Annotated in this window: 49 protein-coding genes and 1 tRNA gene (1 of these 50 only partly in view); 25 read left to right on the forward strand and 25 right to left on the reverse strand. The window is 65.0% G+C overall.

Annotation, left to right across the window (positions count from 1 at the left end; all coding sequences use genetic code 11):
• From DDF70_RS19050 to DDF70_RS19075, 6 genes are all read right to left on the reverse strand, one after another.
• The coding region (locus DDF70_RS19050) for a CobW family GTP-binding protein (RefSeq protein ID WP_162820500.1) at positions 1-621 on the reverse strand (621 nt) is incomplete at its 3' end.
• Between the two features lie 48 nt (positions 622-669).
• Complete coding sequence (locus DDF70_RS19055) at positions 670-1,593, reverse strand: metal ABC transporter substrate-binding protein (protein WP_114946430.1); 924 nt, start codon at positions 1,591-1,593, stop codon at positions 670-672.
• Positions 1,594-1,618: 25 nt separating this feature from the next.
• A complete protein-coding gene (locus DDF70_RS19060) occupies positions 1,619-2,485 on the reverse strand; it encodes a metal ABC transporter permease (protein WP_114946431.1) in 867 nt (288 codons plus the stop codon).
• 12 nt (positions 2,486-2,497) lie between these two features.
• Entirely contained in the window at positions 2,498-3,244 is a 747-nt protein-coding gene (aztA, locus tag DDF70_RS19065; RefSeq protein WP_114946432.1) for a zinc ABC transporter ATP-binding protein AztA, read from the reverse strand.
• Positions 3,245-3,247: 3 nt separating this feature from the next.
• On the reverse strand, positions 3,248-3,439 hold the full coding sequence (locus DDF70_RS19070; protein ID WP_114946433.1) for a hypothetical protein: 192 nt from the start codon (positions 3,437-3,439) through the stop codon (positions 3,248-3,250).
• 61 nt (positions 3,440-3,500) lie between these two features.
• Positions 3,501-5,078: an OpgD/OpgG family glucan biosynthesis protein gene (locus DDF70_RS19075; protein WP_114946434.1), complete on the reverse strand. Its 1,578-nt coding sequence runs from the start codon at positions 5,076-5,078 to the stop codon at positions 3,501-3,503.
• Positions 5,079-5,247: 169 nt separating this feature from the next.
• On the opposite strand from DDF70_RS19075, the gene DDF70_RS19080 reads away from it, so the two are divergent.
• The 3 genes from DDF70_RS19080 to DDF70_RS19090 all read left to right on the forward strand — a co-directional run bounded on the left by DDF70_RS19080 (position 5,248) and on the right by DDF70_RS19090 (position 8,955).
• On the forward strand, positions 5,248-6,192 hold the full coding sequence (locus DDF70_RS19080; RefSeq protein WP_162820503.1) for a TAXI family TRAP transporter solute-binding subunit: 945 nt from the start codon (positions 5,248-5,250) through the stop codon (positions 6,190-6,192).
• 103 nt (positions 6,193-6,295) lie between these two features.
• The gene (locus DDF70_RS19085) at positions 6,296-8,587 is read left to right on the forward strand and encodes a TRAP transporter permease (protein ID WP_114946436.1); all 2,292 of its coding nucleotides are present in this window, start codon (positions 6,296-6,298) and stop codon (positions 8,585-8,587) included.
• Positions 8,587-8,955, forward strand: coding sequence for a DUF1850 domain-containing protein (locus DDF70_RS19090; protein WP_114946437.1), 369 nt, complete (start codon positions 8,587-8,589; stop codon positions 8,953-8,955). Before DDF70_RS19085 ends, DDF70_RS19090 begins: the two co-directional genes overlap by 1 nt.
• Here DDF70_RS19090 and DDF70_RS19095 read toward each other — a convergent pair.
• A complete protein-coding gene (locus tag DDF70_RS19095) occupies positions 8,952-9,149 on the reverse strand; it encodes a hypothetical protein (protein WP_114946475.1) in 198 nt (65 codons plus the stop codon). The two genes, DDF70_RS19090 and DDF70_RS19095, sit on opposite strands and share 4 nt — an antisense overlap.
• Positions 9,150-9,409: 260 nt before the next feature.
• On the opposite strand from DDF70_RS19095, the gene DDF70_RS19100 reads away from it, so the two are divergent.
• Complete coding sequence (locus DDF70_RS19100; RefSeq protein ID WP_114946438.1) at positions 9,410-11,008, forward strand: gamma-glutamyltransferase family protein; 1,599 nt, start codon at positions 9,410-9,412, stop codon at positions 11,006-11,008.
• On the opposite strand, the gene DDF70_RS19105 is transcribed toward DDF70_RS19100, so the two are convergent.
• Together DDF70_RS19105 and DDF70_RS19110 are read right to left on the reverse strand one after the other, a co-directional pair.
• Complete coding sequence (locus tag DDF70_RS19105; RefSeq protein ID WP_114946439.1) at positions 11,005-12,018, reverse strand: nickel/cobalt transporter; 1,014 nt, start codon at positions 12,016-12,018, stop codon at positions 11,005-11,007. The two genes, DDF70_RS19100 and DDF70_RS19105, sit on opposite strands and share 4 nt — an antisense overlap.
• Positions 12,009-12,650: a DUF1007 family protein gene (locus DDF70_RS19110; RefSeq protein ID WP_114946440.1), complete on the reverse strand. Its 642-nt coding sequence runs from the start codon at positions 12,648-12,650 to the stop codon at positions 12,009-12,011. Before DDF70_RS19110 ends, DDF70_RS19105 begins: the two co-directional genes overlap by 10 nt.
• 193 nt (positions 12,651-12,843) lie before the next feature.
• Between DDF70_RS19110 and DDF70_RS19115 the strand changes: the two genes are divergently transcribed.
• Positions 12,844-16,344 carry an indolepyruvate ferredoxin oxidoreductase family protein gene (locus tag DDF70_RS19115; RefSeq protein WP_114946441.1) on the forward strand — a complete coding sequence of 1,167 codons (3,501 nt, stop codon included), beginning with the start codon at positions 12,844-12,846 and terminating at the stop codon, positions 16,342-16,344.
• 124 nt (positions 16,345-16,468) lie between these two features.
• Here DDF70_RS19115 and DDF70_RS19120 read toward each other — a convergent pair whose 3' ends face one another.
• Positions 16,469-17,671, reverse strand: a complete 1,203-nt coding sequence (locus DDF70_RS19120) for an amino acid aminotransferase (RefSeq protein WP_114946442.1) — start codon at positions 17,669-17,671, stop codon at positions 16,469-16,471.
• A 105-nt stretch (positions 17,672-17,776) separates the two neighbouring features.
• Positions 17,777-18,484: a uracil-DNA glycosylase gene (gene ung / locus DDF70_RS19125; protein ID WP_114946443.1), complete on the reverse strand. Its 708-nt coding sequence runs from the start codon at positions 18,482-18,484 to the stop codon at positions 17,777-17,779.
• Positions 18,485-18,687: 203 nt separating this feature from the next.
• Here ung and DDF70_RS19130 point away from each other — a divergent pair, with 203 nt between their 5' ends.
• The 3 genes from DDF70_RS19130 to hemH all read left to right on the forward strand — a co-directional run bounded on the left by DDF70_RS19130 (position 18,688) and on the right by hemH (position 23,856).
• Entirely contained in the window at positions 18,688-20,196 is a 1,509-nt protein-coding gene (locus DDF70_RS19130; protein WP_245435561.1) for a bifunctional metallophosphatase/5'-nucleotidase, read from the forward strand.
• A 247-nt stretch (positions 20,197-20,443) separates the two neighbouring features.
• On the forward strand, positions 20,444-22,651 hold the full coding sequence (locus DDF70_RS19135) for a sensor histidine kinase (protein WP_114946444.1): 2,208 nt from the start codon (positions 20,444-20,446) through the stop codon (positions 22,649-22,651).
• A gap of 143 nt (positions 22,652-22,794) precedes the next feature.
• Complete coding sequence (hemH, locus tag DDF70_RS19140) at positions 22,795-23,856, forward strand: ferrochelatase (RefSeq protein WP_114946445.1); 1,062 nt, start codon at positions 22,795-22,797, stop codon at positions 23,854-23,856.
• Here hemH and DDF70_RS19145 read toward each other — a convergent pair whose 3' ends face one another.
• Positions 23,857-24,573, reverse strand: coding sequence for an alanyl-tRNA editing protein (locus DDF70_RS19145; RefSeq protein WP_114946446.1), 717 nt, complete (start codon positions 24,571-24,573; stop codon positions 23,857-23,859). It abuts the gene before it with no gap.
• 174 nt (positions 24,574-24,747) lie between these two features.
• Between DDF70_RS19145 and DDF70_RS19150 the strand changes: the two genes are divergently transcribed.
• From DDF70_RS19150 to DDF70_RS19160, 3 genes are all read left to right on the forward strand, one after another.
• Positions 24,748-25,731, forward strand: a complete 984-nt coding sequence (locus DDF70_RS19150; RefSeq protein WP_114946447.1) for an SPFH domain-containing protein — start codon at positions 24,748-24,750, stop codon at positions 25,729-25,731.
• On the forward strand, positions 25,728-26,177 hold the full coding sequence (locus tag DDF70_RS19155; RefSeq protein ID WP_114946448.1) for an NfeD family protein: 450 nt from the start codon (positions 25,728-25,730) through the stop codon (positions 26,175-26,177). Before DDF70_RS19150 ends, DDF70_RS19155 begins: the two co-directional genes overlap by 4 nt.
• Positions 26,178-26,300: 123 nt before the next feature.
• Positions 26,301-26,882 carry a calcium-binding protein gene (locus DDF70_RS19160; RefSeq protein ID WP_162820501.1) on the forward strand — a complete coding sequence of 194 codons (582 nt, stop codon included), beginning with the start codon at positions 26,301-26,303 and terminating at the stop codon, positions 26,880-26,882.
• Between the two features lie 50 nt (positions 26,883-26,932).
• Here DDF70_RS19160 and DDF70_RS19165 read toward each other — a convergent pair whose 3' ends face one another.
• Complete coding sequence (locus DDF70_RS19165) at positions 26,933-27,928, reverse strand: KpsF/GutQ family sugar-phosphate isomerase (RefSeq protein WP_114946450.1); 996 nt, start codon at positions 27,926-27,928, stop codon at positions 26,933-26,935.
• A 49-nt stretch (positions 27,929-27,977) separates the two neighbouring features.
• Positions 27,978-28,844, reverse strand: a complete 867-nt coding sequence (galU, locus tag DDF70_RS19170) for a UTP--glucose-1-phosphate uridylyltransferase GalU (RefSeq protein WP_114946451.1) — start codon at positions 28,842-28,844, stop codon at positions 27,978-27,980.
• A gap of 336 nt (positions 28,845-29,180) precedes the next feature.
• On the opposite strand from galU, the gene DDF70_RS19175 reads away from it, so the two are divergent.
• Both DDF70_RS19175 and DDF70_RS19180 read left to right on the forward strand, forming a co-directional pair.
• Positions 29,181-30,407 (forward strand): lytic murein transglycosylase, encoded by a 1,227-nt coding sequence (locus tag DDF70_RS19175; protein WP_114946452.1) that lies wholly within the window; start codon positions 29,181-29,183, stop codon positions 30,405-30,407.
• Positions 30,408-30,464: 57 nt separating this feature from the next.
• Positions 30,465-31,715: an SGNH/GDSL hydrolase family protein gene (locus DDF70_RS19180; protein WP_114946453.1), complete on the forward strand. Its 1,251-nt coding sequence runs from the start codon at positions 30,465-30,467 to the stop codon at positions 31,713-31,715.
• A gap of 75 nt (positions 31,716-31,790) precedes the next feature.
• On the opposite strand, the gene DDF70_RS19185 is transcribed toward DDF70_RS19180, so the two are convergent.
• The 3 genes from DDF70_RS19185 to DDF70_RS19195 all read right to left on the reverse strand — a co-directional run bounded on the left by DDF70_RS19185 (position 31,791) and on the right by DDF70_RS19195 (position 39,383).
• A complete protein-coding gene (locus DDF70_RS19185) occupies positions 31,791-33,212 on the reverse strand; it encodes a glutamate synthase subunit beta (RefSeq protein ID WP_114946454.1) in 1,422 nt (473 codons plus the stop codon).
• 18 nt (positions 33,213-33,230) lie between these two features.
• The gene (gene gltB / locus DDF70_RS19190; protein ID WP_114946455.1) at positions 33,231-37,949 is read right to left on the reverse strand and encodes a glutamate synthase large subunit; all 4,719 of its coding nucleotides are present in this window, start codon (positions 37,947-37,949) and stop codon (positions 33,231-33,233) included.
• A gap of 537 nt (positions 37,950-38,486) precedes the next feature.
• The gene (locus tag DDF70_RS19195) at positions 38,487-39,383 is read right to left on the reverse strand and encodes a dienelactone hydrolase family protein (RefSeq protein WP_114946456.1); all 897 of its coding nucleotides are present in this window, start codon (positions 39,381-39,383) and stop codon (positions 38,487-38,489) included.
• 160 nt (positions 39,384-39,543) lie between these two features.
• Between DDF70_RS19195 and DDF70_RS19200 the strand changes: the two genes are divergently transcribed.
• Positions 39,544-40,620: a threonine aldolase family protein gene (locus DDF70_RS19200; protein ID WP_114946457.1), complete on the forward strand. Its 1,077-nt coding sequence runs from the start codon at positions 39,544-39,546 to the stop codon at positions 40,618-40,620.
• A gap of 306 nt (positions 40,621-40,926) precedes the next feature.
• Here DDF70_RS19200 and DDF70_RS19205 read toward each other — a convergent pair whose 3' ends face one another.
• Positions 40,927-41,385 carry an Hsp20 family protein gene (locus tag DDF70_RS19205; protein WP_114946458.1) on the reverse strand — a complete coding sequence of 153 codons (459 nt, stop codon included), beginning with the start codon at positions 41,383-41,385 and terminating at the stop codon, positions 40,927-40,929.
• A 187-nt stretch (positions 41,386-41,572) separates the two neighbouring features.
• On the opposite strand from DDF70_RS19205, the gene DDF70_RS19210 reads away from it, so the two are divergent.
• On the forward strand, positions 41,573-42,634 hold the full coding sequence (locus DDF70_RS19210) for an alpha/beta fold hydrolase (protein ID WP_114946459.1): 1,062 nt from the start codon (positions 41,573-41,575) through the stop codon (positions 42,632-42,634).
• Here the strand turns inward: DDF70_RS19210 and hisN are convergent.
• The gene (gene hisN, locus DDF70_RS19215) at positions 42,554-43,336 is read right to left on the reverse strand and encodes a histidinol-phosphatase (RefSeq protein WP_114946460.1); all 783 of its coding nucleotides are present in this window, start codon (positions 43,334-43,336) and stop codon (positions 42,554-42,556) included. The two genes, DDF70_RS19210 and hisN, sit on opposite strands and share 81 nt — an antisense overlap.
• A gap of 232 nt (positions 43,337-43,568) precedes the next feature.
• Here hisN and DDF70_RS19220 point away from each other — a divergent pair, with 232 nt between their 5' ends.
• Positions 43,569-44,828, forward strand: a complete 1,260-nt coding sequence (locus DDF70_RS19220; protein WP_114946461.1) for an MFS transporter — start codon at positions 43,569-43,571, stop codon at positions 44,826-44,828.
• Between the two features lie 275 nt (positions 44,829-45,103).
• On the opposite strand, the gene DDF70_RS19225 is transcribed toward DDF70_RS19220, so the two are convergent.
• Entirely contained in the window at positions 45,104-45,994 is an 891-nt protein-coding gene (locus DDF70_RS19225) for an N-formylglutamate amidohydrolase (protein ID WP_114946462.1), read from the reverse strand.
• A gap of 174 nt (positions 45,995-46,168) precedes the next feature.
• Between DDF70_RS19225 and cpdR the strand changes: the two genes are divergently transcribed.
• From cpdR to DDF70_RS19250, 5 genes are all read left to right on the forward strand, one after another.
• Entirely contained in the window at positions 46,169-46,525 is a 357-nt protein-coding gene (gene cpdR / locus DDF70_RS19230) for a cell cycle two-component system response regulator CpdR (RefSeq protein WP_036361886.1), read from the forward strand.
• An 89-nt stretch (positions 46,526-46,614) separates the two neighbouring features.
• Positions 46,615-46,689, forward strand: a tRNA-Val gene (locus DDF70_RS19235).
• A 43-nt stretch (positions 46,690-46,732) separates the two neighbouring features.
• Positions 46,733-46,858: a type B 50S ribosomal protein L36 gene (ykgO, locus tag DDF70_RS19240; RefSeq protein WP_009763379.1), complete on the forward strand. Its 126-nt coding sequence runs from the start codon at positions 46,733-46,735 to the stop codon at positions 46,856-46,858.
• A 72-nt stretch (positions 46,859-46,930) separates the two neighbouring features.
• A complete protein-coding gene (locus tag DDF70_RS19245; protein WP_114946463.1) occupies positions 46,931-47,536 on the forward strand; it encodes a tetratricopeptide repeat protein in 606 nt (201 codons plus the stop codon).
• A 15-nt stretch (positions 47,537-47,551) separates the two neighbouring features.
• The gene (locus DDF70_RS19250) at positions 47,552-48,559 is read left to right on the forward strand and encodes an alpha/beta fold hydrolase (protein ID WP_114946464.1); all 1,008 of its coding nucleotides are present in this window, start codon (positions 47,552-47,554) and stop codon (positions 48,557-48,559) included.
• Positions 48,560-48,796: 237 nt separating this feature from the next.
• Here the strand turns inward: DDF70_RS19250 and pyk are convergent, their stop codons facing one another.
• The 3 genes from pyk to DDF70_RS19265 form a co-directional block, all read right to left on the reverse strand.
• A complete protein-coding gene (gene pyk, locus DDF70_RS19255) occupies positions 48,797-50,233 on the reverse strand; it encodes a pyruvate kinase (protein WP_114946477.1) in 1,437 nt (478 codons plus the stop codon).
• Between the two features lie 2 nt (positions 50,234-50,235).
• The gene (locus DDF70_RS19260) at positions 50,236-50,697 is read right to left on the reverse strand and encodes a DUF1036 domain-containing protein (RefSeq protein WP_114946465.1); all 462 of its coding nucleotides are present in this window, start codon (positions 50,695-50,697) and stop codon (positions 50,236-50,238) included.
• 194 nt (positions 50,698-50,891) lie between these two features.
• On the reverse strand, positions 50,892-51,830 hold the full coding sequence (locus tag DDF70_RS19265) for a DMT family transporter (protein ID WP_114946466.1): 939 nt from the start codon (positions 51,828-51,830) through the stop codon (positions 50,892-50,894).
• 110 nt (positions 51,831-51,940) lie between these two features.
• Between DDF70_RS19265 and DDF70_RS19270 the strand changes: the two genes are divergently transcribed.
• The 4 genes from DDF70_RS19270 to DDF70_RS19285 all read left to right on the forward strand — a co-directional run bounded on the left by DDF70_RS19270 (position 51,941) and on the right by DDF70_RS19285 (position 54,588).
• A complete protein-coding gene (locus DDF70_RS19270) occupies positions 51,941-52,780 on the forward strand; it encodes an N-formylglutamate amidohydrolase (RefSeq protein WP_114946467.1) in 840 nt (279 codons plus the stop codon).
• Positions 52,781-52,784: 4 nt separating this feature from the next.
• Entirely contained in the window at positions 52,785-53,090 is a 306-nt protein-coding gene (locus tag DDF70_RS19275) for a DUF1244 domain-containing protein (protein ID WP_114946468.1), read from the forward strand.
• Between the two features lie 61 nt (positions 53,091-53,151).
• A complete protein-coding gene (locus DDF70_RS19280) occupies positions 53,152-53,409 on the forward strand; it encodes a DUF2312 domain-containing protein (RefSeq protein ID WP_036361868.1) in 258 nt (85 codons plus the stop codon).
• A gap of 318 nt (positions 53,410-53,727) precedes the next feature.
• On the forward strand, positions 53,728-54,588 hold the full coding sequence (locus DDF70_RS19285) for an urea carboxylase-associated family protein (protein WP_114946469.1): 861 nt from the start codon (positions 53,728-53,730) through the stop codon (positions 54,586-54,588).
• Between the two features lie 51 nt (positions 54,589-54,639).
• On the opposite strand, the gene DDF70_RS37525 is transcribed toward DDF70_RS19285, so the two are convergent.
• Both DDF70_RS37525 and DDF70_RS19295 read right to left on the reverse strand, forming a co-directional pair.
• Positions 54,640-56,298: a peptidoglycan L,D-endopeptidase MepK gene (locus DDF70_RS37525; protein WP_425374092.1), complete on the reverse strand. Its 1,659-nt coding sequence runs from the start codon at positions 56,296-56,298 to the stop codon at positions 54,640-54,642.
• Between the two features lie 133 nt (positions 56,299-56,431).
• A protein-coding gene (locus tag DDF70_RS19295) for a L,D-transpeptidase family protein (protein WP_114946478.1) crosses the window boundary here: on the reverse strand, positions 56,432-57,039 show its final stretch. 1,159 nt of this gene lie beyond the right edge of the window; 608 of the gene's 1,767 nt are visible here — the last part of the coding sequence; its start codon lies beyond the right edge, outside the window; its stop codon occupies positions 56,432-56,434.

The following is a 57,039-nucleotide window of genomic DNA, read 5'->3' on the forward strand; positions in this document are numbered from 1 at the left end:
CTCGATGATCCGGTCGAGATCGAAGGCCTTGCGGTCGAGCACTTCCGAGATCGGGATGGCGCAGTTCTGGGTGCGGTGGACCTTGGCGTAGGGGTTGATGGCGCGGATGCGCGCCTCGACCTCGTTCAGCTCTGCCTCGTTCACGAGATCGATCTTGTTGAGGATGATCACGTCCGCGAAGGCGATCTGGTTCTTCGCCTCCGGCGCGTCCTTCAGCCGGTCGGAGAGCCACTTGGCGTCGGCGACCGTCACCACGGCGTCGAGGCGGGCGGTGTCGGACACATCCTGGTCCATGAAGAAGGTCTGGGCCACCGGAGCGGGGTCCGCGAGGCCGGTGGTCTCGACGATGATGGCGTCGAACTTGCCCTTGCGCTTCATCAACCCGTCGAGAATGCGGATCAGGTCGCCGCGCACGGTGCAGCAGATGCACCCGTTGTTCATCTCGAACACTTCCTCGTCGGCGCCGACGACGAGTTCGTTGTCGATGCCGATCTCGCCGAACTCGTTGACGATCACGGCGTATTTCTTGCCGTGCTGCTCGGTGAGGATGCGGTTGAGAAGGGTGGTCTTGCCGGCGCCCAGATAGCCTGTGAGGACGGTGACGGGAATCTTGTCGGTCATCGCGATAATCCGCAACTTTCATCTCCCACGAGCGGGGAGGGTGGTTGATCAGCTCGAAAGGGCCGCGCTGAAAGCCCTTATATTGTGTCTCATCATGTCAATGTAAGTGGCAGCGGGGCCGCTCTCGTCCGAGAGCGCGTCGGAATAGACCCGTTCTCCGATCTTCGCGCCGGTTTCCTTGGCGATGCGCTCCATCAGGCGGGCGTCGGAGACGTTCTCCACGAAGACGGCTGAAATCTTCTCGCGCTTGATCTGCTGGATGATCCGGGCCACGTCCTTGGCGGAGGCTTCCGACTCGGTCGAGACGCCCTGGGGGGCGACGAAGTCGATGCCGTAGGCGGCCTCGAAATAGCGGAAGGCGTCATGGGAGGTGATGATCCTGCGGCGTTCAGGCGGGATCTTGGCGACGAGGCCTTTCACCTCGGCGTCCAGCTCATCGAGCTGCTTGAGATAGGCTGCGGCATTGGCTTCGTAGGTTGCCCGACCGGCTTCATCCGCAGCGATCAGGGCATCACGGATATTGGCCACGTAGATCTTGGCATTGCCGATGCTCTGCCAGGCATGGGGATCGGCGCCGCCGTGATCATGTCCATGGTCATGGCCGTCATCGTCGCTCTGAAGAGCCTTGACGCCCTTGGCGGCTTCGATCTTCACGGCTTTCGTGCCGGAGGATTTCACGAGGCGGTCGATCCAGCCCTCGAACTTCAGGCCATTGGTGAAGACGACCGTGGCTTCGGTCAGGCGCCGCCCGTCGGCGGGCGTCGGGGAATAGACATGCGCGTCGCCGTTCGGGCCGACGAGGGTCGTCACCTCGACGCGCTCGCCGCCGACATGGCGCACCATGTCGCCGAGGATCGAGAAGGTCGCCACCACCTTCAGCCTGTCGGCATTCTGTGCCGCCGCCGGCAGCGGCGAGGCGGCAAGGGCGAGGCATCCTGCCAGAAGGGATACGGCAGCTCTTCGCGTCAGCATGGGTCTTGATCCTTGATGCAGGAGGTCAGGCTTCCAGGTGCCTGCCGGGCCATGCGAGCCACAGCAGGCCGCCCTCGCGCCCGAGCACGAGGGAGATCACGTAGACGGCGCCGGCCGAGAGGATGATCGCCGGTCCCGCGGGCAGTTCCGCATGGAAGGAGAGCAGGAGGCCGCTCAATCCGGACAGGATGCCGATGACGATGGAGACCAGCATCATCATGGTGATGTCGCTGGTCCAGAAGCGCGAGGCCGCGGCGGGCAGCATCATCATGCCGACGGCCAGCAGGGTGCCGAGCGCATGAAAGCCCCCGACGAGGTTCATCACGACGAGCCCGAGAAAGATCAGGTGCGTCGGCGTGCCGGCACGGCTCACGGAGCGCAGGAAGATGGGATCCACGCATTCGAGCACCAGCGGCCGGTAGAGCACCGCGAGGGCGAGAACCGTGATGGTCGAGATGGAGGCGAGCAGCAGCAGGGTGCTGTCGTCGAGCGCCAGGACGGTGCCGAACAGCACGTGGAGCAGGTCGACATTCGAGCCGCGCAGCGACACGATGGTGACGCCGAGCGCCAGGGACAGCAGGTAGAAGGCCGCCAGCGAGGCATCTTCCTTCAGCGAGGTGAAGCGGGAAACGAGGCCCGCCGCAACCGCGACGATGACGCCCGCGAACAATCCGCCGATGGTCATGGCGGGAAGCGAGAGGCCGGCCACGAGATAGCCCACGGCCGCTCCGGGCAGGATCGCGTGAGCCATGGCATCGCCGGTCAGGCTCATGCGGCGCAGCATCAGGAAGACACCGACCGGCCCGCCGCCGAGCGCGATGGCGATCACGCCCACGAGGGCGCGCTGCATGAACTCGAATTCGGAAAACGGCGTGTAGAACAGATCGAGCATGGACGGGATCCCTCACGCGACCTTGCGGTGGCAGACGTCCGCGTGCGGATCGTAGGCCTCGACCATGCGGCGGGCCTTCAGGAGATTCTCGGGATTCAACACGTCCGTCGTCTCGCCCCAGGCCACCGGCTCGCGGGCGATCAGCAGCGTCTGCGGGAAGGTCCGCTTGACCATGTCGAGATCGTGCAGCACGGCAATGACGGTGCGGGATTCGGCATGCCAGCGGCGCACCAGGTCGAGCAGGTCGGCCGTCGTCTTCGCGTCGATGGCCGTGAACGGCTCGTCGAGCAGGATCACGGGGGCATCCTGGAGGAGAAGGCGCGCGAAGAGCGCCCGCTGCATCTGCCCGCCCGACAGGGTCGAGATCGGGCGCCGCTCGAAGCCGGTCAGCCCCACGGCTGCCAGCGCCTCATCGATCCGGGCGCGGTCCTGCCGGGAGATGCCGCCGAAAAGGCCGGATCGGGACCAGAGGCCCATGGCGACGAGGTCGTACACGGAGAGCGGAAACGACCGGTCGATCTCGGCGGCCTGGGGCAGATAGGCGATGCCGGGGGAGGCATGGCAACGGATATGCCCTTCGAGGGGCTTGAGCGTGCCGACGATGCCCTTGAGCAGGGTGGACTTTCCGGCCCCGTTGGGTCCGACGACGGCCATCAGGCAGCCGGCCGCGATCTCTCCGTCGAGATGGTGCACGGCGGGCCTGCGGCCGTAGCCCAGGGTCACCTCATCGAAGCGGACGGCGGCCGATGTTGCGGACATGCGTTATCCCATCACGCCAAGGACCAGCACCCATAACCCCGCCAGCACGACGGCTGTTCCAGCTAGACGCTGCCCGACCGAGAGACGCAGGAGCGAGAAGGTCGGAGCGGCGGCAACCGCCCGATGCTCTTGGGAATGATGATGGTGGTGATGGCCATGCGACATGGCCTCTACATAGACCGGATCGCCCGTCATTTCCAGGGGCGTATAGTATTTTATACGCCCCCATCAACCATATGGTTTATATGGAGATATCTCAGAACGTCGGATGGTACTGGTAGAGCCAGGTTTCGCTCAGGACCTCGTTCTCGTTGCGCAGGTAGCAGCGCATCTCCACCGGTTCGGTTCCTGTCACGGTGAGGTCGAACTGGGTGCGCCAGTGGCCGGGCACGTTGTTGGGAACCGCCTCCGTGAGGATGTTCGAGAACTCGCCCCGGGAGGCGCTGAGGACGGGCCTGGGGATCACGCCGTTCGGCAGCTTGGTGAGGGGCTCGCCGAGGAACTCCACCATGAACTTGCGCACGCCCTTCGGCCGGATGGTGCCGGCCTGCCCGCCATTTCCGAGACGGGTGGCGACCACGCGGGCGAGCGGGGTCGGATAAGGCTCCTCCGCCGACCAGTGCATCCGGTAGCGCAGCTCGATGGCCTGGCCTGCACGCACAGGGTCCGCCGGCACCCACATGGTCACGATGTTGTCGTGGATTTCGTCGTCGGTCGGGATCTCGACGAGCTGGATGGAGCCCCGGCCCCAGGTGCCCTGCGGCTCGATCCAGAGCGACGGGCGGCGGTCGTAATAGACGCCGTCGAGGTAATGGTCGAAGTTCCGGTCGCGCTGGAGCAGGCCGAACCCCTTGGGATTCTCGTCCGCGAAGGCCGAGGTGAGGATGCGCGGCGGGTTGTTGAGCGGACGCCAGATCCGCTCGCCGGTGCCGGTCCACATGGCAAGCCCGTCCGAATCGTGGATTTCCGGGCGCCAGTCGATGGCGGTGGTCTTCGACTTCTCCGAGTACCAGTACATGGAAGTCAGGGGCGCGAGGCCGAGGCGGCTCACGTCCTGGCGCATGAAGACGGCGGCATCGATGTCCATGATGACGGCGGCCGCCCGCTGCATGACGAAGCGGTAGGCGCCGGCGACGCTCGGTCCGTCGAGCAGGGCATAGACCGTGACCGTATCCTGGCCCGGCTTCGGGGTCTCGAAATAGACATGGGTGAAGTCGGGGAATTCCTCGTTCTTCCCGAAGACGGCCACGTCCACGGCAAGGCCGCGGGCGGAGAGGCCGTACTGGTAGAGTTCGCCGATCGCCCGGAAATAGGAGGCGCCGAGGAAGGCCACCCAGTCGTTCTTCCTCCAGTCGAGCTTGCCGTTGCGGGCCTCCTGGAACCGGAAGCCGGCAAAGCCCGAATTGTCCGGCAGCTTCCGGGCCGGCGAATCCGCCGGCATGTCGAAGTAATCGCTGTCGTAGATGATCTCGCGTTCCTGCCCGCCCTCGACCACGTGCATGCGCACCGGCTTCTGAAAGAAGCGTCCCATGTGGAAGAAGGTGACGGGGAACTCGCTGGGGCCGTTGGCCCAGAGCGCCAGATCGGTCTTGAACCGGATCTTGCCATGGGCGTCGTAGTCGATCTGGGCCAGCACCTCGGGGGAGGGGCTCTGCGGCGCCACATAGGGCGAGCGCGCCATGTCCTGCGCCCGCTTCTTCAGGTCGTCGAACGAGAAGGGGGAGGGGATCCCCATTTTCAGGCCCTGCTGGGCCAGGGCTGCCCCTGAAAAGCCCTGCGCGGCGAGGGCGGCGGTCGCGGTTGCGGTTTGGAGGAAGCGGCGGCGATTGATCATGGATGAGCGCATGTGTCTGTGGAAGGACGCACCCCTACCGACCAAGGTGGCAGGATTAAGTCCCTCTTAGCCTCTTGAGAAATCTTCGTCAGCGGGCAAAGTTAGCCCACACACAGGCGTAGCGATAACTACGCCGTCAGATAGGGAGTACGCCATGTATCGAACAGTCATGCGCCGCGTCGTCGGCGCAGCGGCAGCACTTGCGCTTGCGGGCGCCAGCGTTCCCGCCCAGGCCCAGGATTTCATCAATGTCCTGACCGGTGGCACCTCGGGCGTCTATTATCCGCTGGGCGTCGCTCTCTCCAAGGTCTTCACGGACAAGGTCCAGGGCGCCCGCCCGTCGGTCCAGGCCACGAAGGCATCGGTGGAAAACCTCACTCTCCTGCAGCAGGGCAAGGGCGAGATCGGCTTCACGCTCGGCGACAGCCTTGCCATGGGCTGGGCGGGCGACGAAGAAGCCGGATTCAAGAGCAAGCTCGACAAGCTGCGCGGCATTACGGCCATTTATCCGAACTATATCCAGATCGTGGCCACGCAGGAATCCGGCATCAAGTCGCTCGCGGATCTCAAGGGCAAGCGCCTCTCGGTCGGCGCGCCGAAATCCGGCACCGAACTCAATGCCCGGGCGATCCTCCAGGGCGCGGGCCTGACCTACAAGGATCTCGGCAAGGTCGAATACCTGCCCTTCGGCGAATCGGTCGAGCTGATGAAGAACCGCCAGCTCGACGCCACCCTGCAATCGGCCGGTCTCGGTGTCTCGTCGATCCGCGACCTCGCAACCTCGGTGCCGATCGTCGTCGTGGAGATTCCCGCCAGCGTCGTGGACAAGGTGGGCACGCCCTATGTGAAGGCGACGATTCCGGCCAACACCTATGGGGGCCAGACCGCTCCCGTACAGACGGCCGCCGTGGTCAACTACCTCGTCACCCATTCCGGCGTGAAGGACGAAACCGTCTACCAGATGACCAAGGCGATCTACGAGAGCCTGCCTGATCTCGCCGCGGCGCATGCCGCCGCCAAGGACATCAAGCTCGAGAGCGCGCTCTCCGGCATGCCCGTTCCGATGCATCCGGGCGCGCAGCGCTATTTCGACGAGAAGGGCGTGAAGAAATAAGGCTCCTAAACCCTTCGGCTGATTTACATCCAGGCCGGGGCAGGTGAACTGCTCCGGCCTTTCTTATGAGAATGAAGAACAAGCATCGAGGAGACGCTGCGCCATGAGCCAGGGTGTGAACAATTCCGAACTCGCCCAGATGGAGGCGCCGTCCGAAAGCGTGAACCCGGAACACGGCCTGCCGGAGAGCTTCGGCGAAGGCTTTGCCGGGCGGCTCCTGTTCTGGATCGCCGTCTCGTTCTCCACGTTCCAGATCATCACCTCCTTCGGCATTCCTCTCGACCAGCCCTTCATTGCGTCCTTAAGCCTCACACATCTGTGGGCCGTCACGATGGTGGCCTGGGCGGCATGGCTGGTCGGGCTCGCCGTGCGCCGTCGCGGCATGCTCGACGGCGCTCTCGCCTGGATCGCGATTGCCGGCGCGTTCGGGCTCGTCCTCTGGTTCGGCGGCAGCATGCCGAGCCAGGTCGTGCGCACGATCCATGTGGGCTTCCTGTGCCTCGTGGCAGGCGCGATGATCGCCAATCACCGATCCGGCTCGTCCTCCCTGCGCGCCATCGGCTGGATCGTGGGTATCGCAAGCTTCCTGGTGGGATTGTACCATTGGGCGCTCTATGAGGAGCTCGTCATTCGCGCGGGCGAGCTCACCACGCTCGATCTCGTCGTCGGCATCGCCGCGCTCGCGATCCTGATCTATCTGGTCTGGCGCGTCATGGGGCCGGCACTTCCAATCGTGGCCTGCCTGTTCCTGGCCTATTGCCTGTTCGGACATTACCTGCCGGCTCCTTTCGATCACCGCGGCTACTCGCTCGAGCAGGTGATCGAGCACATGTCGTTCGGAACGGAAGGGATCTATGGCACGCCGACGCTCGTTTCGGCGACCTACATCTTCCTGTTCATCCTGTTCGGGGCCTTCATGGAGAAGGCCGGCGTCATCGACTTCTTCAACGACATCTCGATGGCAGTCTTCGGCGACAAGCAGGGCGGACCGGGCAAGGTCTGCGTGGCCTCCTCCGCTCTCATGGGAACGGTCTCGGGCTCGGGCGTGGCCAACGTGGTGGCCTCGGGGCAGTTCACGATCCCCTTGATGAAGCGCTTCGGCTTCCCTTCCGCGTTCGCCGGCGGCGTCGAGGCGACCTCGTCAATGGGCGGCCAGATCATGCCGCCGGTCATGGGCGCCGTCGCCTTCATCATGGCCGAGACCATCGACGTGCCCTATTCGAAGATCGTCGAGGCAGCGATCATTCCGGCCATTCTCTATTTCGCGGCCTGCTATCTCGCGGTGCATCTGGAGGCCGGCAAGCACAACCTGCGCGGCCTTCCGAAGAACGAACTGCCAAGCGCCTGGGCCGAGCTGAAGTCGAAGTGGTTCCTCATCGCGCCGCTCGGCGTCCTCGTTTATCTGCTCTTCACCGGTTACACGCCTCTCTTTGCCGGGGCCGTGGGGCTGTCGCTCACCGTGGCGCTCATTCTCGGCACGGCGATTGCGGCGGGGCTGGCGGTTCCGGCTCTGCGCATCGCATTCTGGGTCGGGCTGGCATTGGTGTCGGCCTATTCGCTTGCTTCGACCGTGACGCTCGTCGTTCTCGTCGTCGCGGCCCTGTCCCTGTGGAACGCGTTTTCCGGCCGGGGGCGCACGACGCTGCAGGCCTGCGTCGACGCCATGGCAGACGGTGCGCGTCAGGCGCTGCCCGTGGGCCTGGCTTGCGCCGTGGTCGGGATCGTGATCGGCACCATGACGCTCACGGGCCTCGGCACCATCGTCGGGACCTGGATGATCTCCATCGGCAAGGAGAACATCTTCGCCGCCCTCGTGCTCACCATGATCTTCAGCCTGATCCTCGGCATGGGCATCCCGACGATCCCAAACTACATCATCACGTCGTCGCTCGCGGCCCCCATCCTGCTGCAGCTCGATGTGCCGCTCATCGTGTCGCATATGTTCGTCTTCTATTTCGGCATCATGGCCGACCTGACGCCACCGGTGGCACTGGCGGCTTTCGCGGCGGCGCCCATGGCGAAGGAATCGGGGCTCAAGATCGGCATTCAGGCCGTCCGGATCGCGCTGCCGGGCTTCGTCATTCCCTATATGGCCGTTTACGACCCCACCCTGATGCTGCAGCCGGTGCCGGGTCTCGAGGGAGCTGGCTACTGGCTCGCAGTGGCGTACATCGTCATCAAGGCTTCGCTCGCGATGTTGCTCTGGGGCGTGGCCTCCGTGGGCTATTTCCTCAAGCCCCTCGTCTGGTGGGAGCGGCTCTCGGCCGCGGTGGCAGCGGCCTTCCTCGTGGCGGCGATCCCGCTCACCGATGAAATCGGCTTCCTGCTCTCGGCCCTTTTCGTCGGGTTCCACGTCTGGCAGACGCGCCGGGTCGCCACACCCGCCGTCGGTTGATGATCTGCCTTCTCGCCGGCTCGGCGGTCGCGCCCCTGATGGCGGGCGCGATCACGCTCGCCTGGACGCATTCGGTCGAAAAGATCGTCTGGGAGGAGGATTGGCGCTCGACGCCGGCGGGGCTCGAACTCGTCGAGGCGCGGGTGCGCGGGTCGGGCGCCGGGATGGAGCCGCCGCCGGAGGCCAAATTCGCCAACGGTGTCTGGTCGTGGAAGCCGAGCCTGCCGCCGCAGGAACAGGTGATCATGCGCCGCTCGGGCGCGACGGCGGATTGGCGGATCTGCATTGCGGGCCAATGCCGCCCGATGGAGGCCTATGTACCGCCTGAAGCCGATCCGATCGTCATGAAGGCGTGCGAGGGGTCTTAAGCCCGCCCCGTCAACGGCTCGGCGGCGATGCAGCGGCGCCAGAGATGGACGAGCACATAGATGGCGAACAGGCTGAACAGGACCATGAGGGCGTAGCCGACGTGGTCTCCGAGTTCGAACAGGCCGGCGATGGCCCAGCCGGCGGCAATGGCGACGCCGAAAACCTCCGCGCCGACCAGAACCATGATGCTCATGATGGTGATCACGTTGCGCCAGTTGGTGCTTTTCGCCTGAGCCACTTTTGCCTCACTTCTTTCTAAAGCACCGGACCCAAAAGTGGATTTGCACTTTTGGGATCAATCCGATGCTCATTTTTAACTGGTGCATCGTTGGATGCGGAAAACCGGATCCACTTTTCCGCACGATGCGCCTGCGGATGGGACTACCCTAAACGACCCCTCCGGTGCAAGTTCTCCTCGAATCTCATTCTGTCGCGCCTCACATTCAAGAGACCATGGCTGAAACTCCCGTCTTCTCGACAGCCGCCGTCGCGGCTCCCCACAGGCTCGCCGCCGAGACCGGCCAGACCATCCTTGCGGCGGGCGGCAATGCCGTTGAGGCCATGGTGGCCATGGCGGCTACCATTGCGGTGGTCTATCCGCACATGAATGGCATCGGCGGCGACGGGTTCTGGCTCGTGCGCGAGCCGAGAGGGCGCATTCATGCGCTCGATGCTTCGGGACCGGCGGGCTCGCTCGCGACCGTCAAACGGTACCGGGAGAAGGGCTATGACGCCGTCCCGGCGCGCGGGCCGGATTCGGCGCTCACCGTGGCGGGTGCGGTCAGCGGATGGGGGCTGGCCCTGGAGCTTGCCAAAGCGCTCGGCGGGCAGATGCCGCTCGATCTGCTGCTGGGAGATGCCATTCGCCATGCCCGCGACGGATACCCGGTCTCCCGCTCCGAAGAGCGGTTCGTGACCGGCGAGGAAGCCGCCCTCTATGAGGTTCCCGGTTTTGCCGAGGCCTTTCTGGTCGACGGCCGGAGAGCGGCGGAGGGGACGCAGAGGCGGACGCCGCGCCTCGCCGACACTCTGGAGCAGCTCGCCCATGCGGGCCTGGCCGATTTCTACCGCGGCGATGTGGGGCGGGAGATCGCCCTCGATCTGGAGCGGATCGGCAGCCCTATCGCACGCCGCGACCTGGAGACCTATCGCGCCCGTGTCGTGGAGCCCCTGTCGGTCAGGCTCCAGACCTCCACCGTCTACAATCTGCCGCCGCCGAGCCAGGGACTGGCCACCCTGCTGATCCTCGGCATGGTCGAGCGCCTCAAGGGGCTTCGGGCCGAGACGCCGGAGCATCATCACGCCCTCATCGAGGCCGCGAAGCGCGCCTTCTCCCTGCGCGATCGGGTGGTCGCGGACCCACGCAACCTCGCTCACGACCCGGGCTCCTTCCTGACGCCCCAGGCGCTGGAGAGGGAGGCCGCCCTCATCGACATGAAGCGGGCCGCCTCCTTTCCGCTGCCGCGTCCCATCGACGGGGACACGATCTGGATGGGGGCCATCGACCGCGACGGGCTCGCGGTGTCCTATATCCAGTCCGTGTTCTGGGCCTATGGCTCCGGCTGCCTGCTCCCGGCGACGGGAATCCTCTGGCACAATCGCGGCACGGCCTTCTCGCTCGATCCCGCGAGCCGCAACCGGCTGGAGCCCGGCCACCGGCCGCTGCATTCCCTCAATCCGGCCATGGCCGTGTTCGACGATGGGCGGGTGCTGTCCTTCGGGGCGATGGGTGGCGAGACCCAGCCTCAGTTCCTCAGCCAGATCTTTTCGCGTTACGCAGAAGCCGGCATGGGATTGGCGGACGCCGTGGAGGCGCCGCGCTGGCTCCTCGATGCACGGCCACGCGAGCGCGAGGCCGTGTTGAAGCTGGAGAGCCATTTCGACCCCGGCCTGATCCGCGGCCTCTCGCGGCTCGGCCATCGCATCGAGGAGATGGACGAGGCCTATTCCGGACGCTTCGGCCATGCGGGCATGCTGGTGAAGCACCCGCGCAACGGGCGCGTCGAGGCCGTGCACGATCCGCGCTCGGACGGCGGGTCGTTGGGGCTCTAACCTGACCAGAGCCCGTAGAGGAGGCTCACGCCCAGGACCAGCACGAAGGCTGCGGCCAGGAGTTCGAGGCCCGCGATGGCAATCGCCCCCGAGCCTCCGCGCCCGCCGGCGACCCGCAGGGCCATCGCCTTGAAGAAGACCGCAAGCGCCGCGATGGCGCCGGTTGTGAGGGCAGTGCCGAGCGCCATGGCGAAAGTCGCCGCGATGCCGGCTGCAAAGAGGCCCTGCGACAGGGCGAAGACCAGGACGATGAGGGCGCCCGCGCAGGGCCGGATACCGGCGGCGATCGCCACCCCGGCCATGTCGCGCCAGCGGGTCAGGCGGCTGAGCTCCTGCGGAGGCGGCATGTGGACGTGGTCGCAATCCTCCTGCACGGGGGCATGGGGATTGCGCGCCAGCGCCATGACGCCCAGCACCTTGCCGGCCTTGCGCCAGGTGATGACGGCGCCGAGCAGGGCCACGGCGACGAAGCTTGCCAGCTCCACGTTCATGGCGAGCTTGTTCATGGTGGCGGCCGTGGCACGCAACGCGAGGTTCACGAGGGAAACGATGCCGATGGCGACCAGCGCCTGCACGAGGGCGGCCGCAAGACTCAAGGCGAAGCCTTTCCGCAGCGCCTTGTCGTCGGCCACGAGATAGGCCGAGATCACGCCCTTGCCGTGACCGGGTCCGGCCGCATGGAAGACTCCATAGGCGAAGCCGACGAGCAGGAGGGAGAACAGGGCGGAGCCGTTCTCCTTCATCTCGCGCACGCCTGCCTGCAGGCTGGCGTAGAAGCCGGATTGCACGGACAGGATCCAGGCGCCGACGCTGCCCGAAGGCGTCGCCTCGCGCAGGCCCATGCCGAAGGGATTGTGCGGCGGCGGCTTGTTCACGGGACCAAGCCACAGGCCGATCAGCCCCACGGCCAAGGCCATGATGGCGACGGCTGCGAGCATCAGGCCGAGCCGTCGCACGAGCGGCGTCCGATTTGCGGTCGGAAAGGCAGGGGTATCGGACGTCAGGGACATGCGATGATGGCCCTGTTGGAATATTCGATGCCGATATCCTGGGGCTGGATGGCCCCCTCGTTCTGCAAGATCTGCTGCATGCGGGCCTCCAGCGGCTTGGCCTTGGCGATGCTCGTTACGCAGCCCTGCGGCGCGTTGGCGAGCGAGATGGCCGCCTGGCCGTCCGAGAGGCTGAAATAGACGAAGAAGGTCGGATCCTCGATCTCGATGGACACGGCGCCCGAAGGGGCCGCAGGTGACTTGAGCGGCAGGAGGAAGGACATGGCGACCTGGCTCTTCTCCATCGTCATTCGGGCTTCACGCGGCGAATCGAAGCTTTGCGGCTTGCCGCGGGCCTTGAGCACGGTGAAATAGTTGAACTCGTTCAGGGAGGCGGCATTCTCATCCGCGAGTTCCTGGAGTTCTTCCGGCGTCAGCTTGCCGTCGTTGTCCTTGTCGAGCCCCTGGGTGACGTAAGCCGTATAGGCCTCGTCGAAGGTCCAATGGTGGCGTACGCCCGTCACCTTGCCGTCGGGCGCGAAGACGACCTCGGCCCTGGCCGTCACCCACACGTGAGGATGCGCAAGGGCCGGCGAGGCCAGAGCCATGCTCAAGGCCGCCAAGGCAGATTTCAGTCCGAGATGGCGTGTCATGCGTTGCCCCTGGAACGGTGCGCCCCGGGAGCCGGGACCATGGAAGCGGTATGAGGGTGTCGTGGTTAACAGAGGCGAAACGAAGGCGCTCGATTGACGACCCTCGGAAGATATGTCAGCATTACTGACATATTCACAAAAAGAAGACCGGACACCGGCAGCGGGGCAGAAGGCTCCAGGAGGAAAACGGGTAATGGCCGAAGGTCATGGTGCGCTCCGCAACGTAACGCTCGACGACAAATACGATCTCTCCAAGGATCACGTTTTCATTACCGGTACGCAGGCCGTCGTCCGCATGCTGCTCATGCAGCGAGAGCGGGACAGGCTGGCGGGCCTCAGCACGGCGGGTTTCGTTTCCGGCTATCGCGGCTCGCCCATCGGCGGTCTCGACCAAAATCTCTGGCGCGCCCGAAAATGGCTGGAAGCCTCCAACATCGTCTTCCAGCCCGGTCTCAACGAGGAACTCGCGGCCACCGCCGTCTGGGGCTCCCAGCAGGCGGAGATCCGCGGCGACGGCAGGTATGACGGCGTGTTCGGCCTCTGGTACGGCAAGGGGCCTGGCGTCGACCGATCCGGCGACGTGTTCCGCCACGCCAACATGGCCGGCTCCTCCAGACACGGTGGCGTGCTCGCCCTGATGGGCGACGATCACACGGCGGAATCCTCCACCGTCGCGCACCAGTCCGAATTCCACTTCGTCGACGTGATGATCCCGATCCTGAACCCGGCGGGCGTCCAGGAGATTCTCGATTACGGCCTCTACGGCTATGCCATGAGCCGATTCTGCGGCACCTGGGTCGCCTTCAAGTGCGTGAAGGACAACATCGAATCGACCGCGTCCGTCGATGCGTCGCTCGACCGGGTGAAGATCGTCCTGCCCGATGATTTCACCATGCCGCCGGGCGGCCTGAATATTCGCAACCGCGACGGTGTGCTCGACCAGGAGGCCCGGCTTCAGGACTTCAAGCGCGATGCCATGCTGGCGTTCGTGCACGCCAACAATCTCAACCGCATCGTCCTGTCGGGCGGCCGCAATCCCAAGATCGGCATCATCACGGTCGGCAAGTCCTATCTCGACGTGCGCCAGGCTCTCGAAGAGCTCGGCCTCGACGAGGTGAAGGCGAACGACATGGGCCTGCGGCTCTACAAGGTCGCGTGCCCCTGGCCGCTGTCTCAAGCCGAACTCGTGGATTTCGCACGAGGCCTCGACAAGGTCATCGTGGTCGAGGAGAAGCGCTCCCTCATCGAGGTGCAGCTGCGCGAGGAGCTCTACGGCACCGCCAACCAGCCGCTCTGCATCGGCAAGAAGGACGAGGAGGGCCGCTGGCTCTTCCCCGTGAAGGGCTCGCTCGATCCCAACGACATCGCCATCGTCATCGGCGAGCGGCTGCTCGCCTATCACAACAATGACGATCTGCGCGGCCGCGTGGCGCGGCTCCGCCATGCGCAGGAGGTGCTGGCGACGACCGGCGACGTGGCGACCCGCGTGCCGCATTTCTGCTCCGGCTGCCCGCACAATTCCTCGACGAAGGTCCCCGAAGGCATGCGTGCCTATGCGGGCATCGGCTGCCACTACATGGTGCAGTGGATGGACCGCTCCACCGAGGGCTTCACCCAGATGGGCGGCGAGGGCGCGAACTGGATCGGCGAGGCGCCGTTCTCGAAGCGCGGCCACGTGTTCCAGAACCTCGGCGACGGCACCTACAACCATTCGGGCGTCCTGGCTCTGCGCTGGGCGGTTCACACCAAGACCAACGTTACCTACAAGATCCTCTTCAACGATGCTGTCGCCATGACCGGCGGACAGCCGCATGAAGGCAAGCTCACCGTCGACATGATCGCGCGCCAAGTGCGCGAGGAGGGCGTCGAACTCATCGCCCTCGTCACCGACGAGCCGCACAAATATCCGAAGGAGATCCGCTGGCCCGCGGGCATGACGATCCACCACCGCAGCGAACTCGATGCGGTGCAGCGCCAGCTCGCGGACGTTCCCGGCGTGACGGTGATGATCTACGACCAGACCTGCGCGTCCGAAAAGCGCCGCCGTCGTAAGCGCGGGGAGTTTCCGGATCCGGACAAGCGCGTGATCATCAACGATCTCGTGTGCGAAGCCTGCGGCGACTGCTCGGTGCAGTCGAACTGCGTCGCCGTGCAGCCGGTGGAAACCGAATTCGGCCGCAAGCGCCAGATCGACCAGTCGAACTGCAACAAGGATTTCTCCTGTGTGCAGGGCTTCTGCCCGTCCTTCGTGACGGTGCACGGCGCCAAGATCAGGAAGGCGGTTCCCGAGACGGTTTCGACAGACGGCATGACGTTCAAGCCGCTGCCCGATCCGGCGATCCCCGCGATCGACCGCACCTTCAACGTGATTGTGACGGGCGTGGGGGGCACGGGAGTCGTGACCATCGGGGCGATCCTCGGCATGGCCGCGCATCTCGAGGGCAAGGGCCTCGGCATGATCGACATGGCCGGCCTCGCCCAGAAGGGTGGCGCGGTCTACAGCCACGTGCGGCTCGCCAACAACCAGGACGATATCCACGCCATCCGCGTGAGCGCGGAATCGGCCCATCTCGTGCTCGGCTGCGACCTCGTGGTGACGGGCACCAAGAAGGTGCTGGCCTCCGTGAAGGAGGGGCAGACCGCGCTCGTGGTGAACACGGCGGAGGTCATGCCGGGCGAGTTCACCCGCAATGCCGATTTCTCTCTTCCGACCGAGCGCCTGAAGCGCGCGATCAGGTCGGCGGCGGGCACGGAAGGCGTGTCCTTCGTCGACGCGACGGCGATCGCCACGGCACTTCTCGGCAATGCCATCGCGGCCAACATGTTCATGCTGGGCTATGCCTATCAGGCCGGCCGCGTTCCTCTCTCGGGGGCGGCCATCGAGAAGGCGATCGAGCTCAACGGCGAGGCGGTGAAGATGAACCTTGCCGCCTTCACCTGGGGGCGCCGCGCGGCTGCCGAGCCCGAGGTGATCGCCGCCATGATGGGCGAGCTGAAGGCGCCGACGGAATCGCGCAAGTTGTCCGAGACACTGGACGAGGTGATCGAGCGGCGTGTGGCGTTTCTCTCCGAGTACCAGAGCAAGCGTTACGGTCGACGATACCGGGGCATCATCGAGCGTGTCCGTTCAGCAGAGGACAAAGCCGTGCCGGGCTCGACCGCGCTCACCGACGCGGTGGTGCGTTCGCTGTTCAAGCTCATGGCGTACAAGGACGAGTACGAGGTGGCGCGTCTCTACACGAACGGCCATTTCGAGAAACAGGTCGCGTCCGCCTTCGAGGGCGAAAACCTGCGCTACGAGTTCCATCTCGCGCCGCCGTTGCTGGCGCGCAAGGATCCGGTCACGGGCCTTCCGCGCAAGATGAGCTTCGGACCGTGGATGATGAAGGCGTTCCGCGTCCTCTCCGGCCTGAAGACGTTACGAGGCACGCCGCTCGACGTCTTCGGCTACACGCACGAGCGTCGCACCGAGCGTCAGCTCATCCGCGAGTTCGAAGGGCTGATCGAGGAGATCGTCGCGAAGCTGAATGCCGGCAACCATGCTGCGGCGGTTGGCCTCGCCAATATTCCGCAGAAAATCCGTGGCTTCGGGCACGTGAAGGAGCGGAATCTGAAAGCCGCGAAGGCGGAGGAGGCCGACCTCCTCGTCAAGTTCCGCGCTGATCCGCAGGCGCTGCCGATTGCGGCGGAGTGACGGCTGAAACGCCTCTCGTCATGGCCGGCCTTGTGCCGGCCATCCCGATTGTGTGAAGCGCCGCGCCTTCCAGAAGCGAGATCACCGGCACAAGGCCGGTGATGACGTGGCGTAAAAGTCTCGTTTAACCCCGCGCCTGTGCCTCGACGAAGCTCTTCGCGACCTTAGGCACATTCGCCTCGTTGAGCCCCGCCACGCACATGCGGCCGGATCCCACGAGATACACGCCGTCCCGCTCGCGCATGGCGTCGACCTGCTGGGCGCTTAAGCCGGTGTAGCTGAACATGCCGCGCTGATTGAGCAGGAAGCTCACATCGATCTCGTTCGACAGGGCGCGGATGTGCTCCGCGAGCAGCTTGCGCATGGAATCCATGCGGGTGCGCATGGTCTCGACTTCGCCGGCCCACTGGGCGCGCAGCTCGTCGCTGCCGAGCACGGTCGCCACGAGAAGACCGCCCGTCATCGGCGGGCTCGAATAGCTCCGGCGCACGGCGAGCTTCAACTGTCCGAGCACGCGCTCGGCCTCGTCGGCATCGCGGCAGACGACGCTCAGGCCGCCGCACCGCTCGCCGTAGAGCGAGAAATTCTTCGAGAAGGAATTCGCCACGAGGCAGCTCGCGCGTTCCGCGTAGCGGCGCACGAAGGCGGCATCCTCGTCGAGGCTGGTGCCGAAGCCCTGGTACGCCATATCGAACACGACGATGTGGCGCTTGGCGATCAGCACGTCGGTGATGGCCTTCTGCTGGCGCTCGTCGAGATCGACGCCGGTCGGGTTGTGGCAGACGGGCTGAAGCACCACGATGGAACCGTTCTCGGCGGCTTCGAGCGCCTTGACCATGCCGTCGAAATCCACCGAGCGGTTGGCGCGATCCCAATAGGGATATGTTGCGGTCGTAAAGCCCGCGCGCTGGAACAGACCGTGGTGGTTCTCCCAGGTCGGGTCGCTGACCAGCACCTTGCGGCCGGGGCAGTGCTTGGCCAGGAAGTCGGCCGCGATGCCCACCGCACCCGTGCCGCCGAGGGTCTGGATCGTGGCGATCCGCTTCTCGGCCCGGGCCGGGTGGTTGTCGCCGAAGACGAGCTTTTGCACGCCCTCACGGTAGCCCGCATGGCCTTCCATGGGCAGATAGGGCCGCTCCGCGAAGCCGGTGCGCTCATAGGCTGTCTTGACCGCTCCCAGCACCGGGATGCGGCCCTTCTCGTCGGTGTAGACGCCGATGCTGAGATTGACCTTCTCGGTTCGGGGATCGGCCTTGAAGGCGTCATTGAGGGAAAGGATCGGGTCGCCCGCGAAGGCCTCGACCTGTCCGAAGAGGGATTCCGTCATGCTGATCTCCAAGTCCGTCGCGGCTGCGTCCGCTGCGACCACATTCTTCGCTGCGGCGAGACCTAGACCCGATGAAGGTCTCTCGGCAAGGATCTTTACTGAATGTCAGGTATCCAGCCGCCAATCCACCCGCTCCAGCCCCTTCTCGGCGAGCCAGGCATTGGTGCGGCTGAAGGGGCGGGTTCCCCTGAAATCGTTGAGCCGGTTGAGCGGGGAGGGGTGGCCCGCCTCGATCACGAGGTGCTTCGCCCGGTCGACGAGCGCCGCCCGCTTGCGCGCCGGAGCGCCCCAGAGCAGGAAGACAACGGCCGGCTGCCGCTCCGAGACGGCCGCAATCGCCTGATCGACCAGGGCCGACCAGCCGAACTTCATATGCGCTCCCGACTGCCCGGCCTCCACGGTCAGCGCCGTGTTGATGAGCAGCACGCCCTGCTTCGCCCATTTCGACAGGTCGCCCGATTTCGGCATCGGCATGCCCAGATCCTCGGCCATCTCGGCCAGGATCGTGCGCAGGGAGGCCGGAATTCGGCGAGAGCCGCGATAGGAGAAGGCGAGGCCGTGGGAATCGCCCGGCGTCGGATAGGGATCCTGGCCGAGGACGACGACCTTCACCTTGTCGAGGGGCGTCAGGGAGATGCTCGTGAACACGGCCTCCGGAGGCGGCAGCACCTGCGCGCCCCCGGCGATGACCGCGTCGACCTTGGCGGCGATGGTCTCCGCACTGCCATCCTGGAAGAAGGGCAGCGTCAGCCATCCCGCCGCCTGGGGCTTGGCACGGAACTCGGCGAGGGCTTGGCTGATGGGTCCGGTCATGAGGACAGCATGCCTTTCGGTAAGGTAAAGGTCGGGTTGGTGCGCCGGCTAAATGAGGCTGCGGCCATCGCTGAAAAAGACATCAGGAGTGCCGCGGATCTGAGCGCGAGGCCCGTCGACAGGATGTTACTTCTGTGACACGTTGCCGGTCTAGGTTCCATGCCCTTCAGTCCTGGTTCCAACCTTCTATGAGGACCTTCACGATGTTTCAGAACCGCCCCTCCGCTGCGTTTCGCGCCGGGTTTCTTGGATTGTCCATGCTTCTGTCGGGCACCGCCCTGGCGCAGGAGGCCGTGACGATCCGCTTCGTCCAGACCAACGACATCGACCGCATGAGCCCGGAGAAGGGTCGCGGCGGTTTCGCCAAGCTCGCGACGGTGATCAAGGAGGAGAAGGCCAAGGGCAATGCCTTCTTCGTCCATGCGGGCGACACCATCTCTCCGTCGCTTCTGTCGGGCTTCGACAAGGGCGCCCACATCATCGACATCCTCAACCACATGGGCGTCGATGCCATGACGCCGGGCAACCACGAATTCGATCTCGGTCCTGACGCCTTCCGCGCCCGCATGGCGGAGGCCAAGTTCGACGTGCTCGCCACCAATATCGTCGACGGCAACGGCCTGCCGGCGAACACCAAGCCGGACAAGATGGTCGAGGTGCAGGGTGTGAAGATCGGCTTCTTCGGGCTCACCACGGAGGAGACCCCGATCGCATCGAGCCCGGGCACGATCAAGTTCTCGTCCACCATCGACACGGCGCGCGCCAAGGCGAAGGAAATGCGCGAGAAGGGCGCTGACATCGTGGTCGCCGTCGCCCACACTCCGCTCGAGGTGGACATGATCGTCGCCCGCTCGGCCGGCGTGGACCTGATCATCGGCGGTCATGACGAGCACCTGCTCGCCTTCTACGACGGCAAGGTGGCTCTCACGGAATCGGAATCGCAGGGAAATTACGTCATCGTGACGGAACTGGCCGTGACGAAGGCGACGAAGGACGGCAAGACCACCGTCACCTGGACGCCGAATTTCCGCATCGTCGACAGCGCCACCGTCAAGCCCGATCCAGAGATCGAGGCCGTGGTGAAAGGATATGAGGACAAGCTGTCCAAGGAACTCGACGTGGAGATCGGCGTGACGGAAACGCCTCTCGACAGCCGTCGCGCCACGGTGCGCGGAGGCGAGGCCGCCATGGGCAATCTCGTGGCCGATGCGCTCAAGGCCTCGGTCGGGGCCGATGTCGCCATCACCAACGGCGGCGGCCTGCGCGCCGACAAGCAGTACGAGGCCGGCCAGAAGCTGAGCCGCCGCAACATCCTGGCCGAAATGCCCTTCGGCAACACCACCGTGCTCCTCGAGGTCACGGGCGCCCAGATCAAGTCTGCGCTCGAGAATGGCGTGAGCCAGGTGCGCGAACTCGGCGGCCGCTTTCCGCAGGTCTCCGGCATCCTGGCCGAGGTCGACGTGAAGGAGCCGGTCGGCAGCCGCGTAAAATCTGTCAAGATCAACGGCGAGCCTCTCGACCCGGCCAAGATCTACAAGCTCGCCACGAACGACTTCATGGCCCGTGGCGGCGACGGCTATCGCGTCTTCACGGAGGCCAAGTCGCTCGTCGACGTGGCGGCAAGCCAGCTCATGGCGAGCCAGGTGATCGATTACGTCGCCAAGGCTGGCAAGGTGGCGCCGAAGGTCGAGGGCCGCATCGTCCTGCGCTGATCCGATCGCAGACGTTTCTTCTCAGTGCCGGGTCAGTGCCGGGGTTCTCACGAGCCCCGGCATTTTTCATGCGATGATGTTTACGGCGTGACGTTCGGGCGCATTTTCCTAGGCGCGCAGCGCGATAGTTGGTTCGCCCCTGGTCAAGGGAGCAGAGAAACTTAAATTCCCTCTCCATCAAAGGCATTTGCTGTGCCATTCTGGCCCCGCAACGGCGAATCTCCCACTTAAAAAAAGCGGTCTCCCCTTGCAGTTCTACACGCGACCGGACTCGATCAGCCTGTCCCAGAAGCGGCGCCGCCGTTCCCTGCTGCGCGGCCGGTTGACCCTGTTCATGGGGCTTTTCGGCGTCGTGTTCATTCTCCTGACCTTCGGCTATATCGCCTGGGAGCAGCGCAACCGCCTGATCCAGCGCAACGAGGACGATCTTCGAAACGCAGCATTCTTTCTGGCGGACCATACGGCGAGGCTCCTTGAAGTCACGGACCTGACCTTGAAGCAGGCTGCAGCCCTGATGCAGGGGCATAGCTGGGACGAGATCGAAACGTCGAAGCCCCTGTGGCAGCAGATTCATGCCGTTCAGGACGCGCTGCCCTTCATCGAGGATATCTGGCTGAGCGATTCAAGCGGTCGCCTGCGCCTCACGTCGGAACGGTTCCCGACGCCATCGTCGAACCTTTCCGGGCGCGATGTCTTCAGCGCCCAGGTGAATGCCGATCAGGGACTGTTCATGGGAGAGCCGATGATCGGGCTCGCGACGAAGACGCCGACCTTCATGATCAGCCGCCGCCTGCAGGATGGAAATGCGGGGTTCGGCGGCATCGCGGCGGTGACCGTCTCGCTATCCTACTTCTACGATTACTGGTCGAAGATCCGGTTGCCGAAGGGCAGCAGAATCGCGCTGATGCGCGCATCCGACGGTTCCGTCATCGCGCAGCATCCATCGCCGCCCGATGGCGTCTCCTTCGCCCCCATCGACAAGGATGCCTTCAACAAGGCGCTGGCCTCCTCTTCCCGGGCCGGCTTCTACCCCTTCATGAGCCTGGGCCAGGAACGCGTCGGAGCGTATCGTCAGGTCGATGCGATGCCACTCTACATCGGTGTCAGCATGCCGGAGGATGCCTATTGGACGCCGTGGTTCGTCCAGACACGGCTCTACGGCACCTTTGCGCTGATCGCTCTTCTGGCCTTGCTCGCCCTGACGGTGCTGGCCTCGGAACAGTTCCACGAACAGGCGGCCGATGCCGCACTCCTCGAACGGCAGGTGGCGCTGCGGACAAGCGAGCTGCGCACCGAAACCGCCGCCCTGGAGATCCTCAACCGCACGGGCAGCATTCTTGCCGCCGAACTCGACATCGACCGCATCATCGAGAGCGTCGTCGATGCCGGGATCGAGCTGACCGAGGCCCAGTTCGGCGCCTTCTATTGCGGCGCGTCACAGAGCGAAAAGGAACATTACGGAAAATTCGAATCGACAAGCCTTCGCGAGGCATTTGCTGCTCTGACCATCCGGGAGATCGGCGCCCCGGCCTTCCTTGAGGGCAAGACGGTCCGCCTGGACAACATGGCCGTCGAGCAGGGTCATGACGGCTCGCCGTTCACCCCGCAGACCTCCTCGGGCCACCCCCTCATCCGCAGCATCCTGGCCGTTCCGGTCGTTCTGCGCACGGGGGACACCCACGGCATCCTCGTCTTCGGGCACGAACGGGCGGGGATGTTCAACCGGCGCTCGGAGCGCCTGCTGGCGGGCCTGACGGCCCAGGCGGCCATCGCGCTCGAGAACAGCCGCCTCTACCGTAACGCGCAGAGCGAGATCGAGGAGCGCAAGCAGGCCCAGACCCAGCAGTCCCTGCTCATCCGCGAACTCCATCACCGTGTGAAGAACACCCTGGCCACGGTCCAGGCGGTGGTGGGCGCGACGGCACGCTCCGCGCTCAGCATCGAAGACTTCTACCAGGCCTTCGTCGGGCGCATCATCTCGCTCGCCAACACCCATTCGCTCTTGACCGAGGCCGTCTGGCAGACCGCGTCTCTGCGCGAGATTCTGGAAAAGGAGCTTCGGCCCTACAACGATGCCTCGGCCGAAAGGATCGCCCTCCACGGGTCCGCGGTCGATCTGCCTTCCGAGGCTGCCGTGCCCATCGGCATGGCGATCCATGAACTGACCACCAATGCCGCCAAATACGGCGCCCTCTCGGTTCCCGGAGGCAAGGTCTCCATTTCCTGGCAGGCCGAGCCGGCGGAGGACGGAACGCGCCTGAGGCTCGTCTGGGAGGAGCGGGGAGGGCCCGTCGTTTCCTCGCCTACGCGTCAGGGTTTCGGCTCGCGCCTGCTCCACCGGGTGCTGGCCACTCAGCTCAACGCCAAGGTCGAAACCGATTTTGAGCCGTCGGGATTACGCGTTGCCATCGATGCCGTGCTCAAGCAGGCCAGATTCCCGGACATGGGGGTCTGATCCGCCTGCGCGCAAGCTGGGTTTGCAAGCGATCCAGACGATGCGGTGAGGCGTCCTGTTGGCGGAGCCGTCTGAAACTTCTATCTAAGGCGGCATCGAGAGCGGGATTCGTTTCTCGGATCCTGTGCGCCAAGGGACTTTTCATGAACGAGAGCGTGAGTCTGACCGATCTTCGCCAGGGCGTGCGCCCGGTGGATCATCCGGCTGTTCGGACCGGACGGATCGGGGTGCTTCTTCTGAACCTGGGGACCCCGGAGGGCACCGGCTACTGGCCCATGCGGGCGTATCTGAAGGAATTCCTCTCCGACCGGCGCGTGATCGAAACGCCGCGCCTGCTGTGGTGGCCGATCCTCAACCTGATCATTCTCACCAAGCGCCCTGGCCCCAAGGGCCGCGACTACGCGTCGATCTGGAACAACGAGCGTGATGAAGGCCCGCTCAAGACCATCACCCGCAACCAGGCGGAGAAGGTGGCGGCGCACATCCGAAGCATCGCCGGCGACAAGGTGACGGTCGACTGGGCCATGCGTTACGGCAAGCCCGAAGTGCGGGAGCGCATCCAGGCGCTCCTGGACCAGGGCTGCGACCGGATTCTCCTGGTGCCACTCTATCCGCAATATGCGGCGGCGACCTCGGCCACCGCCTGCGATCAGGCCTTTCGTGCGCTCATGGACATGCGCTGGCAGCCGACAGTCCGCGTCTCGCCGCCCTATCACGACGATCCGGTCTATATCGATGCGGTCGTCGCCTCCATGAAGAAGGAGCTCGCCAAGCTCACCTTCGAGCCGGAGGTGATTCTCGTCTCCTTCCATGGCGTGCCGAAGGAATACCTGCTGAAAGGCGATCCCTATCACTGCCAGTGCGTGAAGACGTGGCGATTGATGCGGGAGGCTTTCGGCTGGTCGCCGGACAAGTTCCGCATGAGCTTCCAATCCCGCTTCGGCAAGGCGGAATGGCTCCAGCCCTACACGGACAAGACAGTCGAGGCCCTGGCCAAGAGCGGCGTGAAGCGCATGGCCATCGTGGCTCCCGGCTTCTCGGCCGATTGCCTGGAGACCCTGGAAGAGCTCAACGGCGAGAACCGCGAGATCTTCATGCATAACGGCGGCGAGGAATTCGCCTATCTGCCCTGCCTTAACGACAGCGACGACGGCATGCGCGTGATCAACCACATCGTGGAGCGCGAGCTTCAGGGGTGGATCTGATCAATCGGCAAAGCCGACGCGGATGCGCCGGTTTTGCTTCCCCTTGTTGTCGACTTTCAGAATCCGAACGGGGCGTGCCTGGCCTGTAGAAACCAGGTGCGTTCCGCCGCAAGCCTGCCGGTCGAGGCCCGTGATCTCCACGATGCGCACCGATCCATCCTCCTGCGGCGGAGGCGAGACGGACTTGCTGCGAAACATCCCCGGCTCTGCCTGGGCTTCCATCCAAGGCATGTAAAAGGTGCGTATCGGCAAATCCCGGTGGATGACGTCGTTCATGGGGCCGTCCAAGGTCCGCAACCAGTCGGGATAGATTCCCGGCATATCGAAATCGACGCGGAAGGTGCCATCCGCCGCCAGTTGCGCGCCCGTCAGCAATGCACCGCCGAAATCCCTGTATACGATGCTGTTGAGCACATGCGCCATCGTGTGAAGCTCGCACATGAGATGGCGAAACTCGGGATCGACTTTGGCCAGCACAGGGCCTTGAACTGCGACGGGTTCGGCAAAGACATGCCAGAGCCCGCGCGGATCGGGCTCAAGTCTCTCGACGTTCAGTGCGCCACCTGACCATTCGAGAATGCCTTTGTCTGCCAATTGCCCCCCGCCGCCTGGAAAGAACGGCGATTGCCCCAGCAAAACCGCTCCGGGCCGCAAGTCGAGGGCCTCTGCTTCAAGCTCGAGGCGATCCGGGTGATCTTGGCAGAAGTATCGCGGCATGGCGTGCCTTCGGGGTGTAGAATAGCAGCCCTATCCAGACCCTCTAGCGCATCGTGCGGACCCGGAGGGCCGCGTCAGCGAAAAGTGGACCGGGCTTTCCACTTTGATGCTCTAGGAGTTTTTGCTCCTATCGGATAGCCTGTCGCGATCGCAACTCCGTTGCCCGGAGGGCTTATGCCGCTGAGTGGTTTCGATATCTTCGTCATCGTTCTGGTGCTCGTCGTCGTGGTGACGATCGCCATGGGCATTCGGACGGTCCCTCAGGGTTATGCCTATACGGTCGAGCGGTTCGGGCGCTATTCGCGCACGCTGACGCCGGGGCTCGGTCTGATCGTGCCCTATATCGATCAGATCGGGAAAAAGGTGAACGTCATGGAGCAGGTGCTCGACGTTCCGAGCCAGGAGGCCTTTACCCGCGACAATGCGGGCGTCACCATCGACGCCGTCGCCTTCTTCCAGGTGCTCGATGCGGCCCGCGCCTCCTACGAGGTGTCCGATCTGCATCAGGCCCTGCTGGTGCTGACCATGACCAATATCCGCACCGTCGTCGGCTCCATGGATCTCGACCAATTGCTCTCCCATCGCGACGAGATCAACGAACGCCTTTTGAAGGTCGTGGATGCTGCGGCTTCACCCTGGGGAGCCAAGGTCACCCGTGTCGAGATCAAGGATATCATCCCGCCGCAGGATCTCGCCGGCGCCATGGCGCGGCAGATGAAGGCCGAACGCGAGAAGCGCGCCGCCGTTCTCGAGGCGGAAGGAATGCGCCAATCCGAGATCCTGCGCGCCGAAGGCCAGAAACAGGCGCAGATCCTGGCTGCCGAAGGGCGCAAGGAAGCGGCGTTCCGCGACGCGGAAGCGCGGGAGCGGCAGGCGGAAGCCGAGGCCAGGGCCACAGGCATGGTCAGCGATGCCATCACGCGCGGCGATCTCAACGCGGCCAACTTCATCGTGGCGGAGAAATACATCGATGCGATCCGGGCGCTCGCTTCGGCGCCGAACCAGAAGGTTGTGATCGTCCCCATCGAGGCGGCGGGCTTGGCCGGGACCCTGGGCGGCATCGCGGAACTGACCAAATCGGTCTTCGGCGAGGGTGGGGCGAGCGCCAGGCCCGCCCGCAGCGTTCCCACGGTTCCCGGCGGGGGTGAGCGCTCATGATCGCCGACGCGTTCATCGGATTGGGCGCATGGGCCTGGATCATCCTGGGCGTCGTCCTGATCGGCGTCGAGCTTCTCGCGCCGGGCTCGTTCTTCCTCTGGCTCGGCCTCGCCGCCATCGTCACCGGGATGTTCGATGCCCTCCTCGGCCTGTCCTGGCAGGCTGCGGCGCTTCTCTTCGCGCTGCTCGCGGTCGGAGCGGTGATCCTGGGCCGCTACGTCACCCGTTCGAAGACGCAGCCGGACACGGAGGCCGCGCCGCTCAACCAGCGCGGCCAATCCCTCGTCGGGCGGGTCTTCACCCTGGAAACGCCGATCAAGGACGGCGAAGGCCGCATCCGGGTCGACGACAGCTCCTGGCGCGTGACGGGCGCCGACCGGTTCGCCGGAGCCAAGGTGCGCGTGGTGCGGGTCGAGGGGTCGACGCTCGTGGTCGATGATCCTTGAGCTAAGGCAACCTGAATGAGCTGTGCTTGCATCACGGTTATATAACTATATAACGTGTATTTACCTACCGCTGACTCGCCGGCAGGTAGCAAAATCTTCCACGCAGCAGCGGAATAAAGAACGATGACGGTTATAATAAACAGTCCCCGGTTCACCAATGAAGGGACGATCTATGGTGGCTTGACCATGGGGGACGGGAATAATTACCTCGACACGCGGAAGGGTACCATCTCCGGCAGGATCAACATGCTTGGCGGGAACGATACCTTCCTCGGTGGGAAACGATCCGAATACATCGATGGCGGTGATGGAAACGACACTCTGTCAGGTGGGTTGAGTAACGACACCTTGATCGGAGGTGCCGGGCTCAACACCCTGACAGGGGGAGAGGGCAAGGACAGTTTCGTCTTCGCCGCCACGCCTGCGGCAGGCAACAGAGATATCATTCGCGACTTCAACTCGAATGACGACACGTTCAAGATCAACCAGCTGTTCTTCGCCAACATTGGCGGCAAAGGAAAGCTGGCCAGCGATGCCCTTCATTTCGGGGCTCAGGCTGGGGACGCGGAAGATCGCATCATCTATCATAAGAGCACTGGGAATCTGTACTACGATCCCGATGGGAGCGGGGCTGAGGCGCAGATCCTGATCGCCAAGTTGAGCAACAAGGCGAAACTCGTTCTCAGTGATTTCGTCGTTGTCTGACGCATGCCGGGAAAGTGCAGTCTTCTGCGCTTTCCTCTTTGAGCCCAAAACTACGCCGCCCCGGCCCGCAGCAGATCGAGGTAATGCACCAGGCCGATGGGCCGGTTGTTCTCGACCACGATCAGGGCCGTGATCCGGGAGGCCTCCTCCATCTCGAGCGCAGTCGCCACAAGGGCGTCGGGCGCGATGGTCCGGGGCGTCCGGGTCATGATCGCCGTCACGGGCAGGGTCATGAGATCGGGCTTGAGATTGCGGCGCAGATCGCCGTCGGTGACGATGCCGGCGAGCGTGCCGTCGCCATTCACCACGATCACGGCGCCGAAGCCTTTCCGGCCGATCTCCGCGATGGCCTCATCCATGCGGGCCTCGAGGCCGACGACGGGCAGACGCTCGTCCTTGTGCATGATGTCGCGCACGAGCTTGAGGCGCGCGCCGAGCTTCCCGCCTGGATGGAAGACCCTAAAGTGCTCCGCCGTGAAGCCGCGCCTCTCCAGCAGGGCGACGGCCAGGGCATCGCCGAGCGCGAGCTGGATCGTGGTCGAGGTGGTCGGCGCCAGCCCGTTCGGGCAGGCTTCCTTGGCCTTCGGCAGGGTCAGGCAGATATCCGCGGCACGGCCGAGGGTCGATTCCGCGTTCGAGGTCAGGGCCACCAGCGGCACCCGGAAGCGCCGGGAATAGCCGATGATGTCGGCGAGTTCTGCCGTCTCCCCCGACCAGGACAGGGCGATGATCACGTCGTCGGTCTGGATCATGCCCAGGTCGCCGTGGCTCGCTTCCGCAGGATGGACGTAATGCGCGGGCGTGCCGGTGGACGCGAAGGTGGCGGTGATCTTGCGGCCCACATGGCCGGACTTGCCCATGCCGGTGACGATGACCCGGCCCTTGGCGGCAGCCAGCGTCTCGACCGCGGCGGTGAAATGGGGGCCGAGGCCGTTGCCGATGGCGTCCATCAGGATCGTCAGGCCGTCCCGCTCGGCTTCGAGCGTACGCAGGGCGGAGGCAATGGCCGGATCGGCCGAAAGGGAAGCTGGCTTTGCAAGCGTCATGGCCGCCCTCTAGCACAGAGAGGCGGCCATGAGGAACCCTTCAGCTTGCTTACTTCTGCCGCAGCAGGGCCTCGAGTTCCCGGCGGAAATCGGCGGAAAGCTCCTCGCGCTCCAGCGCATAGGCCACGTTGGCCATGAGGAAGCCGATCTTGGAGCCCGTATCGTAGGTCCTGCCCTCATACTTCATGCCGAAGAACTGTTGGCTCTTCATCAGGCGGATCATGGAATCCGTGAGCTGGATCTCGTTGCCGGCGCCGCGCTCCTGGGTGGAGAGCAGGTCGAAGATCTCAGGCTGCAGGATGTATCGGCCGGAGATGATGTAGTTCGAAGGCGCGGTGCCCTTCGGGGGCTTTTCCACCATGCCGGTGATCTCGAAGGTCTGGCCGAATTCCTGGCCGACCGAGACGATGCCGTACTGGTGCGTCTGGTCCTCCGGCACCTCCTCGACGGCGATGATGTTGCCGCCGTGTTTGTCGTAGGCGGCGATCATCTGTTCCATGGAGCCGCGGCTGAGCATGTCGGGCAGGATCACGGCGAAGGGCTCGTCGCCCACGAGTTCACGGGCGCACCAGACCGCGTGGCCGAGGCCGAGCGGCTCCTGCTGGCGGGTGAAGCTCGTCTGGCCGGCCTGGGGCTGGTCCCGGGCGAGAAGCTCCAGCTCCTTGGTCTTGTTGCGGCTTTCCAGGGTGCGGTTCAGCTCGTAGGCGATGTCGAAATGGTCCTCGATCACGGCCTTGTTGCGGCCGGTGACGAAGATGAAATGCTCGATACCGGCCGCGCGCGCCTCATCCACCACATGCTGAACGACCGGGCGGTCGACGACGCAGAGCATCTCCTTGGGAACGGCCTTGGTGGCAGGCAGGAACCGGGTGCCGAGACCGGCGACGGGAAGGACTGCTTTGCGAATTCGCTTCATTGATCGGGCCATGATTGAGCATCAAGAGGGAGGGGTAATCTAAGTCAGGACCGGGAAAAGGGAACCGATAACTGTCAAGCTTCGGCGCCTGCCAACGTGGCGGCGCTTCCGATGTTCCATCCTTGCGCTGCCTCATTGCAGCTCCCGACCTGAATTGGAGCTGAAGCTTTATGGTTAAGCCGCCGATATGGGCGATTTCGAGGAGAGGATCGGTCGGGCCAAGCCAGGACGGCGCATAAGGACGCACTATCAGGAAGGAGAGCTATCAACCGGCTGTTAACCTGCTTAGTGTCGCATGGACGGGACAGATCTGTCCTGTTTCCGCGAGCGACTCCCATGCGCCAGCCGCTTCCCATCGTGCGCCGACTCTCCGGCGCGCTCCTTCTCGGTCTGAGCCTCACCGTCGGTGCAGGCGGTGGCGTTTCGCCCGTGCAGGCGCAGGAAAGCTCTCAAGCCGGGTTCCAGCGCTTCGTGCAGGGCCTGTGGCCCGCCGCCAAGGCGCGGGGTGTGTCGCGCGCGACGTTCGAGGAGGCGTTCCGCGGCGTCGAGCCCGACGCCAAGATCATTGCGCTCACGAAAAAGCAGTCAGAATTCGTCCGCCCGATCTGGGACTACATCAACGGAGCCATCTCGGCCCAGCGCCTGAAGCGCGGCCAGGACATGGCCGCCGAATGGTCGAAGACGCTCGCCGCCGTCGAGCGGACCTATGGGGTTCCGCGATCCGTGGTGCTCGGCGTCTGGGGCATGGAAACCAATTTCGGCAGCTTCACCGGCTCGATCTATACAGTCCAGGCGCTGTCGACCCTGGCCTATACCGGTTATCGGGACGACTTCTTCCGCGAGGAGCTGCTCACGGCGCTCCAGATCCTGGAAGGCGAGCATATCGACCGCTCCAAGATGCTGGGGTCCTGGGCCGGCGCCATGGGCCAGACCCAGTTCATGCCGTCGAGCTTCATGAAATACGCCGTTGACGGCAACAGGGACGGGGTCAGGGACATCTGGTCCTCCGTGCCCGATGCCCTGGCGTCCACCGCCAATTACCTGCGCCGGCACGGCTGGCAGCCCGGTCTGCCCTGGGGCTTCGAGGTGGCCCTCCCGCGCGGCTTCGACTATCGGCATCTCAAGCAGGACTTCGCCCGCTGGCAGGCCGTGGGCGTGCGGCGCGCGGACGGAAAGGCGATGCCCCGTTCCGGCGAGGCCACCCTGTTCCTTCCCGGTGGCGCGGGTGGGCCGGCCTTCCTGGTGACTCGCAACTACGACGTGATCAAGGCCTACAACTCCTCGGATGCCTACGCCATGGGCGTCGCCCATCTCGGCGACCGGCTCCTGGGCGGCTTGCCGATCCAGGGCGCATGGCCCAAGGACCAGCCCTTGCTGAGCAAGGATCACAGCCAGGAATTGCAGGAGCGTCTCGCCCGTCTCGGGCTCTACGAAGGCGATACGGACGGCAAGCTCGGCTCCAAGACCCGGGAGGCCGTGCGGAACTTCCAGCTGCGCCGTGGCTTGATCCCAGATGGATATGCCGATTATGCGGTCCTGCGCGAACTGCGCACGACCCGCTGACGGAGCTCCCGTAAGGCTCTATACTCAAGGCTGGTCCGGACAGAAGTGGAACCGCCGATGTCGTTAGCGCCGATTCTTCGCCCTCTGACCCTGACCCTGCTGCTTGCCGTCGGCGCGAGCAGCGCGGCCCTGGCCCAGTCCGGCTATTACCAGCCGCAGGGCCAGCGCGACCTCAGAGCCTATCCACCCGGCTATTATCCCGGGAAGCTCGTCCAGCCTGCGCAGCCCCAACAGCAACAGGGCTTCAGTCTCCGGCGCTTCTTCGGGGTGCCGGACGAGCCCCCTCCGCCGGCCCGCACGCCCGTGGCGCGTCCTCGCAAACCGGCTGCGCCCGCGGCAGCCGTGGCCAAGCAGGAAAAGCCCAAGGTCGATCCGAGTACCTTTGTGGTGGTGTTCGGAGACGCCTTGGCCGGCTATGCCCGCCAGGGGCTCGAGGCGCATTTCGCCGAGAACCAGGACGTGGCGGTGGTGCCGAAGGTCAGGGATACGGGGCTGGTTCGCACCGACCCGGCCGATTGGCCTAACTTCATCAAGTCGACCCTCGACGAGGGCCAGAAGACGAGCGTCGCCGTGGTGATGCTGGGGACGAGCGACCGGCAGGCGATCAAGGACGGAGACGACACCGTCGAGCCCCTGTCCGACCGGTGGAAGGAGCTCTACCGCCAACGGGTCGATGCGATCGTGAACACGTTCAAGGAGCGTGGGATTCCTCTGGTGTGGATCGGCCTGCCGCCGATGAAGAACAGCAAGGCGTCCGAGGACCTGGTCGTGATCAACGAGATCTACCGGGACAGCGTCCAGCGCGGCGGCGGCACCTATGTGGATATCTGGCCGGGTTTCGTGGACGACGAAAACCAGTACACGGCCGATGGGCCCGATGTGGATGGCGAGCCCGCCAAGCTGCGCACCAACGAGGGCGTGTTCTTCACGCGCGCCGGCGCCCGTAAGGTCGCCTTCTTCGCCGACACGGAGATCAAGCGGATCCTGGGCAAGGGTGGCACGGCAGTGGCAGCTCCTGCCAATCCGACTGGCATCACGCCTGCCGATGGATCGGCCGCGCCCTCGATCGAGGCGGCAATCCCGGCGCCGCCGGATGCCGCCGCACCGGTCTCCCTGCCGTCGAAGCCGCTGGTCGGCCCGGTCCTCCCCCTGACCCGTCAGGACGTGACCCCGGGCGGAACCCTGGTCTCGGCCCCGCCGAAGCTGACCGGCGACAACGCCTATACGGTGCAGCGCGCCCTGAGGGTCGGCATCGCCCCAGGCTCACGGCCGGGACGGGCGGATGATTTCCGGTGGCCAAATAACTGAAGGCATCCAGACAATAAAAAAAGCGGCGGCTCATTCCGGAAATGGGCCGCCGCTTCCGTTTCGGAAAATGGATCGTCAGACCGGCAGGTCGCTCTCGCCCATCAGGAAGGTGTCGATGGAGCGGGCGGCCTGGCGGCCTTCGCGGATGGCCCAGACCACCAGCGACTGGCCCCGGCGCATGTCGCCGGCCACGAAGACCTTCTCGCTCGACGTGCGGTAGCTCTTGTCGTCCGCCACCACGTTGCCGCGACGGTCGATCGTGACGCCGGATTCGTCCAGCAGGCCTTCCTTCACCGAACCGGCGAAGCCGATGGCGATGAAGACGAGGTCGGCCTTGAGGATGAACTCGGTGCCGGGAACGGGCTGGCGCTTCTCGTCGACGCGAGCGCATTGCACGCCGGTGGCCTGGCCCTTCTTCCCGACGATGCCGAGCGTCGCAGCCTGGAACTCACGCTCCGCGCCTTCGGCCTGGGAGGACGAGGTGCGCATCTTCGTCGGCCAATAAGGCCATACGGTCAGCTTGTCCTCGCGCTCCGGCGGACGCGGGCGAATGTCGAGCTGCGTCACGGAGAGGGCGCCCTGGCGGAACGCGGTGCCGACGCAGTCGGAAGCCGTGTCGCCGCCGCCGATGACGACCACGTGCTTACCGGCCGCGAGGATCGGCTCGACCGTCACCGCCTCGCCGCCCACGCGCTGGTTCGACTGGGTGAGATAGGGCATCGCGTAATGGACGCCCTTGAGTTCCTGGCCCGGCAGGTTCGGGTTGCGCGGATCCTCCGCGCCTCCGGCGAACAGCACAGCGTCGAACTCGTTGTGCAGCGACGCGAAGCTCTTGTCGACGCCGATATTCACGCCGCAATGGAAGATCACGCCTTCCGCTTCCATCTGCTTCACGCGGCGGTCGATGTGGTACTTCTCCATCTTGAAGTCCGGGATGCCGTAGCGCAGCAGGCCGCCGGGCTTGGCCTGGCGCTCGAACACATGCACCTCATGCCCCGCGCGGGCGAGCTGCTGGGCCGCCGCCATGCCGGCGGGGCCCGAGCCGATCACAGCCACGCGCTTGCCCGTGGAGAAGCCCGCGGGCTCCGGCTTCACGAAGCCCATCTCCCACGCCTTGTCGGCGATGGCCTGCTCGATGGTCTTGATGGTCACCGGCTGGTTTTCGAGGTTGAGCGTACAGGCTTCCTCGCACGGGGCCGGACAGATGCGGCCCGTGAACTCGGGGAAGTTGTTGGTGGTGTGGAGGTTGCGCGCAGCCTCTTCCCAATCGTCGGACCAGACCAGATCGTTCCAGTCGGGAATCTGGTTGTGCACCGGACAGCCCGTCGGCCCGTGGCAGAAGGGGATGCCGCAATCCATGCAGCGTCCCGCCTGCTTCTTCAGGTCGTTGTCGTCGAGCGGCAGCGTGAACTCCCGGAAGTGGCGCACGCGTTCCCCGGCGAGCTGATACTTCTGCTCCTGCCGGTCGTATTCGAGAAAGCCTGTGACCTTGCCCATCGGTTTGCCCCTTAATCCTTATTCCGCCGCCTGCAGGTTCCGGAGGCGATCCATCTCCTGGAGCGCGCGGCGGTACTCGACCGGCATGACCTTCACGAACTTGGTGCGGTAGGTCGTCCAGTTGTCGAGGATCTCCTTGGCGCGCGTCGAGCCCGTGTAGGTGTGGTGGTTGGTGATGAGCTGCATCAGGCGCTCTTCATCGGGGCCAGACATGTTGGCCATGATGTCGATGCGGCCCTTGGTCTCCAGGTCGCCGCCGTGATGGTGGAGGCGGCGCATCAGGTCCTCCTCCTCCTCGACGGGCTCGAGATCGACCATGGACAGGTTGCAGCGCTTCCCGAACGTGCCGTCCTCGTCGAGCACATAGGCGATGCCGCCCGACATGCCCGCCGCGAAGTTGCGGCCGGTCTGACCGAGCACGACCACGAGGCCGCCGGTCATGTATTCGCAGCCGTGATCGCCGGTTCCTTCCACCACCGCGATGGCGCCCGAGTTGCGAACGGCGAACCGCTCGCCGGCGACGCCGCGGAAATACGCCTCGCCGGCAATCGCGCCGTACATCACCGTGTTGCCGACCACGATGGAGTTCTCGGGCAGAGCCTTCGAGTTCGGCGACGGCGCGATGATGATCTTGCCGCCCGACAGGCCCTTGCCGACATAGTCGTTGGCCTCGCCTTCCAGGTTGAGCGTCACGCCCGCGGCAAGCCACGCGCCGAAGCTCTGGCCCGCCACGCCCTTCAGCTTCACGGTGATCGTGTCGTCGGGCAGGCCCTCGTGGCCGTAGCGCTTTGCCACCTCGCCGGAGAGCATGGCGCCCACCGTCCGGTCGGAGCTGCGCACCCGCGACTCGATGACGACCGCCTCGCCGTTTTCCAGCGCGGGGCCAGCCTGCGCGATGAACTCGCGGTCGAGCACATGGGCGATGGGATGAACCTGACGCTCCTGGTGACGGATCGAGACGCTTGCAGGCACCTCCGGCTTGTGGAAGAGCTTCGTGAAGTCGAGGCCCTTCGCCTTCCAGTGGTCGATGGCGGCATTCTTGTCGAGCAGATCGGACTGGCCGATCATTTCGTCGATGGAGGTGAAGCCCATCTCGGCCATCAGCTCGCGCACTTCCTCGGCGACGAAGAAGAAGTAGTTGATGACGTGCTCGGGCAGGCCCTTGAAGCGCTTGCGCAGCACGGGGTCCTGCGTGGCGACGCCGACCGGGCAGGTGTTGAGATGGCACTTGCGCATCATGATGCAGCCGGCCGCGATCAGCGGTGCGGTCGAGAAGCCGAATTCGTCGGCCCCGAGCAGAGCCGCGATCACCACGTCGCGTCCCGTGCGCAGGCCGCCGTCCGCCTGCAGGGCCACGCGGCCGCGCAGTCGGTTGAGCACGAGGGTCTGCTGGGTCTCGGCGAGGCCGATCTCCCAGGGCGAGCCCGCATGCTTGAGCGAGGTGAGGGGAGACGCGCCCGTGCCGCCTTCGAAGCCCGAGATCGTGATGTGGTCGGCGCGCGCCTTGGCGACGCCGGCCGCCACCGTGCCGACGCCCACTTCCGCGACGAGCTTCACGGAGACATCCGCCGAGGGGTTCACGTTCTTCAGGTCGAAGATCAGCTGCGCCAGATCCTCGATGGAGTAGATGTCGTGGTGCGGCGGCGGCGAGATGAGGCCGACGCCGGGCGTGGAGTGGCGAACGCGGGCGATCTTCACGTCCACCTTGTGGCCGGGCAGCTGGCCGCCTTCGCCGGGCTTGGCGCCCTGCGCCACCTTGATCTGCATCATGTCGGCATTGACGAGATATTCCGTCGTCACGCCAAAGCGGCCGGAGGCCACCTGCTTGATGGCGGAGCGCTTGGACCGTCCGTCGGAGAGCGGGCGGAAGCGCTCCGGCTCCTCGCCGCCTTCGCCGGTGTTCGACTTGCCGCCGATGGCGTTCATGGCGAGCGCCAGCGTCTCGTGCGCTTCCTTCGAGATCGATCCGAAGGACATGGCGCCGGTGGAGAAGCGCTTCACGATCTCCTGGGCCGGTTCCACGTCGCTCAAGTCGACGGGCGCACGTCCCGTCTCGCCCGCTTTTCTGATGCGGAAGAGACCGCGAATGGTCTTCAGCTCGTTGTCCTGCTCGTTCACGAGGCGGGCATATTCGCGGTAGCGGTCCTGCGCGTTGAGGCGCACGGCATGCTGCAGCGTCGCGACGGTGTCCGGGTTCCAGGCGTGAACTTCGCCGCGCTGGCGATAGGCGTATTCGCCGCCCACATCGAGCGCGTCGCGGTAGATCGGCGCGTCGCCGAAGGCGTCGCGGTGGCGGCGCACGTTCTCTTCCGCCACCTCGTCCATGCCGATGCCTTCGATGGTGGTCGCCGTGCCGAAGAAGTCGCGGGACACGAAGTCGGACCTGAGGCCGACTGCATCGAAGATCTGCGCGCCGCAATAGGACTGGTAGGTGGAGATGCCCATCTTGGACATCACCTTGAGCAGGCCCTTGCCGATGGACTTGATGTAGCGCTTGATTGCCTCGTCGGCGTCCACCTCTTCCGGCAGTTCGCCGTTCTCGAGCATGTGGGCGATGGTCTCGAAGGCGAGATACGGATTGATCGCTTCCGCGCCGTAGCCGGCCAGACAGGCGAAGTGATGGATCTCGCGCGGTTCGCCGGATTCGAGCACGAGGCCGACCGACGTGCGCAGGCCCTTGCGGATCAGGTAGTTGTGCACGGCCGCCGTGGCCAGCAGCGCCGGGATCGGGATGCGGTCCGGGCCGACCATGCGGTCGGACAGGATGATGATGTTGTAGCCGCCGTGCACGGCCGCTTCCGCGCGGTCGCAGAGGCGGTCGAGAGCGCCGTCGAGGGCCGCCGCGCCGAGTTCCGCGTCATAGGTGATGTCGAGCGTCTTCGTGTCGAAGCGGTCCTCGAAATGGCCGATGCAGCGGATCTTCTCCAGATCCTCGTTGGTGAGGATCGGCTGGCGCACCTCGAGGCGCTTGCGGCGCGAGGTGCCCTCCAAGTCCAGGATGTTCGGGCGTGGACCGATGAACGACACGAGGCTCATGACGAGCTCCTCGCGGATCGGATCGACCGGCGGGTTCGTCACCTGGGCGAAGTTCTGCTTGAAATAGGTGTAGAGCAGCTTCGCCTTGTCGGAGAGCGCGGAGATCGGCGTGTCCGACCCCATGGAGCCGACGGCCTCCTGGCCGGTCACGGCCATCGGCTGCATGAGGAGCTTGAGGTCTTCCGCCGTGTAGCCGAAGGCCTGCTGGCGGTCGAGGAGCGACACGTCCGTGCGCGACTCGCGCGCCTGCACGGGCTTCAAATCCTCCAGCACGATCTGGGTGCGCTTCAGCCACTCCTTGTAGGGATGAGCATTGGAGAGCTGCTGCTTGATCTCGTCGTCGGAGACGATGCGGCCTTCTTCCAGGTCGATGAGGAGCATCTTGCCCGGCTGCAGGCGCCACTTCTCGACGATCTTCTCCTCCGGGATCGGCAGAACACCCATCTCGGAAGCGAGCACCACGAGCCCGTCATCGGTCACGAGGTAGCGCGCGGGACGAAGGCCGTTGCGGTCGAGCGTCGCGCCGATCTGCTTGCCGTCGGTGAAGCACACGGCGGCCGGGCCGTCCCACGGCTCCATGAGGGCTGCGTGATACTCGTAGAACGCGCGGCGGTCGTCGTTCATGAGCGGGTTGCCGGCCCAGGCTTCCGGGATCAGCATCATCATGGCATGCGAGAGCGAATAGCCGCCGCGCACCAGGAATTCGAGGGCGTTGTCGAAGCAGGCCGTGTCGGACTGGCCTTCATAAGAGATCGGCCAGAGCTTCGAAATGTCGTTGCCGAAGAGTTCGGAATCGACCGAGGCCTGGCGGGCCGCCATCCAGTTCACGTTGCCGCGCAGCGTGTTGATCTCGCCGTTGTGGGCGACCATGCGGTAGGGATGGGCGAGCTGCCAGGTCGGGAAAGTGTTGGTGGCGAAGCGCTGGTGCACGAGCGCGATGGCGCTCTCGAAACGCTCGTCCTGCAGGTCGAGATAGTAGTCGCGCAGCTGCGTGACCAGCACCATGCCCTTGTAGACGATGGTGCGCGAGGACAGGCTGACCGGATAATAGCCGGCCGTGCGCTCGTCCTTCATGTCGTAGACGGCGTTGGAGATGACCTTGCGGGCGATGAACAGGCGGCGCTCGAAGGTCTCGGCGTCGTCCATGCCCTTGCCCTTGCCGATGAAGATCTGGCGGTGCTGCGGCTCGGTCGCCTTCACGCTCTCGCCGAGATCGCTCGAATCCACCGGCACGTCGCGCCAGCCGAGAACCTGCAGGCCTTCATCCGTGATCGCCTTGGTGACGATCTCCTCGACGAGCTCGAAGCCCTCCGGGTCGCGGGGCATGAACAGGTGGCCGACGCCGTACTGGCCTTCCTCGGGCAGCCAGATGCCGACCTTGGCGCATTCGGCCGCGAAGAACTTGTGCGGGATCTGGACGAGGATGCCGCAGCCGTCGCCCATCTTCGGGTCCGCGCCCACCGCGCCGCGGTGGTCGAGGTTGTGCAGGATGGAGAGACCCTGCTCGACGATCTCGTGCGACTTGCGGTTCTTCATGTCGGCAATGAAGCCGACGCCGCAGGAATCCTGCTCGTTGGAGGGGTCGTAGAGGCCCTGGGCGACCGGCAGGCCCGGATCACGTACCGTTTTGACCGTGTCCGCCATCGTGGCCGTACGGCTCGGTACTTGGGCTTCCAGGCTCTTTGTCGGCTCGTCGCTCATGGCAGATCCTCACATCCGAACGCGTCATCAAATCTTTTTGAGGCGGCTTTTGGGCCTGCCGGATGATCGGATCGTCCGGAATGCCCGCCGCTTCTTCGGGTTTTCGAGGGTTGGGTCCGGCAGGGGAGCCCGCTCCTCGCGGGCATCCTTTGGGCTTGTCGTCAGCCCAGAGTCGCCCGTCCCGCCCACGTTTTGCGGGCGGCTTTCGTGGTATCTCGTTTCGTTCGCGTCAGGCGAAGCATCAAGAAAACCCCAGGGCGAAGGTGAGGCGCGCAGGCACCCCAAAAGGACAGCGATACTGTCCTAATGACGGCAAAGTGCCAGAGTTCGACGCAGCGCACAAGAGGGTTTAGAAATATTTTAGACAAAAGTTACAAGCCGACGATGCCGGGTGTAACAAAAGCAGCATTTCTGCCCTCTGGAACGAAAGTCTCCGCCGATGGGTCAATGACCTTGACATGTTGGCTTTACGTTCCGTCGGATGAGCAGGTTCAACGGCGGAATATCCTGCCGGCGATCTTGACCGGGCCTTCTTGATCAGTGCGAGACGGTATCCAGGGTTCGCCCGAGAAAGTCTCGCGTTCGCTGCAGCGAGTCCGCGGCGGCCTCCCGGTTATATTCGACATGATAGCCGAACATGTCCTGGCCTGCTCCCCATTTGGGTTCGAGAAAACCGTGATGGGCATCGGGAAACACGGCAAGCTCCATCGGCGCGCTGTCGACCGCCGGGTTCCGTGTCAGGTCCTCACACGCGCGGGCCGGGTAGCGCTGATCGCGCTGGCCGATCAGGAGCAGGAGCGGAAATGTCGCCTTGGCGTCGGCCTCGGCACACATGGGATCATAGGTGACGCCGGCCTTGAACGTGAGCTTGTCAGGATTGAAGACCCAGTCGTCAGGCAGAGGCTGGACAAGGGTCAGGACGATCCTCGCACCATCCGCGACACCCAGGACACCGACACGGGTTCTGTCGGCGAAGGGCAGCGTCGCGAGATAGAAGAAGCCACCGTATGAATCGGCGACGCGATCCACGGAACCGGGATCCTTCATGCAGTCCGGCTCGATGCGGCGCGTGGCCCAGCTGTCGACCACAAGGGCCACGTAGCCCCAGGATGCAAGCTGTTGCGGCAACTCTTCCTTGACGTAGGGCGTCAAGCCTGCGCAGCCGGGCAGGACAACCACGGCCGGGAACGGGCCGCTGCCCTCGGGCCTTGCGAGATAACCTTCGAGGTGTTCTCCCGGGGTTGGCTTGGGGTCCTCGCCCCGTGCCCGCGCTCTCTGCTCCATGAGCTTTCCGAGCGGCCGGGAGGCGCTGTTGAATTCGACTTTTTCGATGGCAGGGGCTGTCGCAATGGACGGGGCCGGTGATTGCCCCCAAACAGGGCTCGCGATCAGCAGCCCGGATCCGATCAATGAGACGGCGGCCGATATCCGCATGGCACCCTCCGCGCCAAAGGCGACATCGCGGCGCCGATTATCTCACCCGCAATACTGGTATTCAAGGAAAAGCACGGATACACCGTCCGGCGTCGCCTCCGGTCTTTGACGGGCAAAGGACAAGCAATGTCGTCGAGGCGACACGCCTAAGGATTCATGGATGAATTTCGCCAGCGACAACATCGTGGGAGCCAGCGCTCCCGTTCTTCAGGCCATCGTTCAGGCCAATGCCGGAGCCATGGCGGCTTACGGCAACGACGAGATCTCGCAGCGCGTGAGAGCGCGGTTCAACGCGATCTTCGAGCGCGAGGTCTCGGTCTTCTTCGTCACGACCGGAACGGCCGCCAATGCGCTGGCCCTGTCCTCCGCCGTGCCGCCTTACGGCCTCTGCGTCTGCCACCAGGAAGCTCACATCATCGACGACGAATGCGGAGCGCCGGAATTCTTCATGCACGGGGCCAAGCTCGCAGGGCTGCCGGGTGTGGGCGCCAAGTTGAAGGCCGAGGACGTCGCGGCCTATCTCGGGAGCCTGCCCAAGGCCGTCAAGCAGATGCCGCCCAAGGCGCTGTCGGTCTCGCAGGTGAGCGAAGGCGGCATGGTCTACGGCCTGGATGAGCTTGCCGCCCTCGGGGCGGTCTGCCGCGAGCATGGCCTGTCGTTCCACATGGACGGCGCCCGCTTCGCCAATGCCCTCGTGGCCCTCGGCTGCACGCCGGCCGAGATGACGTGGAAGCAGGGCGTCGACATCCTCTCCTTCGGAGCGACGAAGAACGGCGGCCTCATGGCCGAGGCCATCGTGGTGTTCAAGCCCGAACTGGCGGAGGCGCTCGACTACCGCTCCAAGCGCGCCGGCCAGATCATCTCCAAGGGCCGTCTCGTCGCGGCGCAGTTCGAGGGCTACTTCGCGGACGACCACTGGCTCGACAACGCCCGCCACGCCAATCGCATGGCGGCGCTGCTCTCGGAAGGGCTCGCGGGGCTGCCCGGCGTGCGCCTGGGCTGGCCGGCCCAGGCCAACGAAGTCTTCCCGATCATCCCGAAAGCGCTCGACAAGGCGCTGAAGGCCGCCGGCATCCTCTATCACCCCTGGACGGAGCTGAGCCTGCCGGAGACCGAACGCGTCGCCGATCACGAGGTCTTGATCCGGCTCGTGGCCTCCTGGGCCACCCGGGAAGAGGATGTGCGCAGGCTGCTGGAGATCGCCTCTTCCGAGGTATCGCGCCAGGCGGCCGAGTGACTGCCCTAACCCTGCCGCATTCACCCGCGATTGGTGTCCTCCAGAGACCCTTGACCGACGGGGCCCCCTCCAGCCCCAGCGGGATACCAAGGACCAGGATCCGACAAAACAAAAAGCGCCCCGGCCGAACCGGGGCGCTCTTCTTTTGGGACCTTCGTAATCGAATCCAGGTGCCTCACCCTGAGGAGCGCAGCGTCTCGAAGGGCGAGGCGTCTCCAGAGAACGCTGGAACCTCCTTCGAGACGGTCGCTCCGCGACCTCCTCAGGATGAGGTCGTGCTTCGGGATAAGCTTCTTATTCGGCTGATTACGCAGCCTGCTTGGCTTCGATGGCCTGGGCGCCGTTCGAGGAAATCGGGATGAGCTTCGGCTTCTTGGTCTCCGGAATCTCGCGCACGAGGTCGAGATGGAGCAGGCCGTTCTCGAGGGCCGCACCCGTCACCTGCACGCCGTCGGCCAGCTGGAAGCGCCGGTCGAAGCTGCGCGCGGCAATGCCCTGATGGAGCACGTCGACCTTGCGCTCTTCATTGGGCTTGCGCTCGCCGCGGACGGAGAGGGTGTTTTCCTTGACCTCGATGGTCAGGTCACGGTCGGTGAAGCCGGCGACCGCGATCGAGATGCGATAGGCATTCTCGCCGGTGCGCTCGATATTGTAGGGCGGGTAGCTCGGGGCCGCATCGACGCTGACGAGCTGGTCGAGCATCGAGAAGAGACGGTCGAAGCCGACCGTGTTGCGGTAAAGGGGAGCAAGATCGTACTGTCGCATGGCATATCCTCCGCTTGAAGCGACATGCAGAAAGGGATCCACCAGAAGAGGCTGGATCCGGGTTGATGAACCGCCGTCATGGCCGGCACGATTTCGATGTGGGAGCCGCCCGGTTTGCTTTCAAGAGGGGCGTTCCCTAAGCTCAAAGCGCCCTATAAAAGCGTGAGCTTTCGAGTTGGAAACTCCCGTGGAATTCATCACCACCCCCGACAATCCCGTACCTGGCGAACCCAAGCTGGTGAGCGTCACCACCCGCGACGGCGTTCCGCTCCGGGCCGCCACCTGGATGCCGGAAACCGAGGAGCCTCGGGGGACGGTCTGCATCCTGCAGGGCAGGGCGGAGTTCATCGAGAAATACTTCGAGGTGGTGGGCGAGCTGCTCGACCGGGGCTTCGCGGTCGTCGCCTTCGACTGGCGCGGGCAGGGATTGTCCGGCCGGCAGGTCGGCAATCCCCGCAAGGGCCATGTCCGGCGCTTTTCCGATTTCCGGCACGACCTGGAGACGATCCGCGACCAAATCCTGATGCCGCACATGCCGCAGCCGCATTTCGGCCTCGCCCATTCCATGGGCGGCGCCATCGCGCTCAATGCGGCCTACGAGACTTGGCTGCCCTTCCGCCGTCTCGTGACCACCACGCCGATGATCGCGCTCTGCATCATCAAGCGCACCCGGTCCGTCGCGCTTCTAGCGCGGATCCTGCGGTTCTTCGGAATGGGAACGATGTTCGTGCCCGGCGGCGGCGAGACGTCGATCTCGACCATGCCGTTCAAGGGCAACCGCCTGACGGGCGACCCGGTCCGTTATGCCCGCAATGCTGAGGCGGCCCATGCCATCGGGGCCGGCGCCATCGGGGCGCCGACCGTGGCATGGCTCGACAGCGCCTTCCGCTTCATGAAGCGCTTCGCCGATCCGGCCTATGCGGTGAAGATCCGTCTCCCCACACTCATCGTGGCGGCCGGCGCCGACCCGGTCTGCGCCACTCCGGCCACCGAGCGCTTCGCCGCGCGGCTCAAGGCCGGCTCCGCCATCGTGATACCGGGCGCCAGGCACGAGATCCTGATGGAGCGTGATCCGATCCGCGAGCAGTTCTGGGCCGCTTTCGATGCCTTCATCCCGGGTACTCCCGACCCGGAGGTCGGCGCGAAGCGAAACCTCGCGGCGGCCGGCCTATCGGCTGAGCAGCTCGACGGCGGCGGCGTGGACCCGGCGGTCGCCCGCAGCGACGACGCGCCCGCCATCGGCGGCTGAGCCGCCCTCCCAGGTGGTCACGACGCCGCCCGCGCCCTCGATGATCGGCACCAGCGCGGCGATGTCGTAGGGCTTCAGCCCGGACTCGACCACGAGGTCGATATGGCCGGCGGCCAGCATGCAATAAGCATAGCAATCGCAGCCGTAGCGGGCGAGGCGCGCGACGCTCTCCACCCGGTCATAGGCGCGCAGCTCGTCGCCGGCGAAGAGGCGCGGGCTCGTGGTGGAGATGACCGCGTCCTTCAGGGAGGCGCAGCGGCGCGCCATGAGCTTGCGCTCGCCGCCGGGCCCCCGGTAGGTCGCGCTGCCGCCGTCGCCGAAGAAGCGCTCGCCCGTGAAAGGCTGGTGCATCATGCCGAAGACCGGCTGGCGCTTGTAGGTCAGCCCGATCAAGGTGCCCCAGGTGGGAAGTCCCGCGATGAAGGCCCTGGTTCCGTCGATGGGATCGAGCACCCAGACGTAATCCGCGTCCTCGCGCTCGGCGCCGAATTCCTCCCCGACGATGCCGTGGGTGGGGAAGCTGCGCTTGATGAGGTGACGCATGATCGCCTCGCTCGCCCGGTCCGCCTCCGTCACCGGGTCGAAGGCGCCGCCGCGGGACTTGTCCTCGGTGGCGATGGCGGTGCGGAAGAAGGGCAGGATCGCCTGGCCCGATTGCGTCGCGAGCTCGTTGACGAAATGCGTGAAGTCGATGAGCCCCATGACTTGGCGTATCCCCTAAATGATGAGTGCGGACGGTCTTGGCCCGCCTGCGATCAGCTTTTATCAAGCGTTTGGCGCGCGGCAAGAGAGCGGTCGCGCATCGTGCTGAAAAGTGGACCCGGATTTCAGCATGAACGATGCGCTCACCAAAGGAAGGAGCATCGGGTTGGATCCCAAAAAGTGGCGTCCACTTTTGGATCCGATGCTCCAGCGTCAAAGGATTTCGCCTACCATGAATTTTGCGCCCAAGCTCGGCACGGCTCGCCTCGAATCGGCCCTGGTCCTGATCGCGGTGCTCGCGGCGCTCTATGCGGTCAGCCAGTTCCTGCGCAATTCCATCGGCGTCATCGCTAACGATCTCGCCCGCGAGCTGCATCTCACGGCCACCCAGACGGGGCTTCTCTCCAGCGCGTTCTTCTTCGCCTTCGCGGCGGTCCAGATCCCGATCGGCATCCTCATCGATCGTTACGGCCCCAAGCGGGTCATGCTGACGACAGCCGTACTGACTGTATCGGGAACGGTGCTTTTCGCCCTTGCGCCTTCGGCGTCCCTGCTCATCGCCGCGCGGGCGCTCATGGGGCTCGGCTGCTCAACCTTCTTCATGGCGCCCCTCGTCATCTATGCGCGGCGCTTTCCGCCGCAGCGCTTCGCCGGGCTCACCAGCCTGCAGATGGGTCTGGCCAATATGGGCACCCTGGCGGCGACGGCCCCGCTGGCGGCCTCCGCCGCCGTCTTCGGCTGGCGCAGTTCGTTCCTGGCGGTGGCCGCCCTGACCGTTGTGATCTGGCTCGCCATCGTGTGGATCGTGTCGAAGGATTCGCACGTGGAGCGGCCGAAGGAGACCTGGGGCGAGGCGTTCCGGGGCGTGGCCGCCGCCCTGAAGGTGCCGTCCTTCTGGCCGGTTTTCTTCATGCACCTGACCACCTACGGATGCTTCGCCTCCGTGATCGGGCTCTGGGGCGGCCCCTGGCTGTCCGACGTGCACGGGGCCGATCTGGCCATGAGAGGCAACATCCTGCTGCTCGGCGCGACGGCGCAGATCTGCGGCATGCTGCTCTGGGGCGCCATGGACCGGTTCTGGGGCAGCTACAAGAAGCCAGTTCTCATCGGCAGCACGGCGACGGTGCTCCTGCTGCTCGTACTCGTCCTCGCGCCTCTCGACCGAACCTCCGCGACGGTCTGGTTCCCGCTCTTCGGCCTCTGCGTCGCCTATACGCCGATCCTCACCAGCCATGGAAAATCGCTGTTCCCGGCGGGCCTGACGGGACGGGGCATCACGCTCATGAACATCGGCACGATGGGCGGGGCATTTCTGTCCCAGAGCGTGACCGGCATGCTGATCGATCTCATGGGACGCTCCGACCAGGGCCTCTACCGGCCTGAAGGCTATCGTCTCGTCTTCGCCGCCCTTGCGGGCTGGCTGCTCCTCAGCCTGGCCTTTTATGTCAGAGCCATCGATCCGCATCCCAGCAGATATGCATCGAAAGCATAACCGGAAGCGAAATATGAGTTGCAATTTGTGCGATGCGGCGTAATTATTGCAGTGCGATATGGCGATGGCGTCGCCTTATCGTAGCCCTTCTTGGGCGTTTCCTCCCTAAACTTCGGGCCGCTGGCAACAGTGGCCTTTTTTCTTGTCCGGACGGCTTCGAAAGCGCCGGACGTGAATTCGAAGTCAGGTTCGGTGCTCCAAGAGTGTGGATTTACGCATCTTTTCACGCGAAACCGGCTTCCACGTTTGCGCTCGATGCTCTGGGCTTCTAGGGGTCACTCCGCCGCGATGGACCGGATCGTCAGCTCACCCTCGATATCCGAGATCACCTGGGCAAACGCCTGGGTCAGGTCCTCCCCCAGCACGCCAAAGCCCGTCTTCTTCTGCATGCTGCGCTCGTCCATGTAGAGCGCCCGGTTGATCTCGATCTGGAGAGCGTGCCGCCCCAGGGCCGGCTCACCGTAATGCTCGGTGATGAAGCCGCCCGCATAGGGCTTGTTGCGGATCACCGTGTAGCCGCGTCCCCTCAAGGCCGCTTCCACCATGTCGATCAGCAGGGTGGCGCAGCTCGTGCCGTAGCGGTCTCCCAGCACGATGTCGGCCTTGGCTCCGTCCTCACGGCTGACGCTGGAGGAGGGCATGGAATGGCAATCGATCAGGACGGCGTGCCCGAAATGCTGGGCCGTGCGGCGCACGAGATGGCGCAGGGTCCGGTGGTAGGGCTTGTAGAGCCATTCGATCCGGTGCAGGGCCTCGTCCACACGGAGACGCGCGCGGTAGATCTCCTGCCCGTCGGCCACGATGCGCGGAATGGTGCCGAGGCCTCCGGCCACGCGCATGGAGCGGGTATTGGTGAAAGGCGGCAGGCGGCCGTCGAACATGCGGGAATCGAGTTCGTAGGGCTCGCGGTTCAGGTCGAGAAACGCCCGCGGGAAGCGGGCGGTCATGAGGGGCGCTCCGAGATCCGGCATCGCGCTGAAAAGCTCGTCCACGAAAGCATCCTCGGAGCGCCTCAGGGCGACGGCGTCGAGCCGGGACGCCGCCAGGAAGGACGCCGGATAGACGGCTCCCGCATGCGGCACGTTGAAGACGAAGGGAATCGTCTGCGCCGAAGGTTCGGTGATCGTGAAGGGGGGATCGAACTCATCAACGATGGTTGGCTGCATCAGGAATCTTGACTTTATTGGAAAAGAAGCAGGTTTTCCCGCTAGTGTAAGGCAGCTCCGCCGCCTGTCCATGACAATATCGTAGCAAGGCTGCGTCGTACTTTCACGGCTTGTTTACCATCGATCCTCCATGAAGGAGCGAGTCAAACCGCCACGATTCGGGACTGGCAACCGATGAAGATTCTTCTTGCCGAAGACGATAACGACATGCGCCGCTTCCTCGTGAAGGCGCTGGAGAATGCAGGCTACGACGTTGCCTCGTTCGATAACGGCCTTTCCGCCTATAACCGCCTGCGCGAAGAGCCTTTCGAGCTCCTCCTGACGGATATCGTCATGCCGGAAATGGACGGGATCGAGCTGGCCCGCAAGGCCACCGAACTCGACCCGGAGATCAAGGTGATGTTCATCACCGGCTTCGCGGCTGTCGCCCTCAACCCGGATTCCCAGGCTCCGCGCGACGCGAAGGTCCTGTCGAAGCCGTTCCACCTGCGCGATCTGGTGAGCGAAGTCGATAAAATGATGGCCGCCTAAAAAAGGCTGGCCTTCAGGCTTGCGCCAAGGCCCGCTTGTGGGTATATCGCCCCCACAGCCGAAGCGGGACCTCAAAATCACCGTTTCCCGGGCGCGTAGCTCAGCGGGAGAGCACTACGTTGACATCGTAGGGGTCGCTGGTTCGATCCCAGCCGCGCCCACCATTTTCTTTTTCCGGCCTTCCCGAAGGGCCGCAGGAGACCGGATATGAAGATCCGTAACTCGTTGAAGTCGATCCGCGGCCGTCACCGCGACAACCAGCTGGTTCGTCGCAAGGGTCGCGTCTACATCATCAACAAGACCCAGAAGCGCTACAAGGCTCGTCAGGGCTAAGTCTGCGCGTGCGGCATCGCCGCACACGATAATCTGAATTGACCACGCATGCCGGGACCCTAAAATCCCGGCATGCGTTTTTTCGCGTGTCTGCTGACCCTCATTCTCGTCTCCGCCGCGCTTCCCTCGAGCGCGCAGGAGCCCGCGCGTCCCAAGGACACCAAGGAACAGGTCCAGCCGCCTCGGACGCGTCCTCGCGCGTCCACCCTGGATGAGCTCTTCGATCGTCTGGGCAAGGCGCAATCCGAACGCGAGGCGGAGGGCATCTCCTCCCTGATCGACCGGCGCTTCTCCCGCTCCGGCTCCGACACGGCCGACCTTCTCCTCAAGCGAGCGGCCGAGGCCTATGGAAAGAAGGACTTTCCCCTCGCCATCGAGCTGATCGACCGGGTTCTGGTGCTCCAGCCCAACTGGGCGGAAGCCTGGTACAAGCGGGCGACGGTCTTCTACCAGCTCGACGATCCGGTGGGCGCCATGGCCGACCTGCACCGGGCGATCAAGATCGAGCCCCGCCACTTCAACGCATGGACCGGGCTCGGCCACATCCTCATGGCTTCCGACGACAAGGTGCATGCGCTCGAGGCCTATCGCCGGGTGCTCGCGATCAATCCGCAGATGTCGGACGTGAAGACCATCGTGAGCCACCTCGCCCCCGAGGTTGACGGACAGGATCTCTAAATTCACGTTGCGGGGATGTCCCTGCTTTTCGTCCTCGTCGTACCACTCTCGCTGCTCCTTGTCGGAGCGGCCTTCACCTATCTCTACGCGTGGTCCATCGAGCGGCGCTTCCCGCCGACCGGCCGGTTCATCACGGTCGAGGGTTCTAGGCTGCATTACCGTGAGGAGGAGCCTCGGGACGGACCTGTGCGCGGAACCATCGTGCTCCTGCACGGCGCATCGTCCAATCTGGTCGAATCCATGCTGGGCTTGGGCTCGACGTTGTCGCGGCGCTACCGGGTTCTCGCCTTCGACCGCCCCGGCCATGGCTGGAGCGAGCGAAAGCCGGGCCTGCGCAAAGCGCAGCCCGCCCGACAGGCGGCGCTCGTCGCCGGGGCCCTGCGGCAATTGGGCGTCCGGGACGCGGTGGTCGTGGGACATTCCTGGTCCGGAACCATCGTGCCCCACTTCGCCCTCGATCATGCGGACGTCACGGGAGCGATCCTCGTCCTGTCCGGGATCACGTCCCCCTGGCCCGGGGGCTATATCGGCTGGTACCGGCGCCTGATCGATTCCCCGGCCGGGTGGCTGCTGATGCGGACGCTTGCCGTGCCGGTTCTTCTCGTCCTGCGGCCCTGGATGAAGAGCAAGACCTTCCGGCCGCAACCGGCCCCGCCCGGTATCGTCAAGAAGGGCTTCATTCCCCTGGCCTTCCGTCCCCGCGCCTATGAGGCCAACATGCAGGATTTCGCCGTCATGTACGATGCGGTCCTGCGGCAGAGCGTGCGCTACGGGGAGATCCGGCTGCCCGTGACGGTGTTGGCGGGCGACCGGGACGAGATCGTCTGGAGCGATCTCCACAGCCGCTCCTTCGCCCGGGCAGTGCCGGGCGCGGAGCTGATCCTGATGCCCGGCATCGGCCACATGCCGCAATATGCTGACCAGGCAACGGTTCTCGCGGCCATCGAGGCTCTGGCCGAGCGGGTCGCGCCCATCGATCCACTCCCCCTTGCCGGGAGGGGCGAGGAGGGTGTGACCGGGTGAGACCTTGCCGTCATGGCCGTCATGGCCGGGCCAATGTTGTGGTGGTCCTATGTTGAGGAACCACAGTGTCATCCCCGGCGCACGCAGTGCGGGAAGGGGATCCATGGCGTCGCGCTTGGATCGTGGATTCCCTTCCCCTCCGCTGACGCTTCGGCCGGGAATGACACTGATGGCGCCTCACTGAAACGAGATCACCGGCACAAGGCCGGTGATGACGTCGGAGTCCGGTAGAACACCTCAGGCCTGTGCGGCGTGTTCCTGATTGACGAAGGCGATGCGCACCATGTTGGTGGCGCCGGGCGTGCCGAAGGGCATGCCGGCCACGATGATGATGCGTTCGCCGATGGTCGAATAACCTTCGCGCACGGCGAACTTGCAGGCGCGGAACGCCATGTCGTCGATGTCGCTGGCGTCCTTGGTGCGGATCGAGTGCACGCCCCAGACCAGGGCGAGACGCCGGGCGGTGTTCACGCTCGGCGTCAGCGCGACGACCGTCGAGTTCGGCCGCTCGCGGGCGATGCGGAATGCCGTCGAGCCCGAGAAGGTCCAGGCGGCCACGGTCTTGATGTTGAGCGTATCGGCGATCTGATGCGAGGCCGCCGCGATGGCGTCCGAGCCGGTGGCTTCAGGCTCCGCGTTCAGGGTGCGCATGATCGACCAGTAGTTCTGGTCCTGCTCCACCTCTTCGGCGATCCGGCTCATGGTGGCGACTGCATCGATCGGATACTGACCCGAGGCGCTCTCGGCCGACAGCATCACCGCGTCTGCGCCGTCATAGACGGCGGTCGCCACGTCGGAGACTTCCGCACGGGTCGGGACCGGCGAGGTGATCATCGATTCCAGCATCTGGGTCGCCACGACCACGGGCTTGCCGAGCTTGCGCGCCGTGCGGACGATGCGCTTCTGGATGCCGGGCACCTTTTCCAGCGGCATTTCCACGCCGAGATCGCCGCGGGCGACCATGACCGCATCCGAGATCTCCATGATCTCGTCGAGGCGGGTGATGGCCTGAGGCTTCTCGAGCTTCGACATCACGAGCGCCCGGCCGCGAGCGACCTTCTTCACCTCGGCCACGTCTTCCGGACGCTGCACGAAGGACAGGGCGATCCAGTCCACGCCGGCATCGAGCGCCGCTTCGAGATCCGAACGGTCCTTGTCCGTCATGGCGGCGACGGGGATCGTCGTGTCGGGCAGGCTGACGCCCTTGCGGTTCGAGATCTTGCCCGCGACTTCGACGGTCGTGGTGGCCGAGCCCTGCTTCACGCTCTTCACGCGCAGCCGCAGCTTGCCATCGTCGATCAGCACCGTGTGGCCCGGCTCGAGGGAGGACAGGATTTCGGGATGGGGCAGGTGCACGCGGTTCTTGGTGCCGGGCGTCTTGTCCGCGTCGAGCGTGAAGCTCTGGCCCTGCACCAGCATGGCGCTGTCGCCCTCGAAGGCGCCGACGCGCAGCTTCGGTCCCTGCAGGTCGGCGAGGATCGCGATCGGGCGCTTGAACCGGGCCTCGACGGCGCGGATCATTTCGACCCGCTCCTTCAGCTTCTCGCGGGGCAGGTGGCTCATGTTGAGGCGGAAGACGTCGGCGCCGGCCTCGAACAGCTTGGCGATCATCTCCGGATTCTCGGAAGCCGGGCCCAAGGTTGCTAGGATCTTCGTGCGCCTGTCGCGTCTCATCGTCATGGCCCCCCTGGCCGGTTCGTTTCGGTGAGCTGGATCGTCCAGCTCTTCTGTTCACCTGTATCGACTTCGAAGAAGCCGCTGCGATCAAAGCCTCTGGCGAGGCAGTCCTCCGTTCCGCGAATCGTGAATTCGCGCTCCCGGGTGCACATGAAGGAGCGTCCGCTCCATTCGCCGCCCCGGTCGTAATCGATGGCATAGATATAATAGAAGCGGCCGCCGAGCTGCCCCTTGAGCAGGGTTTCGCAGCCGCGCGCCGTGAGATTCCACCAGCCCTCCGTTACCCACCCTTGAGCGTCCCGGTAGCCGAGCGCGATGCCGACCCGGCTCGACGTCATGTTGCACAGGCGCAGGTCCGCCTTCGCGGGCGCTGCGGCCAGAAGACACCCGCCGACGAGGATCGTTGCGAGTGCAAGGCTTCGCCGCCGGCGAGGGGACGATGTGAGGAGAGCGGCCTTCATGGATGCGGTATGATCGAATCGAAAGGAATGAAATCGCACAATGCAGTGAGAACTATGTCGAATCGTTGTCTGCCAGAAGTTTAGCCGGGGCAAGACCTTACAAGCAGGGTCGCCGCAGATTTTGCGGGCCGCATGGCCTTTCCGACACTCCGGGGCACCTCTGAACCGACCTTTGCTCTCCATATGGAGGGGAATTATCCGGCCGGTGCATCGGCTTTGGGCCGCGCGATCCAGATGCCGAAGAGAATCAAGGCGCCGCCGACGCTCTGCACCAGGGTCAGCTGCTCGCCGAGGATCGCCCAGCCGAACAGGGCTGCGGCAATCGCTTCCAGGAAAATCACCAGGGACGAGAAGACCGCCGGCAAACGCCCGAGCGCGATGGCGAGAAGGCCCTGGCCGCCCGCGTGGCTGACATAGGACATGGCGAGAAGCGCCGCGATGCCCTGCGCGGTCTGCGGGATCACCCGCGTGTCGAAGAGGACGGCAATGACCAGAAGAATCGCCGAGGTGATCAGTCCGGCCTCGAACGTCACCCGCGCGGCGCCCGCGGTCTTGCGCGCGCGGCTGGCGGCCAGGAAATACATGCCGAAGAAGAAGGCCGTGGCGACGCCGTAAAGATCGCCTTCGATCCGGGCGGGATCCGCCTGGAGGCTCTGGCCGATCAGGGCCGCGCCGCCGAGAAGGCAGAGGCCAAGGCCCATGAAGGTTCCCCGCGAGACCCGCTGCCTGAGCACGAGCCAGACGGTCAGCACGACGAAGAGCGGGGCCATGGTGGCGAAGAAGGTGGCGTTCGCCACCGTCGTCTTGAGGATCGCCAGATGCCAGAAGAAGAGATCGCCGGCAAAGACGATGCCGCCCAAAATGCTCGCCCTGGAGAACCGGACTTTCGGCGTGCCGGCGGGCGCGCGCTTCTCCTCGATTCGCATCCAGGCGTAGAGCAGGGGCAGGCAGAGCGAGACGCGCCAGAAGGCGCTGGCGAACGGCCCCACATCGGCTGGCGCCCCACCGACGCTCGCAGAGGCAAAGCGCACGAAGATCGGTGAAATTCCCATGGCGACGGCGCCGAGGCACAGAGCGGCAAAAGCCGAAGTTATGCCCGAATCGAGCCGGGCCGTTGTGGAGGGGGAGGCCATGTGCGTTGTGAAAGTCTGTTGCGCGGAAGGTCGCGTTGTCAGGGTCGGAGCGGCACGTTAAGGCTTTTCGTCCGTCGTTCAATCTATTCCCGTCGAAATCCACCCCCGCCATGTCCGCTTCCGCCGCCCTCGCGCTCGACGATCCATCCCTTGCGCCGCATCCCGTGGAAATCGTCCCCGGTTCCGTCGAATCGGGGATCCTGATCCTGTGCGACCACGCCTCCAACGCGGTGCCGCCGGATCTGGGCGACCTGGGGCTCCCGGAAACCGAGTTCGAGCGTCACATCGCCTACGACATCGGGGCCGCAGCCGTGACGCGCTCCCTGGCTCGCCGCTTGGGTGCGCCGGCGATCCTGACCCGGTTCTCCCGGCTCATCATCGACCCGAACCGGGGCCGCGACGATCCGACCCTGGTCATGCGCCTGTCCGATGGCGCGGTGGTGCCGGGCAACGCCAAGGTCGACGAGGCCGAGGTTCAAAGTCGCATCGCCCGGTTCTACGATCCCTATGACGATGCCATAGCGGACGCGATCCACAAGGCCATGGCGGCGGGCCACCCGCCCGTCGTCGTGACGGTTCACAGCTTCACGCCGATCTGGCGCGGCTGGGCCCGGCCGTGGCACGTAGGCATCCTGTGGGACGCGGACGACCGCTTCGCCAAGCCGCTTCTCGAAGGATTGGCGGCGGAAGACGGACTCGTCGTCGGCGACAACGAGCCCTATGATGGGGCGCTGGCGGGCGACACCGTCGACCGGCACGCCACGGTCCGTGGCCTCGCCAATGCGCTCATCGAGATCCGGCAGGACCTGATCTCGTCGGACGAGGGCGCCGAGGAATGGGCCGAGCGCTTCGCTCGGCTGCTCGAGCCGCTCGCCGGCCGGCCGGAGCTGCGGGTCCCTGAGATCTTCGGGACCCGCACGCGCGACCGCCTGCGCCAGCACGGAGGGTAAGCCCATGAAGGATATCGACGCGAAAACTCAAGGAGAGCTGGAGGCCGCGGCCTTCCGCAGGCTCGTCGAGCATCTGCGCGAGCGGACCGACGTCCAGAACATCGACCTCATGAACCTGGCGGGGTTCTGCCGGAACTGCCTGTCCAACTGGCTGAAGGAAGCCGCCGACGAGCGGGGCGTCGTCCTCTCAAAGGAGGAGAGCCGGACCCATGTCTACGGCATGCCTTATGACGAGTGGAAGGAGCGCCACCAGCGCGAGGCCTCTTCCTCCCAGCTCGCCGATTTTGAGAAATCGAAGCCCGGGCATTAAAACCGCTTCAACCAAATGGCCATAAAACTGGCACCAACACCACAATTAAGGGGCTTCCCTCATGGATGACGCAGCTTTCAACACCGAATCCGTCGCAGCCGACCAGCTGAAGGCCTTCATCGAGCGCATCGAGCGCCTCGAGGAGGAAAAGGCCGGCATCGCGGGCGACATCAAGGACGTCTATGCCGAAGCCAAGGGCAACGGCTTCGACACCAAGGTCCTGCGCAAGATCATCTCCCTGCGCAAGCGCGACTATGCCGAGCGCCAGGAAGAGGAGGCGATCCTCGAACTCTACATGCAGGCGCTCGGGATGGTCTAAGGCCATCCTGCCGTTCAAGTTTTCCAAAGGCCTCGCGGGACAGTCCGCGAGGCCTTTCTTGTTTCATAGGACTGTCCATCACCCTCCGACCTCATCCTGAGGAGGTGCGAAGCACCGTCTCGAAGGATCGTCCAGAGAGCACGGGAGGCGCCCTCGTGCCCGGACATCGTCCGGGATCTCGAGACGGTCACTCACGTGACCTCCTCAGGATGAGGGCTTAGGGAGCGTTTCGTCAGCTTGTCAGCCATGCATCCTTCCCGCTCGCGTGCCGCGATCCGGTTGCCTATAAGGAAGCCATCACGAAAGCTGGAGAAACGCATGAAGCTGGCCCGGGACCAAGTATCGGAACCTTTCGACGCGGAGGCGCGCCGGAAAATCGCTCCCGTCATCTGCTATCCGGTCGAGACCCTGCCGCGGCCCGACCTCGCCGCATACCAGGCCGCCCGCGAGGGCTGGGACAAGATCGACGAGGTGATCGTGCCGCCCCGGGATGCACGCTGCTTCAACGTGCCCGCCGGTTGCTTCTTCCGGATCGTCAGCATCGAGGGCCCGCAGGTGGGCGATCTCAATCTCTGGTCCGCGAACGATCTCGACGAGCGCTTCTTCTCCGGCAAGACACGGGCCCTCAACGGCACCCACGTGTCGACCGGGGACCAGCTCTGGTCGTCCCTGCCTTACTTGAGGCCGATGGCGACGATCACCCACGACACCCTCGACTGGTATGGCTTCGACGAATTCGGCGGCTCCGTGCACGACGTCATCGGCACGCGCTGCGATCCCTATACGCATCGCCTGCTCTCGGGGCACGATTATCACCATTGCTGCCATTCCAACCTGACCCGCGCGCTCGCGCATCGGCTGGGACGTCCGAAGGACGAAGTCGAGCCGGCGGTGCACGACGTGCTCAACGTGTTCATGTGCACGGGCTTCACCCGCGATACGGGGCAGTACTTCATGAAGGCGAGTCCGGTCAGGCCGGGCGATCACCTGGAGTTCTTCGCCGAGATCGATCTTCTGGGCGCGCTCTCCGCCTGCCCGGGCGGCGATTGCAGCGCGGAGCATTCGAGCGATCTGGCGGTCTGCCATCCGCTGCTGGTCGAGGTCTACCGACCCAAGGCGCCGCCGCAGGGTTGGACATCTCCGGCGCGTAATGCGTACGGCCGTCAGCACGGCGAGTGAGCCGCCTGCCTGTCGGTCAAACAGAAAGGGCCCCTCGCGGGGCCCTTTCTCTTATCGCACCACCGGCAGCGGTTTGACCGCCGGTCCCGTGAACTTGTTCGTCGCCAGATCGCCTACGGGCTTGCTCGAGAAGCCCATATGCAGGCTGGGCTCCGCCGACATCAGGGCGCTCAGGGCCGTTGCCGGGGGCTTCTTCGCGGCCGGAGGCGCTTTGGTCTCGGGAGCCGCTGCGGGCTTTGCCTTCTCAACCTTCGCCAGCGCCTTGGGCGTCGAGCCGGTCACCGGAATGTCGACCGGGTTCGCGGAGGCCACCACGACGGGGCGCAGATCGGGCCGGGGCGGCGGCAGCGGATGCTGGACGGCCGCCATCTCCGTCGCGCCGCGTGGCTCCGGAAGGCCGGGGATCGGGTTCGTGGCCGCGAGCGATCCCGGACGGGCCGGCGGAAGCGGCGCATAGGCGAGGGCGACGGTGCCGGCGACGGGCTCAATGCCTGTGTCGTCCGCGTCGGGCCGGCGCGGCGGCATCGGCGCGAAGGCCATGCCCTTGGGGATCGACATTTCGGATTGCGCTTCCGGACCCTGCTGCCATGCCAGGACGGGACCCGATGCGGTCTGCACGGTGCCGGGCGCCCCGTTGATCCGGGTCGGCGGCAGCGGTGCCGTGGGCGGCGGCGTCAGGTCCTCACGCAAAGCGGGTGCCATGGCAGCCATGACGGCGGGCGCGGGCGGCTCGGGCCGCGGCTGGATCGCCACGGGAGCAGGGCGTACCGGCTCGGGGGCCCTGCGCGGCTCCAGCGCCGCATAGACCGACGTGTTGGAATCGCTGGCGTAATAGTTCTGAGCCGGCTGGGACGGACGGGAGGCCACGATGGCCCGGCCGGGCCGCGCGGCGACCCGGATCTCCTCCGCATCCTCGTTCTCGTCCTCGTCGAGACCGAACAGCGTCGCCCAGAAGCTCTTGCGGCGGGGCTGATTGGCGACGGCCTCCTCGGCATCCGCATAGGCGGAATAGCCCGCGACCGTGCCGCCCTTGGCGAGCACTTCGGCGCGGGCCTCGTCGTAGCCCGGCAGAGGCCTGCCGTCCGACGGGATATGCACGGTCTTGCCGTCGGGGAAGATGCTGGCGAGCTGCGAGCGGGTCATGCGCGGCCAGGCGCGCACGCTGCCCACGTCGAGATGGACGAAGGGCGTGTAGGCATTGGGGTAATAGCCGACGCCGCCGTTCTGGAGCCGCATGCCGATGGCGCGCAGGCGCGCGGCGGACACGTCCGGCAGGTAGAAGTCCATGGCCTTGCCCTGCATGTGCTGGCTGTTCTTGGCCACCACGCTCGACCGCCGACGGAGCATCGAGTTGGTCTGGGGCGAGCGGTAGCCCGAGTTCACATGCACCGGCTCGCTCGACCCGACCTCGCGATAGACCTCCCACACCGTATCGAAGAGGCGCGGGTCCATGCGGGTGGGCTCGTCGCGGCGCCAGTCGCGCAGGAACCAGTTGAGCTGCTGCAGGGCGCCCGAATCGTACTGGCCGTTGCGCCTGAACGTGACGGTGAGGCTTTCCTTGGTATTGTTGTTGTAAAGGCTCAGCGTGCGGGTATCGCCATTGGCGACGGCATCCTGCGTGCCCCGCACCCCACCCACCATGACGGCCAGAAAGGCCACAAGACCAATGCTCGCGCGATGCGCGAGGCGGCCCGTACGCAATACTCTCACTGTGGTACTCGTCTTTACTGGTCCGCATCCGGGGATGCAGCAATCCTTATGGTGAAAGGATCTTTGCCGAAGACGGTTACATTCCCGTTAAGTGAGAGCAGGAAATTGGCTGAAAACGCGACGAAGGAGGCGGCTATTCCGACAGGTTCAACGCGGCCCGGACCTTGCGGTCGAGACCGTAGAGATCCTCGAACTTCTTCATCTCGCCCTTCTCGTCGACCGTGAGCGTGAAGTAGGTCAGGTGCACGGGCAGAGGGTTCGACAGGTGCACGGTGCGCTCGCCCTTGCCGATGAGCCCGCGCAGCTTCTCCTCGGTCCACTTGCCGTCCCGGCCCATGACCTCTTCCGCGAGCTCGAACGGCTTGTCGACGCGCACGCAGCCATGGCTGAAGGCGCGCTTGCTGGCGGAGAAGAGATTGCGGTTCGGCGTGTCGTGCAGATAGACCGCGTGCTGGTTGGGGAACATGAATTTCAGGAAGCCCAGCGCATTGCGCTCGCCGGGCGGCTGCTGGACCATGATCCGGTCGCCGCGGCGGATGACCTTGTAGCCCTTCTTCGCAGCGTAATCGGGATCGTTGGCGAGCGCCGGAAGGATCTCCTTCTTCATGATCGACGGCGGGATGGTCCAGGACGGATTGACCACGAGGTACTTCATGTCCTCGGAGAAGATCGGCGTCTGCGACTGCTCTTTGCCGACGATGACGCGGGTCTGATAGACGGTGTTGCGCCCCTCGACCATCT

Origin of the sequence: Microvirga calopogonii (genome assembly GCF_003347665.1) — a bacterium.
In the GTDB taxonomy this organism is placed as follows: Bacteria; Pseudomonadota; Alphaproteobacteria; order Rhizobiales; family Beijerinckiaceae; genus Microvirga; species Microvirga calopogonii.

Coding starts and splice junctions, on each gene's coding strand:
- ykgO (WP_009763379.1), top strand. CDS start 46,733: ATGAAGATCCGTAACTCGTTGAAGTCGATCCGCGGCCGTCACCGCGAC.
- hemH (WP_114946445.1), top strand. CDS start 22,795: ATGAACGAGAGCGTGAGTCTGACCGATCTTCGCCAGGGCGTGCGCCCG.
- hisN (WP_114946460.1), bottom strand. CDS start 43,336: ATGGGGCTCATCGACTTCACGCATTTCGTCAACGAGCTCGCGACGCAA.
- DDF70_RS19200 (WP_114946457.1), top strand. CDS start 39,544: ATGAATTTCGCCAGCGACAACATCGTGGGAGCCAGCGCTCCCGTTCTT.
- DDF70_RS19165 (WP_114946450.1), bottom strand. CDS start 27,928: ATGACGCTTGCAAAGCCAGCTTCCCTTTCGGCCGATCCGGCCATTGCC.
- DDF70_RS19105 (WP_114946439.1), bottom strand. CDS start 12,018: ATGTCCCTGACGTCCGATACCCCTGCCTTTCCGACCGCAAATCGGACG.
- DDF70_RS19060 (WP_114946431.1), bottom strand. CDS start 2,485: ATGCTCGATCTGTTCTACACGCCGTTTTCCGAATTCGAGTTCATGCAG.
- DDF70_RS19070 (WP_114946433.1), bottom strand. CDS start 3,439: ATGACGGGCGATCCGGTCTATGTAGAGGCCATGTCGCATGGCCATCAC.
- DDF70_RS19225 (WP_114946462.1), bottom strand. CDS start 45,994: ATGCAGCCAACCATCGTTGATGAGTTCGATCCCCCCTTCACGATCACC.
- DDF70_RS19180 (WP_114946453.1), top strand. CDS start 30,465: ATGTCGTTAGCGCCGATTCTTCGCCCTCTGACCCTGACCCTGCTGCTT.
- ung (WP_114946443.1), bottom strand. CDS start 18,484: ATGACCGGACCCATCAGCCAAGCCCTCGCCGAGTTCCGTGCCAAGCCC.
- gltB (WP_114946455.1), bottom strand. CDS start 37,949: ATGAGCGACGAGCCGACAAAGAGCCTGGAAGCCCAAGTACCGAGCCGT.
- DDF70_RS19080 (WP_162820503.1), top strand. CDS start 5,248: ATGCGCCGCGTCGTCGGCGCAGCGGCAGCACTTGCGCTTGCGGGCGCC.
- DDF70_RS19185 (WP_114946454.1), bottom strand. CDS start 33,212: ATGGGCAAGGTCACAGGCTTTCTCGAATACGACCGGCAGGAGCAGAAG.
- aztA (WP_114946432.1), bottom strand. CDS start 3,244: ATGTCCGCAACATCGGCCGCCGTCCGCTTCGATGAGGTGACCCTGGGC.
- DDF70_RS19195 (WP_114946456.1), bottom strand. CDS start 39,383: ATGCGGATATCGGCCGCCGTCTCATTGATCGGATCCGGGCTGCTGATC.
- DDF70_RS19270 (WP_114946467.1), top strand. CDS start 51,941: ATGTCCGCTTCCGCCGCCCTCGCGCTCGACGATCCATCCCTTGCGCCG.
- DDF70_RS19075 (WP_114946434.1), bottom strand. CDS start 5,078: ATGATCAATCGCCGCCGCTTCCTCCAAACCGCAACCGCGACCGCCGCC.
- cpdR (WP_036361886.1), top strand. CDS start 46,169: ATGAAGATTCTTCTTGCCGAAGACGATAACGACATGCGCCGCTTCCTC.
- DDF70_RS19280 (WP_036361868.1), top strand. CDS start 53,152: ATGGATGACGCAGCTTTCAACACCGAATCCGTCGCAGCCGACCAGCTG.
- galU (WP_114946451.1), bottom strand. CDS start 28,844: ATGAAGCGAATTCGCAAAGCAGTCCTTCCCGTCGCCGGTCTCGGCACC.
- DDF70_RS19245 (WP_114946463.1), top strand. CDS start 46,931: ATGCGTTTTTTCGCGTGTCTGCTGACCCTCATTCTCGTCTCCGCCGCG.
- DDF70_RS19130 (WP_245435561.1), top strand. CDS start 18,688: ATGTTTCAGAACCGCCCCTCCGCTGCGTTTCGCGCCGGGTTTCTTGGA.
- DDF70_RS19110 (WP_114946440.1), bottom strand. CDS start 12,650: ATGACACGCCATCTCGGACTGAAATCTGCCTTGGCGGCCTTGAGCATG.
- DDF70_RS19085 (WP_114946436.1), top strand. CDS start 6,296: ATGAGCCAGGGTGTGAACAATTCCGAACTCGCCCAGATGGAGGCGCCG.
- DDF70_RS19145 (WP_114946446.1), bottom strand. CDS start 24,573: ATGCCGCGATACTTCTGCCAAGATCACCCGGATCGCCTCGAGCTTGAA.
- DDF70_RS19160 (WP_162820501.1), top strand. CDS start 26,301: ATGACGGTTATAATAAACAGTCCCCGGTTCACCAATGAAGGGACGATC.
- DDF70_RS19285 (WP_114946469.1), top strand. CDS start 53,728: ATGAAGCTGGCCCGGGACCAAGTATCGGAACCTTTCGACGCGGAGGCG.
- DDF70_RS19275 (WP_114946468.1), top strand. CDS start 52,785: ATGAAGGATATCGACGCGAAAACTCAAGGAGAGCTGGAGGCCGCGGCC.
- DDF70_RS19205 (WP_114946458.1), bottom strand. CDS start 41,385: ATGCGACAGTACGATCTTGCTCCCCTTTACCGCAACACGGTCGGCTTC.
- DDF70_RS19120 (WP_114946442.1), bottom strand. CDS start 17,671: ATGACGGAATCCCTCTTCGGACAGGTCGAGGCCTTCGCGGGCGACCCG.
- DDF70_RS19260 (WP_114946465.1), bottom strand. CDS start 50,697: ATGAAGGCCGCTCTCCTCACATCGTCCCCTCGCCGGCGGCGAAGCCTT.
- pyk (WP_114946477.1), bottom strand. CDS start 50,233: ATGAGACGCGACAGGCGCACGAAGATCCTAGCAACCTTGGGCCCGGCT.
- DDF70_RS19150 (WP_114946447.1), top strand. CDS start 24,748: ATGCCGCTGAGTGGTTTCGATATCTTCGTCATCGTTCTGGTGCTCGTC.
- DDF70_RS19265 (WP_114946466.1), bottom strand. CDS start 51,830: ATGGCCTCCCCCTCCACAACGGCCCGGCTCGATTCGGGCATAACTTCG.
- DDF70_RS19055 (WP_114946430.1), bottom strand. CDS start 1,593: ATGCTGACGCGAAGAGCTGCCGTATCCCTTCTGGCAGGATGCCTCGCC.
- DDF70_RS19155 (WP_114946448.1), top strand. CDS start 25,728: ATGATCGCCGACGCGTTCATCGGATTGGGCGCATGGGCCTGGATCATC.
- DDF70_RS19100 (WP_114946438.1), top strand. CDS start 9,410: ATGGCTGAAACTCCCGTCTTCTCGACAGCCGCCGTCGCGGCTCCCCAC.
- DDF70_RS19250 (WP_114946464.1), top strand. CDS start 47,552: ATGTCCCTGCTTTTCGTCCTCGTCGTACCACTCTCGCTGCTCCTTGTC.
- DDF70_RS19095 (WP_114946475.1), bottom strand. CDS start 9,149: ATGAGCATCATGGTTCTGGTCGGCGCGGAGGTTTTCGGCGTCGCCATT.
- DDF70_RS19175 (WP_114946452.1), top strand. CDS start 29,181: ATGCGCCAGCCGCTTCCCATCGTGCGCCGACTCTCCGGCGCGCTCCTT.
- DDF70_RS19220 (WP_114946461.1), top strand. CDS start 43,569: ATGAATTTTGCGCCCAAGCTCGGCACGGCTCGCCTCGAATCGGCCCTG.
- DDF70_RS19090 (WP_114946437.1), top strand. CDS start 8,587: ATGATCTGCCTTCTCGCCGGCTCGGCGGTCGCGCCCCTGATGGCGGGC.
- DDF70_RS19115 (WP_114946441.1), top strand. CDS start 12,844: ATGGCCGAAGGTCATGGTGCGCTCCGCAACGTAACGCTCGACGACAAA.